The organism is Flavobacterium psychrophilum DSM 3660 = ATCC 49418 (genome assembly GCF_002217405.1).
Taxonomy (GTDB): Bacteria; Bacteroidota; Bacteroidia; order Flavobacteriales; family Flavobacteriaceae; genus Flavobacterium; species Flavobacterium psychrophilum.
Genome location: NZ_MUHE01000009.1, coordinates 1 through 57671 on the forward strand (window position 1 = coordinate 1; position 57671 = coordinate 57671).

General features: G+C 33.9%; 51 protein-coding genes and 1 tRNA gene (1 of these 52 running past the window's edge). 31 read left to right on the forward strand and 21 right to left on the reverse strand.

Features of this window, described 5'->3' with window-relative positions:
- Positions 1–294: 294 nt before the first annotated feature.
- Positions 295–786, reverse strand: coding sequence for a nuclear transport factor 2 family protein (locus tag B0A57_RS02320; protein WP_034097198.1), 492 nt, complete (start codon positions 784–786; stop codon positions 295–297).
- A gap of 260 nt (positions 787–1046) precedes the next feature.
- Here B0A57_RS02320 and B0A57_RS02325 point away from each other — a divergent pair, with 260 nt between their 5' ends.
- On the forward strand, positions 1047–1640 hold the full coding sequence (locus B0A57_RS02325; RefSeq protein WP_034097200.1) for a 2OG-Fe(II) oxygenase: 594 nt from the start codon (positions 1047–1049) through the stop codon (positions 1638–1640).
- Between the two features lie 108 nt (positions 1641–1748).
- On the opposite strand, the gene B0A57_RS02330 is transcribed toward B0A57_RS02325, so the two are convergent.
- The 4 genes from B0A57_RS02330 to B0A57_RS02345 all read right to left on the reverse strand — a co-directional run bounded on the left by B0A57_RS02330 (position 1749) and on the right by B0A57_RS02345 (position 5789).
- Positions 1749–1822, reverse strand: a tRNA-Asn gene (locus B0A57_RS02330).
- A gap of 147 nt (positions 1823–1969) precedes the next feature.
- Complete coding sequence (rseP, locus tag B0A57_RS02335) at positions 1970–3304, reverse strand: RIP metalloprotease RseP (RefSeq protein ID WP_011962261.1); 1335 nt, start codon at positions 3302–3304, stop codon at positions 1970–1972.
- Between the two features lie 86 nt (positions 3305–3390).
- Positions 3391–5319 (reverse strand): M1 family aminopeptidase, encoded by a 1929-nt coding sequence (locus tag B0A57_RS02340; RefSeq protein ID WP_011962262.1) that lies wholly within the window; start codon positions 5317–5319, stop codon positions 3391–3393.
- Positions 5320–5453: 134 nt separating this feature from the next.
- Positions 5454–5789, reverse strand: a complete 336-nt coding sequence (locus B0A57_RS02345) for a single-stranded DNA-binding protein (RefSeq protein ID WP_016361980.1) — start codon at positions 5787–5789, stop codon at positions 5454–5456.
- A gap of 853 nt (positions 5790–6642) precedes the next feature.
- Here B0A57_RS02345 and B0A57_RS02350 point away from each other — a divergent pair.
- Complete coding sequence (locus B0A57_RS02350) at positions 6643–6990, forward strand: hypothetical protein (protein ID WP_011962264.1); 348 nt, start codon at positions 6643–6645, stop codon at positions 6988–6990.
- The gene (locus tag B0A57_RS02355) at positions 6991–7812 is read left to right on the forward strand and encodes a Rossmann-fold NAD(P)-binding domain-containing protein (RefSeq protein WP_034097202.1); all 822 of its coding nucleotides are present in this window, start codon (positions 6991–6993) and stop codon (positions 7810–7812) included.
- A gap of 54 nt (positions 7813–7866) precedes the next feature.
- On the opposite strand, the gene B0A57_RS02360 is transcribed toward B0A57_RS02355, so the two are convergent.
- Both B0A57_RS02360 and B0A57_RS02365 read right to left on the reverse strand, forming a co-directional pair.
- A complete protein-coding gene (locus tag B0A57_RS02360; RefSeq protein ID WP_011962266.1) occupies positions 7867–9927 on the reverse strand; it encodes a M13 family metallopeptidase in 2061 nt (686 codons plus the stop codon).
- Between the two features lie 2 nt (positions 9928–9929).
- Positions 9930–13349, reverse strand: coding sequence for a T9SS type A sorting domain-containing protein (locus tag B0A57_RS02365; RefSeq protein WP_034097204.1), 3420 nt, complete (start codon positions 13347–13349; stop codon positions 9930–9932).
- 128 nt (positions 13350–13477) lie between these two features.
- Here B0A57_RS02365 and B0A57_RS02370 point away from each other — a divergent pair, with 128 nt between their 5' ends.
- From B0A57_RS02370 to B0A57_RS02440, 14 genes are all read left to right on the forward strand, one after another.
- Positions 13478–14146: an SCO family protein gene (locus tag B0A57_RS02370; RefSeq protein ID WP_034097207.1), complete on the forward strand. Its 669-nt coding sequence runs from the start codon at positions 13478–13480 to the stop codon at positions 14144–14146.
- 95 nt (positions 14147–14241) lie between these two features.
- The gene (locus tag B0A57_RS02375; RefSeq protein ID WP_011962269.1) at positions 14242–14484 is read left to right on the forward strand and encodes a FeoA family protein; all 243 of its coding nucleotides are present in this window, start codon (positions 14242–14244) and stop codon (positions 14482–14484) included.
- Positions 14484–16577, forward strand: a complete 2094-nt coding sequence (feoB, locus tag B0A57_RS02380; RefSeq protein WP_034097209.1) for a ferrous iron transport protein B — start codon at positions 14484–14486, stop codon at positions 16575–16577. Before B0A57_RS02375 ends, feoB begins: the two co-directional genes overlap by 1 nt.
- Before the next feature lie 549 nt (positions 16578–17126).
- Complete coding sequence (locus B0A57_RS02390) at positions 17127–18089, forward strand: hypothetical protein (RefSeq protein WP_038465803.1); 963 nt, start codon at positions 17127–17129, stop codon at positions 18087–18089.
- Positions 18090–18615: 526 nt separating this feature from the next.
- Entirely contained in the window at positions 18616–19281 is a 666-nt protein-coding gene (locus B0A57_RS02395) for a succinate dehydrogenase cytochrome b subunit (protein WP_034097211.1), read from the forward strand.
- Between the two features lie 9 nt (positions 19282–19290).
- The gene (locus B0A57_RS02400) at positions 19291–21300 is read left to right on the forward strand and encodes a fumarate reductase/succinate dehydrogenase flavoprotein subunit (protein ID WP_011962273.1); all 2010 of its coding nucleotides are present in this window, start codon (positions 19291–19293) and stop codon (positions 21298–21300) included.
- 93 nt (positions 21301–21393) lie between these two features.
- Positions 21394–21768, forward strand: a complete 375-nt coding sequence (locus tag B0A57_RS02405) for a four helix bundle protein (protein WP_011962274.1) — start codon at positions 21394–21396, stop codon at positions 21766–21768.
- Between the two features lie 58 nt (positions 21769–21826).
- Positions 21827–22591, forward strand: coding sequence for a succinate dehydrogenase/fumarate reductase iron-sulfur subunit (locus tag B0A57_RS02410; protein WP_011962275.1), 765 nt, complete (start codon positions 21827–21829; stop codon positions 22589–22591).
- A gap of 317 nt (positions 22592–22908) precedes the next feature.
- Positions 22909–23988: a DNA polymerase IV gene (gene dinB, locus B0A57_RS02415; RefSeq protein WP_038465807.1), complete on the forward strand. Its 1080-nt coding sequence runs from the start codon at positions 22909–22911 to the stop codon at positions 23986–23988.
- A gap of 274 nt (positions 23989–24262) precedes the next feature.
- Positions 24263–25546 (forward strand): hypothetical protein, encoded by a 1284-nt coding sequence (locus tag B0A57_RS02420; RefSeq protein ID WP_034101880.1) that lies wholly within the window; start codon positions 24263–24265, stop codon positions 25544–25546.
- 265 nt (positions 25547–25811) lie between these two features.
- Positions 25812–26333: a hypothetical protein gene (locus B0A57_RS02425; protein WP_034099946.1), complete on the forward strand. Its 522-nt coding sequence runs from the start codon at positions 25812–25814 to the stop codon at positions 26331–26333.
- Between the two features lie 19 nt (positions 26334–26352).
- Entirely contained in the window at positions 26353–26832 is a 480-nt protein-coding gene (locus B0A57_RS02430; RefSeq protein WP_034099948.1) for a hypothetical protein, read from the forward strand.
- Between the two features lie 11 nt (positions 26833–26843).
- The gene (locus tag B0A57_RS02435; protein WP_034099950.1) at positions 26844–27806 is read left to right on the forward strand and encodes a DUF6175 family protein; all 963 of its coding nucleotides are present in this window, start codon (positions 26844–26846) and stop codon (positions 27804–27806) included.
- Positions 27807–27820: 14 nt separating this feature from the next.
- Positions 27821–28777 (forward strand): hypothetical protein, encoded by a 957-nt coding sequence (locus B0A57_RS02440; RefSeq protein ID WP_038465815.1) that lies wholly within the window; start codon positions 27821–27823, stop codon positions 28775–28777.
- A gap of 141 nt (positions 28778–28918) precedes the next feature.
- On the opposite strand, the gene B0A57_RS02445 is transcribed toward B0A57_RS02440, so the two are convergent.
- The 10 genes from B0A57_RS02445 to panC all read right to left on the reverse strand — a co-directional run bounded on the left by B0A57_RS02445 (position 28919) and on the right by panC (position 38764).
- A complete protein-coding gene (locus B0A57_RS02445) occupies positions 28919–30736 on the reverse strand; it encodes a DUF4139 domain-containing protein (RefSeq protein ID WP_011962278.1) in 1818 nt (605 codons plus the stop codon).
- Positions 30737–30865: 129 nt separating this feature from the next.
- On the reverse strand, positions 30866–32821 hold the full coding sequence (locus B0A57_RS02450) for a transglycosylase domain-containing protein (protein WP_034097222.1): 1956 nt from the start codon (positions 32819–32821) through the stop codon (positions 30866–30868).
- Positions 32822–32827: 6 nt separating this feature from the next.
- Complete coding sequence (locus B0A57_RS02455) at positions 32828–33343, reverse strand: hypothetical protein (protein WP_034097225.1); 516 nt, start codon at positions 33341–33343, stop codon at positions 32828–32830.
- Between the two features lie 7 nt (positions 33344–33350).
- Positions 33351–33626, reverse strand: coding sequence for a type II toxin-antitoxin system RelE/ParE family toxin (locus B0A57_RS02460; RefSeq protein WP_228463468.1), 276 nt, complete (start codon positions 33624–33626; stop codon positions 33351–33353).
- Entirely contained in the window at positions 33623–33862 is a 240-nt protein-coding gene (locus B0A57_RS02465) for a hypothetical protein (RefSeq protein WP_034097229.1), read from the reverse strand. Before B0A57_RS02465 ends, B0A57_RS02460 begins: the two co-directional genes overlap by 4 nt.
- A 33-nt stretch (positions 33863–33895) precedes the next feature.
- Entirely contained in the window at positions 33896–35257 is a 1362-nt protein-coding gene (gene radA, locus B0A57_RS02470; RefSeq protein WP_011962283.1) for a DNA repair protein RadA, read from the reverse strand.
- Positions 35258–35259: 2 nt separating this feature from the next.
- The gene (locus tag B0A57_RS02475; RefSeq protein WP_034097231.1) at positions 35260–36540 is read right to left on the reverse strand and encodes an alpha/beta hydrolase; all 1281 of its coding nucleotides are present in this window, start codon (positions 36538–36540) and stop codon (positions 35260–35262) included.
- 47 nt (positions 36541–36587) lie between these two features.
- On the reverse strand, positions 36588–37547 hold the full coding sequence (locus B0A57_RS02480; RefSeq protein WP_011962285.1) for a lysylphosphatidylglycerol synthase transmembrane domain-containing protein: 960 nt from the start codon (positions 37545–37547) through the stop codon (positions 36588–36590).
- A gap of 4 nt (positions 37548–37551) precedes the next feature.
- Complete coding sequence (gene panD / locus B0A57_RS02485; protein WP_011962286.1) at positions 37552–37902, reverse strand: aspartate 1-decarboxylase; 351 nt, start codon at positions 37900–37902, stop codon at positions 37552–37554.
- A 13-nt stretch (positions 37903–37915) separates the two neighbouring features.
- Entirely contained in the window at positions 37916–38764 is an 849-nt protein-coding gene (gene panC, locus B0A57_RS02490; RefSeq protein ID WP_011962287.1) for a pantoate--beta-alanine ligase, read from the reverse strand.
- A 108-nt stretch (positions 38765–38872) separates the two neighbouring features.
- On the opposite strand from panC, the gene B0A57_RS02495 reads away from it, so the two are divergent.
- The 13 genes from B0A57_RS02495 to B0A57_RS02555 all read left to right on the forward strand — a co-directional run bounded on the left by B0A57_RS02495 (position 38873) and on the right by B0A57_RS02555 (position 54702).
- A complete protein-coding gene (locus B0A57_RS02495) occupies positions 38873–39682 on the forward strand; it encodes a glycogen/starch synthase (RefSeq protein ID WP_011962288.1) in 810 nt (269 codons plus the stop codon).
- Positions 39682–41346: a DUF4270 domain-containing protein gene (locus tag B0A57_RS02500; protein WP_034097234.1), complete on the forward strand. Its 1665-nt coding sequence runs from the start codon at positions 39682–39684 to the stop codon at positions 41344–41346. The genes B0A57_RS02495 and B0A57_RS02500 overlap by 1 nt, the downstream gene beginning before the upstream one ends.
- A gap of 6 nt (positions 41347–41352) precedes the next feature.
- Positions 41353–43200, forward strand: coding sequence for a glutamine--fructose-6-phosphate transaminase (isomerizing) (glmS, locus tag B0A57_RS02505; RefSeq protein WP_011962290.1), 1848 nt, complete (start codon positions 41353–41355; stop codon positions 43198–43200).
- A 271-nt stretch (positions 43201–43471) separates the two neighbouring features.
- On the forward strand, positions 43472–46306 hold the full coding sequence (locus B0A57_RS02510; RefSeq protein WP_011962291.1) for a TonB-dependent receptor: 2835 nt from the start codon (positions 43472–43474) through the stop codon (positions 46304–46306).
- A gap of 101 nt (positions 46307–46407) precedes the next feature.
- Positions 46408–47907, forward strand: a complete 1500-nt coding sequence (locus B0A57_RS02515; protein ID WP_034097237.1) for an SGNH/GDSL hydrolase family protein — start codon at positions 46408–46410, stop codon at positions 47905–47907.
- A gap of 204 nt (positions 47908–48111) precedes the next feature.
- Positions 48112–49623 (forward strand): F0F1 ATP synthase subunit beta, encoded by a 1512-nt coding sequence (atpD, locus tag B0A57_RS02520; RefSeq protein WP_011962293.1) that lies wholly within the window; start codon positions 48112–48114, stop codon positions 49621–49623.
- A 79-nt stretch (positions 49624–49702) separates the two neighbouring features.
- Positions 49703–49984: a F0F1 ATP synthase subunit epsilon gene (locus B0A57_RS02525; RefSeq protein ID WP_011962294.1), complete on the forward strand. Its 282-nt coding sequence runs from the start codon at positions 49703–49705 to the stop codon at positions 49982–49984.
- Between the two features lie 64 nt (positions 49985–50048).
- Complete coding sequence (locus tag B0A57_RS02530; RefSeq protein WP_011962295.1) at positions 50049–50564, forward strand: hypothetical protein; 516 nt, start codon at positions 50049–50051, stop codon at positions 50562–50564.
- Positions 50565–50644: 80 nt separating this feature from the next.
- The gene (locus B0A57_RS02535) at positions 50645–50833 is read left to right on the forward strand and encodes a hypothetical protein (RefSeq protein ID WP_011962296.1); all 189 of its coding nucleotides are present in this window, start codon (positions 50645–50647) and stop codon (positions 50831–50833) included.
- A gap of 180 nt (positions 50834–51013) precedes the next feature.
- Positions 51014–52171, forward strand: a complete 1158-nt coding sequence (locus B0A57_RS02540) for an aminotransferase class I/II-fold pyridoxal phosphate-dependent enzyme (RefSeq protein ID WP_034097239.1) — start codon at positions 51014–51016, stop codon at positions 52169–52171.
- 42 nt (positions 52172–52213) lie between these two features.
- Positions 52214–52555: a T9SS type A sorting domain-containing protein gene (locus B0A57_RS02545; RefSeq protein WP_011962299.1), complete on the forward strand. Its 342-nt coding sequence runs from the start codon at positions 52214–52216 to the stop codon at positions 52553–52555.
- Between the two features lie 116 nt (positions 52556–52671).
- The gene (locus B0A57_RS02550; protein ID WP_052079067.1) at positions 52672–53646 is read left to right on the forward strand and encodes a T9SS type A sorting domain-containing protein; all 975 of its coding nucleotides are present in this window, start codon (positions 52672–52674) and stop codon (positions 53644–53646) included.
- Positions 53647–53721: 75 nt separating this feature from the next.
- A complete protein-coding gene (locus B0A57_RS02555; protein WP_034097278.1) occupies positions 53722–54702 on the forward strand; it encodes a LuxE/PaaK family acyltransferase in 981 nt (326 codons plus the stop codon).
- Positions 54703–54711: 9 nt separating this feature from the next.
- On the opposite strand, the gene B0A57_RS02560 is transcribed toward B0A57_RS02555, so the two are convergent.
- From B0A57_RS02560 to B0A57_RS02570, 3 genes are all read right to left on the reverse strand, one after another.
- On the reverse strand, positions 54712–55122 hold the full coding sequence (locus B0A57_RS02560; protein ID WP_011962302.1) for a hypothetical protein: 411 nt from the start codon (positions 55120–55122) through the stop codon (positions 54712–54714).
- Positions 55123–55311: 189 nt separating this feature from the next.
- Positions 55312–56331, reverse strand: coding sequence for a phenylalanine--tRNA ligase subunit alpha (pheS, locus tag B0A57_RS02565; protein WP_011962303.1), 1020 nt, complete (start codon positions 56329–56331; stop codon positions 55312–55314).
- A gap of 138 nt (positions 56332–56469) precedes the next feature.
- Positions 56470–56826 carry a hypothetical protein gene (locus tag B0A57_RS02570; RefSeq protein WP_011962304.1) on the reverse strand — a complete coding sequence of 119 codons (357 nt, stop codon included), beginning with the start codon at positions 56824–56826 and terminating at the stop codon, positions 56470–56472.
- A gap of 144 nt (positions 56827–56970) precedes the next feature.
- On the opposite strand from B0A57_RS02570, the gene B0A57_RS02575 reads away from it, so the two are divergent.
- Complete coding sequence (locus tag B0A57_RS02575; protein WP_011962305.1) at positions 56971–57501, forward strand: CvpA family protein; 531 nt, start codon at positions 56971–56973, stop codon at positions 57499–57501.
- On the opposite strand, the gene B0A57_RS02580 is transcribed toward B0A57_RS02575, so the two are convergent.
- A protein-coding gene (locus B0A57_RS02580; protein WP_011962306.1) for a tetratricopeptide repeat protein crosses the window boundary here: on the reverse strand, positions 57485–57671 show its 3' portion. The gene runs 557 nt beyond the window's last position; 187 of the gene's 744 nt are visible here — the last part of the coding sequence; the start codon falls outside the window, past its right edge; it ends in the stop codon at positions 57485–57487. The two genes, B0A57_RS02575 and B0A57_RS02580, sit on opposite strands and share 17 nt — an antisense overlap.

Here is a 57671-nt window from a genome sequence, read left to right on the forward strand (position 1 = left end):
ATAAATATTCCAGTATTTTTTAAAGCTAAATTGGTATTAATGCCATTTTATTATCCAATACTGGGTTTGCTATTGTGAGCAATGAGAGATGCTATCGAGTGGTTTAGATGACGAAATTTCTCGTTGTTTGGAATGACAATATGTGTATCAAATATTACCGTTTTTTTTTAAATTAAAACGGTATTAACCTATTTTTTTGGCAGGATTGTTTGGTTGGAGGGTTGTGGTAAAGTTTCTGATTTGTTTGAAATTTTTTGTGCCTTTTTAGGATAAGATAGGTTAGATAAAAGGGGGTTACGGATTTTTTAATTTATCGATAATTTTGTTTTCAGTGGCTTCTTTTATTTTAATGACTTGGTTCGTGTTGTCGTTAGGAATGGTCATAGAAAGGACGTAGTGTTTTATTTTCCATTCTTTTTTTGTTTTTATGAGAACTCCTGAGCCACGACAAATTTTCATTTGGGTGTTTAGTAATTCGTCGAACCAAGCTGTTTTTCCTGATTTGTCTAAATAAATATGGCGTTCTAGTGCTGTAAAGCTCCATGCTTTTCCTTTGTCGAAATAGGGTTTTGCAAAAGTCATGAAATCTTTTTTGTTCCAGTTTTCGGTGGGATCTGTGCCTATAAATACGGCATCATTAGTCATGGCGTGCATGTAGTTGTCGTAATTTGCTTGGGATGCTGCTTTGTGCCAATTGTCTAGAACGGAATTTATTGTTGCTGTTTCTTTGGTTTGGGCTTGTGCTAAAGTGGCGATGAGTAATAGTAGGGCAAGTGTTTTTTGCATAATGTTTTTTTTGCGACTAAATTAATCAAAAAAGTTAAAAGAAGTTGGAATCTTGAATTTTAGCCCCGATTGTAGTGAAAATCCTTTTCTTTTTTTCTTTAAAAAAGAAAAGATTGAAACGTAAAGCGGGCGAATGATGAAAATGAAACGGAATTGTTGTGCTGCTAAAAGATAATAATGAAATTTTGGTTGCGGGTTATTGTGGTTTATTAAGACTACCTTGCCGCATTGCTTGTCTATTCAGGTAGTCGAACAATGTTATGGAAAATAGTTTTGAAGTTTTAATTGCCTCTTATATTGAAACTAGAGTTGGTGTTTCTGAATGTTTTTTGAGTGATGAGCTGGCGAATCATTTGAAAGATAATTTGCTTTCTTTGTACCGCGATAATAAATTGCGTACCGCGGGAACTGGTAATGCTGATAAGTTGGTGCATAACACGGCGATACGAAACGATGTTATTTATTGGTTAGATAAAAGGAATAATAATGCTTACGAAAATGCGTTTTTTGTGCAAATAGAGGCTTTTATAGCGTATTTGAATGTTTCTTGTTTTGCTGGAATTACGGGTTATGAGTTTCATTATTCTTTGTATGAATCAGGGAGTTTTTATAGGAAGCATTTAGATCAGTTTGAGGATAATTCGAGCAGGCAGTTTTCGATGATTAGCTATTTAAATGCTAATTGGAAAGAAGATGATGGTGGCGAGTTGCTTATTCATCAGTTAGACAATGATCAGAAAATATCGCCTACGCAGGGTAAAACTGTTTTTTTTAGAAGTAATGAATTGGTTCATGAGGTTTTGGTTACTAATGAACGAAGAATGAGTGTTACGGGTTGGTTGAAGCGAGATTGATGTTTTGCCGTAGGGTTCTTATATACTGTTTTTTGTATCTGTAAAGAGGTGGTGTGTATTGTTTTTTTGTAAAAAAAAAAGCCAGTCTTACGACTGGCTTTTTAAAAGCTCCCTCTCTTGGGCTCGAACCAAGGACCCTCTGATTAACAGTCAGATGCTCTAACCAACTGAGCTAAGAAGGAAACTGTATGTTATGAACTTTATTGTTGTATGAACTTTTTTAGCCTTGTACTCTTGTTAAACCTAAGAGTAAGTGTGTTTTGTTTCACTTGTAAGGCGGTGCAAAGATAGCACCATTTTTATTATATCCAAATAAAATTATCACTTTTTTATAAAAAATTCTTCAATATTATTGAGTAGATGTCTTTGCCGAAGGTTAAAGTCATTAAAATCAGTAAGATAATCATTCCTACGGTTTGAACTCTTTCTGCTGCTTTTACGCTTAAAGTTTTACCAGTTATCATTTCGGCAATGGTAAATATGGCATGACCGCCATCTAGACCTGGTATGGGTAGTAAATTCATAAATGCTAATCCTATCGAAAACATGGCTGTAAAACCCCATATAAACTCCCAGTTCCATTCTTTTGGAAGTTTTTGGGTAATTCCTATTGGGCTCATTACTTGTTTGTAGGCTTCGGTTTTTGGTCTAAGAATTAATTTGAATTGTTTGATGTTGTAAACAAACTGTGTATAAGATTCCTTTACAGCTGCTGGTATAGCTTCTGCTAGGCTTAATTTGTTTTTTATTATAAAATCCTCGTTGTCTTCGATAGTTGGGTAAAAGTCTAGTTTTCCTTCTGGTGTGATTTTAGAATTTAGAGAAATTTCTTTGCCTGCTCTTAAAACGGTTAATTGAATTGAATCTGATTTTTTAGATTTTAAGATTGTCGTAAACTCATCGAAAAAAGTGATGTTTTGACCGTTTGCTTTGGTAATTTTATCGCCTTTTAGCAATCCTGCTTTGTTTGCTTCGCCTTTTGGTATAACTGAATCTATATAAACCTCGGTTAATCTTGGTTGTATGAAATCTCTACCTTCGGATCCTAATATTTTACTTTTTTGTTCGTCGGAAATAGCTAGTGTTTGTTTTTTTCCTGCTCTTTCTATTGCTACTTTATCGCCCAATAAAACATCGATAATCATTCGGTTAAATTTGGGTTGAACTTGATCATCTACACTTAAAATTTTATCTCCATTTTTAAAACCTGCATTAATTGCTGATTCGCTAAATGTTAAGCCATTTTTTTGATACAATTCGGCTGAAGCATATTTTTGACCAACGGTGCTAAACAGGATTGTGTATATAAGAATTGCTAAAATAATATTTACTGCGATTCCGCCTAACATGATAATTAAGCGTTGCCAAGCTGGTTTAGATCTGAATTCCCAAGGTTGTGCTGGTTGTGCCATTTGCTCGGTATCCATGCTTTCGTCTATCATTCCAGATAGTTTTACATAGCCACCCATTGGCAACCATCCTATTCCCCATTCGGTGTCGTTTATTTTCTTTTTAAATAATGAGAATCCAAGATCTATAAAAAGATAGAATTTTTCTACTTTTACTTTAAACATTCGTGCGGTAATATAATGTCCAAATTCGTGTAGAATGACAAGTACCGAAAGTATAAATATGATTTGTGCTATTTGTATTAAAGTATCCATTTATTAATTTTAATTTTTTATGTATAAAGCAAAAGTAAGACTTTCGCCTTACTTTTTACAATATATGTGCCGAATATGTGCTGAGATTATTTTTTTATGAAATTTTTATGAAAAGCCCCTTCAGATGTTTCAAAGTTTACAATGTATATTCCTTGCGAAAGTCCCGAAACATCTATTTTATTCTGGTTGGTTTCTGCTACTTTCTGACCTAAGGTGTTGTATAGGTTTACTTTTTGCAAAGTCATATTTGTTGGCAAATCTATATTTAATACTTCTTTAGTTGGGTTAGGGTATATATTTATTGCGTTTTCAAAATTAAAATTGTTTATACCTAGAAGGGCAGTACTATTGCGAGAAATAATATCTTTCTTTGGGTCGAATACAACTCCAGTTACTGTAAATCCTACTGGTATAACAAAACTTTGCCCATTTGTTGTGTTGTTTAGAACCACGTCTAATTGTTGTCCTGAGGAGCCTGTTAGTCTTACAGGAACTGGCATTTCGAAATAAGAAACTGAAGCATGAGATTGTGTCTGGTTAATTTGAACCGTTGCCTGACCTGCGCCAGAATTAAATGCGTTTATAGCATAAGTTGGATAACCTTGATTGTAAACCCAATCTTTAAAAAACTCCGTTAAGCTACCGCTACCTTGGTAAACCGTTTCTAAATGGGTTTTTAATTGTGGTGTGAGTGCATATCCGAAAGCTAATGTTGGATCCGCTAAATAATTTTTCATACCCTGAAAAAAGGCAACATCTCCTAGTTTAAATCGTAACATATTCATGACCATTGCGCCTTTATTGTAGGTTAAGCGGTTGCTAAAGATCCTATTTACATTTGTTGCTTCGAGATCTGTGAGATAAACCGCACCATCGGCTGATGATGTAATATTGTTAATCATGTTTCCTTTTTCGGCAGTAAAAGCGGCTTGGCCATCAAAATTTTCAATCACTAAAGAAGTGACATAAGTAGTGATTCCTTCATTAAGCCAAATGTCTTTCCAGTTGCCACAAGTTACTTTGTCTCCAAACCAGTGGTGTGCCATTTCGTGTGCTATTAGCCCTCGATTAAAACCTACCATAAAAGATACGGTTGTATGTTCCATTCCGCCTCCCCAGCCAAATTGTGCGTGGCCGTATTTTTCGTCATGAAAAGGGTAAACTTCAAACAGGGATTCATATAAGTTTAGGATTCGGGGTGTAACGGCTAGCTGTGGTGTTACGCTTGCAAATGTCTCTGGGTACAAATAATTTATTATAGGGTAGTCATTAGGTGCGGTTCCTCCCATTTGATTGTAAATAGTATAATTTGTAACCGCAATGGCAATTAAATAGGCTGGGATTGGATGACCATGATGAAAATGAGTAGTTTTATTTGCCCCCACAGTTACGGGCAACTGAGGCTCTATGCCGTTAGAGACACTAACATATTGTGATGGCGCAGTAATATAAACATCGATACTGTTAATCTTGTCGTTTAAGTCTTGTTTGCAAGGCCACCAATCTCTGGCGCCAAAAGGTTCGGATAAGGTATATATTATTGGCGAACCATTGTGTATTTTGCTCGAAAAAGCATCAGATCCGTTTACAGGGGGCTCACCAGAATAAGTAATTTCTACAGATGTAGCGTTTCCTGTTGCAAGCATGGTTGGTAAAGTAATAATTAATTCGTTATTTGTATTTCTTGAAAACACTAAATTTGTTGCGCCTTGTTTTACCAAGCTCACGGTTAGTTCGTTTGCTAAATCGAAAGTCACAGTATTCATGTTCGATAATGCAGTAAAGGTGGTTGTAACCTTTCCTGAAATAAAATACACTGCGGGATCTACGGTAATCTCTAACTTATGATAGGTAACATCATAGCTTTGAGTATTGGGGTTTACCGCAAAATTTATTGTTTTTGATGCCGATTTCATTTCGGCTTCGGCAATACTTGCTATATTGCTTTTTTCTGTTTGAGAAAAGGCAAATACTGTTGTAAGTAGGAGTAGCGTTATTAGTTTGGTTTTTTTCATGGGGGCTTGAAATTTTTTACAAATTTAAAAATTTCAGCGACATTTTATATTAATTCAGATTATATTATAAAGATAATTAGCTATTTAACAATAAAAGCGACAAGAATTTGTCGCTTTTATAATAGATTAATTTTTTATTTGCTGCCAAGTAATAGTAGCTCGTTTACGACTACTTCTGTATAATATCTTTTTATTCCGTCTTTGTCGTCGTAGTTTCGGTGGGTTAGTTTTCCTTCAACGGCGATTTCTTTTCCTTTGGTTACAAAACTTTCAATAATTTCGGCGGTTTTTCCCCAAGCGGTAAGGTTGTGCCATTGGGTATCGGTTACTTTTTCATTTTTGTCGTTATAATATGATTCGTTTGTAGCAATGGTTAGTTTTGCTAGTTTTTTTCCTCCTTCTAGGATTTTAATTTCTGGATCGTTTCCTACGTTTCCTATTAGCTGTACTTTGTTTCTTAATGTGCTCATGGCGTGTAAATTTAAATTGGTATTAAAATTGTTTTTTTTTTGGTCATTGTTTTATTTCGACAGGGCAAAGATGTGGTGGGTTTCAAAAATTATTCGGTTATCATTCGTTTATTTTCGGTTGTAATTGTTTGTAACCGTTTGTAATTGTTTTTTTTTGTTTATATTTGATTGGTTTTCTGATACAAATGGAAAGTGTTACATAGCCCTGATTGAGCTGATATCCTTTTTTTGTCGCCTTTTTTGGCGGAAAAAAAGATAAAAGCGAAAGCAGGAATGTAGATTACAAAAATGCCCGAGCCAGTCGCTCCTAAAAAATGAGAGTAGGAACCTAGAAACGCTGAAATTTTCGACTGGTCGTTTTATAAAACCAGCTTTAATTTTTGAAATTGATATTGAAAACTGGATTGAAACGATTGAAGGGTTGCCATCAAAATAAAAAAAAGGTTTTTAATTTAGCTGTGAAGAATGAAACTATAAATATCGCACAGATGGTTGGAAGTAAAATAGATTGTTTGTTATTGTGCCGAGAGTTATAATAGATAGTTTTATACGGTTTAGGCTGGCGATTGCCAAAGATAATCCTACTATAAAGCTGTATGAAGTTGCAAAATGGGCGTGACTTATAACTGGGAATTGCAATGGTATTTTGGTTTTTTTGTAAATCTTAGTGAGCATTGATGCAAGGTGTTGCTACAAAGTTTTGTCGCATCAGATTTGACCAAAATAGTTATACCTCCTGAAGGCAAATATATATAGGTGATAAAAGAAATAATTGGGTTATATGCTTGGTATTGCAATCTTCATTTTGGGCTCATAGAACTGGTATTACTATATAAAGGAAATTTTTAAAAAGATGAAAAACTGTTTAGAATGTAACGAGAAAATTATAGGTCGTGAAGATAAAAAGTTTTGTAGCGATGGTTGCAGAAATGCGTATAACAACAAAATAAATAAAGATTCGACTAACTTAATGCGTAATATAAATAATAAATTGCGCAAAAATTACCGTATTTTGTCGGATTTGAATCCCGAAGGAAAGGGCAAAATAAGTCGAACAAAATTATTAAGTAAGGGTTTCGATTTCGAGTTTTTTACGTCTGTTTTGATCACTAAAACTGGAAATACGTATTACTTTTTGTATGATCAAGGCTATAGGATCTTGGAGGATGATTATTATATGTTGGTAAAAAAAGAAAACTAAATGACTTGTAAAAACATTTCGATATTAGGTTGTGGTTGGCTGGGTTTGCCATTGGCAAGAGCATTAGTAGCAACTGATTTTTTTGTAAAAGGATCTACAACTTCTCAGGGCAAACTTTCGGTATTAGCGCAAAGCAGGATTGAGCCGTTTTTACTTTCGTTAAATGAAAACGAAGTTATGGGTAATATTGATGCTTTTTTAGAAAATTCGGAAGTATTAATTATTGATATTCCGCCAAAATTACGAGGGAATGCTTCGGAGAATTTTGTGGCTAAAATAAGAAATCTCATTCCATTTCTCGAAAAATCATCGGTTACAAAAGTATTATTTGTAAGTTCTACTTCTGTTTATGCCGATGATAATTTGATTGTAACCGAAGAAACCACTGCTAGACCAGAAACGCAGGGTGGCAAGCAGTTACTAGAGGTTGAAAAAATGTTGCAAAACAACAAAAATTTTGAAACTACAGTCTTGCGTTTTGGCGGCTTAATAGGTGATGATCGCCATCCTGTAAGGATGTTATCAGGTAGAGAAAATATAGAAAATCCAAATGGTGCGATCAATCTAATACATCAAAAAGATTGTATTGCAATTGTTTTAATGATTCTTGGACAGGCTCAGAATGATAGGCTGGTGTGGCAAGAGATTTTTAATGCTGTGGCTCCTTTTCACCCAACTCGGGAGGAATATTATACACAAAAAGCAATTGAATTAGGTTTGTTTTTGCCTAGATTTAATAAGCAAAAACCATCTGTTGGGAAAGTAATTTCGAGCGAAAAATTAATTAAAACTTTGGGTTATAGGTTTGAAGTTTTATTATAAAAAAAAGGCTTGTCTAATTTTGACAAGCCTTTTTTTTAAGTTTATTTGAAACTATTACCAGATTCTTACACGATTTTCTGGTTTTACGAATAGTTTGTCTCCTTCTTTTATATCAAAAGCTTTGTAAAAAGCATCGAGATTTGTAAGTGGCACATAGGCTCTGTACATTCCTGGCGAATGCGGATCGGTTTTTACTTGATTTTTTATAGCTTCGTCTCTCATTTTCGATCTCCAGATGGTTGCCCAAGAGATAAATAATCTTTGTTCTGGGGTGTACCCATCTATAAGACCTGGATTTCCGTTTTGTTTTAAATACAATTGAAGGCCATCGTAGGCTGCATTTATGCCACCTAAATCTCCAATGTTTTCACCCAATGTAAATTTTCCGTCTACGTGAGTTCCTGGCAAGGGTTCTAAGGCGCTGTATTGGTTTGCTAATGCGCCACCAAGTTCTGTAAATTGTTTTAAATCATCTGCTGTCCACCAGTCTACTAAATTTCCGTCGGCATTGTATCGTGCTCCAGAATCATCGAATCCGTGAGAAATTTCGTGTCCTATAACGGCTCCTATTCCGCCGTAATTTACAGCTTCGTCTGCTTTATAATCGTAAAATGGTGGTTGCAAAATTGCTGCTGGGAAAACAATTTCATTATATGCAGGATTGTAGTAAGCGTTTACTGTTTGTGGCGACATTCCCCATGTTGTTTTGTCGACTGGTTTTTTTAGTTCTGCGATGTTTTCAGAAAACTCCCAACGGGAAACGTTTTCCATGTTTTCGTAATATGTTCCGCCTTCTGCTATTGGTTTTACGTCTAGTTTAGAATAATCTTCCCATTTGTCTGGATAGCCAATTTTGATGGTTACTTTGTGTAGTTTTTCGACAGCCTTAATTTTAGTTTCGACAGACATCCATGTTAAATTATTTATTCTGTTTTCGTAAGCTAAAATAACATTTTCTATCATTGCTTTGGCTTTTGTTTTGGCTTCGGCAGGAAATTTCTTCTCTACATATAATTTGCCTAAGGCTTCTCCAACTGTTCCGTTTACGACTTGCAGTGCTTTTTCGTTTCTAGGGCGTTGTTTTTTTGCTCCTTGTAATGTTTTGCTGTAAAATTCCCAGTTTGCGGTTTCTATTTCATCAGTTAGTAATCCTGTCGATTTTCTTAATAAAGTCCAACGCATGTAGGCTTTTAAATCGTTAATTTTACTGTTTTTTAAAATAGATTCAAGTGCTGTTATATATTTTGGCTGAGAAACTACAATTGATTGTAAATTAGTAATCCCAACGGCATCTAAATAATTTTTCCAGTGTATAGATGGTGTTAGTTTTTGTAATTCGGCAACCGTCATTGGGTTGTATGTTTTTCTGTCATCACGAAGTTCTACTCTGTCTAATCTTGGTTTAGACATTGCGATTTCTAAAGCTAAAATTTTATTGGCTTCTAATTTTGCTTCTGCTGGTTTTGTTCCTAAAAACTGTAGCATTCTCGCTACATGAAGTACATATTTCTCACGTTTTTCTTTCGAATCCTTGTCGTTAGAAATATAATATTCTCTGTCTGGTAAGCCTAAACCGCCAAGGCCTAGGTATGCTACGTTTTTGTTACTGTCTTTTGCATCTGCACCCACGCCTACTCCGTAAAACCCTATGCCGCCAAGAGGTTCCATTTCTATTATTAGATTGTTTATATCTTGAATGGTTTTTATGGCATCTATTTTTGTTAGATAGGGTTTTATTGGTTTTATTCCGAGTTTGTTTCTGGAAATGGTATCCATATAAGTTTGGTAAATACTAACTGATTTGGCTTGGTCTGATTTTGGGTTTAATTTTTTATCAGCCACAGCTTCTTTCAAGATTGCTAGGGCATCTTTATCGGTATTTTGACGCAATTCATCAAAACTTCCCCAACGTGTTTTGTCTGCTGGAATTTCTGTTTTGTCGTACCAAGTTCCGTTTACAAAACGAAAAAAATCGTTTCCTGGTTTTAGGCTTTTATCCATCAAATCTAAATTGATTCCTGAATTTTTTTTCTGAACACCTTCTTGTGCATTAACAGCCAAGCTTGCTAGCGAAAAAACTGCTAATGAACCAGCAGTTATAATTTTTTTTTTCATGGTTAATTTTTTATTATTCTTTTTACTACATTCTGATTTTCTGATGATATTTTTATAAAATAAATTCCGTTTGAAACATTTTTCATATCTAAAATAGTTTGTGAATTTTCATTCGAAAAGTTATTCTTAGAGAGTACAATTTTACCAGTTACATCATAAACTTCTACCTTATCGATAGCTTTGTTTCCTGTAGAAATGGTAAATAATCCTGTTGATGGGTTAGGGTAAATGGCAATGTTTTTTAATTGGAAATCTTCGTTAGATAAAGTCCCGTCGATGATAAAATTATCTACAACGACTCCTAAAGCAGGTGTGCCGCTATCTGAATGGAAAACGATTCTGAAAATGACATTAGACTGACCTATTAAGCTGTTTAGAGGGTAAAAATAATCGGTTAGTGTGGTATTTGTTCCTAACCATTGTGCTCCTGGGCAATTGTCGCAATCTGTTCCAGAGGTTGCGGGTGTTCTATTACTATTATACCAGTTTGGTCCTTGTGTTCCTAAAACTGCCCAAGTTTGTCCCATATTTGTAGAGTATTGAACGTAAACGAGATCGTAGTTTGGTTCTAAATCGAAAGCTAATTTAAATTTAATTTGTGGGTTTACAGCATTTGTTAAATCATAGCATTGAGATAGTAAGTAGGATTTAGTGCTGTCTGGATAACTGCCTGTAAGGTTGGTTGTATAAACGTTATTTTCTGGAGTTGCTAAAACGCCATTTGTATTTATGCCTCTTTTCCATTGGCTAGCGGTTACTCCGTCATTAAAAGTTAATAATTCTGAGGCAACGGTTTCAAAGGTGTTTAAAACGCCTATTGTTCCTGGATTGTTAATATATAATTGTGTGATTGCTTTGTTGTTGTCTGAATAAGCATCGGCAGTAATTGTTGAAGTTATACTCAGATTATAAGTTCCTCTTGTGCTTATTGTAAATGTTGGGATAGTAATTGTTTGTGAAGCACCAGCGGCAATGCTTCCTGTCCAAGTATAATTTTGTGGTACTCCGTTATAATCATAAGTAATATTTACTGATGAGATAGGGTTTGTTCCGTTATTTTTTAGGGTTATTTGCGGGGAAACTGCACCGCCACAATTAATATTGGTTGTTGGGGTTATAGCCACTAATGCAATATCATTGGTAGGAACTTCGATAGGAATTGATGCTTGCCAAATGCCACGACCGTAAGTTGCTGCTACAATTTTTCCTTCTTCTAAATTAATTTCTAAATCGGTAACTGAAACGTTAGGCAAATTAGTATCGAATGGTTCCCATTGTGTCATCGAGTCATCTCGATAATATACACCTAAACTTGTTCCTAAATATAACGGATTTAATGAATTTCTGCCTTGGTGTTTTATTACATTTTTTCCTATGGCTGGTAAGTTTGTAGAAAATGAGGCAAAGGTTGTTCCTCCGTTTGTCGATTTTAATGCTAATCCTGCTGTTCCTGAGGTAGTAAGGTATATAATGCTGTTGTTTGAATAATTTACACAAATAGAAGTAATGGCTGTATTTGCGGTAAATACAAGTGAAAAAGCAACTCCTTTATCTGTGCTTTTATACAGCTGTGTTCCATTAGATACGTACATAATGTTATCATCACTTGGATCTACATAGACTAGCTCTATGTCTCCTGTGCCAATTGTTCCTGTGCTTTGTTGTGCCCACGCCACGCCACTTAGTTTGTACAATCTTGAATAACCTGCAAAAACCTCACCCAAACTATTTATAGCCATTGGTGTTACCCAGTTGCCACCATCATCGTTTGTACTTGTTTCTGCTATTGGAGCGGCTACACCTGAACCTAATGAATTTCCTGCATCGGTACTTATATACATACTGCTTCCATTTTGTATAAAACCATAGTATTTGTTGCCGTTGTTTGGGTCTACTCCAGTGTCCATGCCATCAGCGCCATAGTAATTTTTCCAAGCGTTATTACTAAACGCATGACCACCATTGTCTTGTAAGCCACCCACCATGTTTGTTACCGATTGTTTGGAAACTGCAACTTTATAAAATTGGCTAATTTGAAGTCCCGCTGTTAAACTTGTAAAATTTACGCCCGAGTTGCTTGATTTGTATATTCCACCATCTGTTCCTGCATAAAGATCACCTCCAAAAAATTTTAAAAAATGAATGTCGGCATGTGTATATGAAGCACTTGCTGGAGCGCTCCAATTATTAACTCTTGTCATTGTTGCTCCACTATTTGTAGATTTCCAAATATTTAAACAACCTGTATAAATTTCGTTGGCATTTGTAGTAGATACTGCAAAGGCTAAATCGTATCCTGATTGAGTAGATTCGAACACGTCTAATGCTCCTGATTTTTTGGAAAAGCTAATTCCTGAATCTGTTGATAAGTAAATACCTTGAAACCCATAATATGGAGGAGTTGCTGCTGTATTAGGCGAATTTGCACTTAAAATATAAACATAGTTTGAATTGGCGGGTGTAACATCTAATAACAACCTATTAGAACTAGCGGGTAATCCAGTAGTTATGCTTGTAAAAGTAGTGCCTGTATCAGTAGATTTATAAAAGCCAGAATTACTTACTGCATACACATTAGTTGGATCATTAGGTTTTATTCTTATAGATCCTTTAGAGAAACTTCCTGCTTGTACATTTGTCCAAGTAGTACCACCATTTACAGTTTTCCAAATACCAGAGTTAGTTGCGCACCACAAAATCTGATTGTTTGTTGGGTGTATGATTAAATCTCCTGCTCTGGTTACTCCAGGCATTGTGCTTGTGGCGGCCCAGTTTATTCCAGCATCAGTAGATTTATAAACCCCAACAAAAGCAGTATCACCAGCGTCTTTATCGCCCGTAGCGATATATATAGTGTTTGAACTAGAATAGTCTACCGCAATTCCCGAAACCCCTATTTGTGGTAAATTATCTGTAAGTGGAGACCAAGTAATGCCAATATCTGTCGATTTCCAAATTCCTCCTGCTGGCGAACCAACATATATTGTGTTTGCACTAGATGGGTCTATGCAAACTACCTCGACTCTTCCTTGTCCTGACGACCATGAGCCAGTGTTTGTATGAGTAAACGGGCCTACTGGTATCCAATTGCTTGCAGGTAAAATTAATGAAGATCTATTGGTTTGTGCTTGTTTTTTAGATTGCCATGCCAACATAAATTCTTCAGGCGAGATGATTCTTCCGTCTTCTTTTACAAGAGTACTCCAATAATTTTCCCAACGCTTGAATGGTTTATAACCACAGCCTTTTTTCGAATGATCTTTATCTTTCCAATAGTCATTAAACGAAGTTACAATGTTATCAAAAGTAATATTCTGGTTGTCTTTTAGGGAATTTTCTTCTATCCAAGGGAAACTTGGGCTAAACTGAGCGTTTCCTTTTGTAAAAAAAGACAATGCGATAAGCAGATATATTTTTTTCATTTTATTGTGTGTTTGGTCAAAAATAGCAAGTTTTTTTCATTTTATGTCTTTTTTAATGATTGCATTTAAAAATGTTTTTATGTTTGATGCTTTTATTATTTTGTATTTTTGCAAAAAACACACACGTTATGCTTAATTTTTTACGAAAATTTAAAACCTTATTTATTGTTCTCTCTATATTATCTGTAATTATTATTTCGCTTTTTTATAATGTATTAAATAGGAAAACACTTCCTGTTTTTACACCATCGATGGTAAATCCTGAATTGGTAGATTCGACAATTCAATATGTTGCCAATAAACATATTATTGCCAATTTTGCTTTTACCAATCAAAACGGAAAAATAATTACCCAAAAAGATTATGCAGGAAAAATTTATGTTGCCGATTTCTTTTTTACCACTTGCGGTACCATTTGCCCAATGATGACAGACAATATGGTTTGGTTGCAAGATCAAATTAAAGACAACCCCAAAGTCATGCTGCTATCACATTCGGTAACACCAGATACAGATAGCGTTTCGGTACTAAAAGAATATGCCCAAAGAAAAGGGGTTATTGATGCTAAATGGAATCTCGTAACAGGCCGCAAAAAAGATATTTATTACATTGCTAGAAAATCTTATTTGGCAGTAAAAACTGGAAAACCTTCGGAATTATATGATATGGTTCACACCGAAAATTTTGTTTTGGTTGATGATAAAAGACGTGTTCGTGGTTTTTATGATGGTACAAAAAGAGAAGAAGTTCAGCAGTTATTAGTAGATATTAATTGGCTTCTTGAAAATAAAAAATAACTCGATTTTGTATAAAATACTACAAAAATGATTATTATCATATATAATAGTATTATTATTGTTATTTTTGTAATCTTAATTCAATCTAAATAAATTTGAACTTAACCATTTCAAACCTAGCCATTGGTCAAAAAGCAATTATCAAAGATTTTGACATTAATATGATTCCTCTAAAATTATTAGAAATGGGATGTTTGTCAGGAAATATGGTCGAAATTATTCAAATTGCGCCCTTTGGTGATCCGCTATATTTGAATATTAATGATAGTCATGTTGCCATTAGATTAGAAATGGCGTCTATTATTGAAGTCGAAATTCCTACAGAAAACCAAGTATAATGAAAGTCGGAAATATTAATATTGCTTTAATTGGAAACCCAAATGTGGGTAAAACATCCGTTTTTAACCAACTTACAGGTTTGAACCAACAAGTAGGAAACTATCCCGGAATTACAGTCGAAAAAAAACAAGGTATTTGCAAACTAAGCTCTAATCTTAAGGCAACCATTCTCGATTTGCCAGGAACATACAGCCTAAACGCTAGTTCGCTCGACGAAAATGTGGTTATCGAATTGCTGTTAAACAAAAACGACAAAGATTATCCAGAGGTAGCAATTGTAGTTACCGAAGTGGAAAATTTAAAAAGAAACTTATTACTTTTTACCCAAATAAAAGATTTAGAAATTCCTACAATTCTGGTCATAAATATGTCCGATAGAATGTCGTATAAAGGAATTTCGCTAGACATTCCTTATTTAGAAGATCGCCTAAAAACTAAAATTGCCTTAGTGAGTTCTCGCAAAGGCGAAGGTATAGATGATTTGAAAAATCTTATCGTCAATTACAAAAATATCACGACCGAACCTTGTTTGAATGCTTCAAATATTGATGTGGCTTATTTTGATAATTTGCGTCATGCTTTTCCTAATGATTCCTTATATAAATTGTGGCTAGTTATTACCCAAGATGTAAATTTTGCTAATTTAAACAGAAACGAATTGCAAATTACTTCGTTTACAAAATCGAAAGAAGCGCTAAAAAAATTACAGCAAAAAGAAACCATCAAACGGTATCAGTTTATTAATGAAGTTCTAAAAGTTGGACAAAAAATAGATTTGGCTTCTGCCAAAGGTTTGCGAAGCAAACTTGACAAAATACTCATGCACAAAGTATTTGGTTATGTCATTTTTTTCTTGATTCTGATGCTTATTTTTCAATCTATTTTCGATTGGTCTAGTATCCCAATGGATTTTATAGACACTTCGTTTACCGCCTTAAGCTCATGGACACAATCTAAATTACCCGCAGGAGTTCTTACCAATCTAATTGTGCAAGGAATTATTCCAGGTTTGGGCGGAATTGCTATTTTTATTCCACAAATTGCCTTTTTATTTCTATTTATTTCTATTCTCGAAGAAAGCGGTTACATGAGTCGTGTTGTTTTCTTGATGGATAAATCGATGCGAAAATTTGGTCTTTCTGGCAAAAGTGTTGTGCCACTTATTTCGGGAACCGCTTGTGCAATTCCTGCTATCATGGCAACAAGAAATATAGAAAACTGGAAAGAACGACTTATCACAATTTTAGTTACACCGTTTACTACTTGTTCGGCAAGACTACCTGTTTATGCTATTATCATTTCATTAGTTATTCCAGACACTAGGCTTTTTGGCTTGTTTAATCTGCAAGGACTTACACTAATGCTATTGTATTTGTTAGGTTTTAGTATGGCGTTTTTTTCTGCTTGGATTTTGAATAAAATTTTAAAAATTCAATCGAAATCGTATTTTGTTGTCGAAATGCCTAATTACAAGTTGCCTATGTTTAAAAATGTAGCAATAAATGTGATCGAAAAAACAAAATCTTTTGTTTTTGGTGCAGGAAAAATAATTTTAGCACTTTCGGTAATATTATGGTTTTTAGCTTCTTATGGGCCTGGTGAAAATTTTAAAAATGCGAGAGAAATTGTTTCAAAACAAAAATCTTCGACAAAAAATTTAGAAAATGACATCGCTTCGTACAAATTAGAAAATTCTTATATAGGAATCATAGGAAAATCGATAGAACCCGCCATTAGACCATTAGGCTATGACTGGAAAATAGGTATTGCCATTGTAACTTCCTTTGCAGCAAGAGAGGTTTTTGTAGGCGCATTAGCTACGATTTACAGTATCGAAGAAACTGGTAACCAAGAGGCTACGATAAAAAATAAGTTATCTGCCGAAATAAATCCCATAACAGGAAACAAGCTATTTAACTTAGCTTCAGGTATTTCTTTACTGCTTTTTTATGTTTTTGCCATGCAATGCATAAGTACACTTGCTGTAACTAAAAAAGAAACAAATTCTTGGAAATGGCCGGCTATTCAGTTAGTGTTTATGAGCGGATTTGCTTATACCGTGGCGTTAATTGCATATCAAATCTTAAAATAATGACACAAGAAATTATTGCGTTTTGTTTGTTAATTTTTGCAGTATCTTTTCTGTATAAGACATATTTTGGCAAAAAAAAAGATAACAATTGTGGCGGAGATTGTGGCTGTAAATAATTTAGCTACTCAAAACTAATCTCCAAACGATACGTTTTTCTGTGTAAAGCAATATTTTTATAGGAAATGGCAAAACTAAAAGTATTCTTTTTTTGTAGAAATTAAAAACAGCCCTTTTTAAGGAATGCCTAAATAGATTTTTAAAACACCTTAGTATTATAGCTAGGACGACCTTATGCTTTAGTGGTTTGAACAGTAAAATCAAGTTTTTATAGGTCTGTAAAATCTACAAAAGCACTTCATTATCAATACTTATTGCGTCTTCTAACTAGAAAAACGAATTAGGTGACGAGAACCCCCTGCAACATGTTGCGTCCTTGAAGATAAGAAAAACAGAAAGTTTAAACAAATATGATGCTATATTTGTTAGTAATAAGACTGAGTTTTTTTCGCAGACTGCCGTTAACTACGATATTACCAAAAACCATTGAAAATGAATTGTATAATTTGCAATAAAATAGCTGATGAAGTTGGCTCCCATTTAATACCAGCAAGCTTAATTAAAAATTGTGTTGGTAAACATTACAGTGAAGAATCTTATAACATTGATGTTAAGACATCGAAGATTGAGGTGTATTATGGTAGAGATAATTTAAAAAATGAATCAACCGAAATAATAAGGAATCATTATAAAAGGGATAATGTTCTTTGTAAGGTTTGTGAAAAAAAGTTAGGTATATTAGAATCACATTTTGCTGTTGAATTTTTGCAAAAATTTAGAGATGGTAAATATTTAAATAATTTCATTTCTTCTAAATCAAGTAATAATTTAGAAATTTTAGAGCCAAAAAAGATTTCTAATATTGAAATTCAAGCTTACTTTTATTCAATAATATTACGTTTTTGTTGTACATATAAAGCTGAAGGAGGCGATAGTTTTGTTGAAGAAAATGATTTGTTAAAAATTAGAAAGTTTATTTATAACTATTTATATGATAACTTATCTAAGGAGAATTATGGAATTGAAGATTTTAAAATTATAATAATATTTAATAAATATTCTAAAAATAGTCTTTTAATTTCTAATTTAGAAATTGTAAAAAACCCTTATACTTTTTATTTCTGTGAAGCAATTATAGTATTATATATTGGTGAAACTCCCTGTAAAGAAAAATCAATATATGCTGATTGTTTAAATTCAATTACAGATGAATCGTCTAAAATAATTGTTGGTCCTGCATCTTTGTATGATGAGTTAACTGTACTAAAGACTTATATTCTTGCAAGAAATTTTATGACAAAAGGGATTAAAAATATTTCAGAATTAAACAAAAAGTCGTACAAAGAAAATGAAATTGAAGTTAGAGAAATAATTAAAATGTATGAAGGTAGAGATGATAAAGGTTTGTATATAGATAAATTATTTAATGACTTGATAACTAAATACAACCGTTAACAGGCGTTTGGAAGGATTTTGGTTTTTATATTATTTAAACTTTAAAAACACTAGAAAAAGCGCTGATGTAAAAATCATAGCCTATAATATATTTTATCAAATTTCCATTTAGTTTATTTATTAGTTCTCCATTTTTATGCTGTAACGCACGTAACCCTACAAGAGACTCCGTTATGCTGATTTTTAAAGGTAATGCCATCGCAAAAAAATAATTATTATACAATTCAAGCTATAGCCAAAAAGAGTCCAATTTCAAAATGCTGGACTATCTTAATCTTATGATTTGTATAAGCTCCGTTTCTTGTATTCATATTTCAAAATGTGCTATTTTAAATTTAAAATAACCTCCGAATTATTAATGAGCTAAAATGCCTAATGATATTACATTACGATTTTTCTGTCTATTTAGCAAAAATATACCCCATTTTAAATTCATTATAAATAAGCCACCAACATTTGCTGATGAGATGAATTTGCGTTATTTTTGTTTAAACTTTTTTAAAACCAAATAATTAACAAAAATACTATGGCAAAATCAACAATGTTGAAGTCATCGATAGCAAAAAAAGTCGCTATGGCTCTTTCGGGAATTTTCCTGATAACGTTTCTTTCACTTCACTTTTTTATCAATATGATATCGGTTTTTAGTGCTGAAACTTTTAACATGATGTCTCATTTTATGGGATACAATCCAGTAATTCAGTTTGTTATGCAGCCTGTCCTGATTACCGGGGTTGTTTTTCATTTTGTAATGGGAATTGTTTTAGAATTAAAAAACAAAAGCGCAAGACCCGTTTCTTATGCAAAATATAACGGAGCAGCAAATGCCTCTTGGGCTTCAAGAAATATGATTGTTTCCGGATTAGTAGTTTTGGCATTTGTTGGCTTGCATTTTTATGATTTTTGGGTTCAAGAAATAACCTATAAATATATCGATGGGAATGTAATCGATGCAACAAGATATCATCGAGAATTAGTTGCTAAATTTGTAAGTCCTGTTCGTACAGGCTTGTATTGTTTAGCATTCGTGTTGCTAGCAATACATTTATGGCACGGATTTAATTCGTCTTTTCAATCTGTAGGATTCAATAATAAATTTTCAAAATCATTACATAAATTAGGATATGCTTTTGCGATAATTGTTCCTTTTGGATTTATTTTTATTGCATTATTTCATCATTTTAAAAATTAACAACTAATTATGAAGTTAGATTCAAAAATACCAGAAGGTCCAATTGCGGACAAATGGACAAATTATAAAGACCACTTAAAATTAGTAGCGCCAAATAACCGACCTAAAATTGATGTTATTGTCGTGGGAACTGGTTTGGCCGGATCGTCGGCCGCAGCATCATTAGCAGAAATGGGATACAATGTAAAAGCATTTTGTTTCCAAGATTCGCCTCGTCGTGCACACTCAATTGCTGCGCAGGGAGGTATTAATGCTGCTAAAAACTATCAAAATGACGGAGATAGTACTTTTAGATTATTCTATGACACCATCAAAGGTGGAGATTATAGAGCTCGTGAAGCAAACGTACACCGTTTAGCAGAAGTTTCAGGAAATATTATCGACCAATGTGTGGCGCAAGGTGTTCCTTTTGCTCGTGATTACGGAGGGAATTTAGATAACCGTTCGTTTGGTGGTACACAAGTACAACGTACTTTTTATGCTGCAGGACAAACAGGACAACAATTACTTTTAGGAGCTTATTCATCTTTATCAAGACAAATTGGTCAAGGAAATATAGAAATGTTTAACCGTCACGAAATGCTAGATTTAGTAAAAATAGACGGAAAAGCACGTGGGATTATTGCCCGTAATCTAGTTACAGGAGAAATAGAAAGACATTCAGCTCATGCTGTTATTATTGCCACTGGAGGGTACGGAAATGTATATTTCTTATCAACAAACGCCATGGGAAGTAACGTAACTGCTGGTTGGAAAATACACAAGCAAGGAGCTGCTTTTGCAAACCCATGTTATGTGCAAATTCACCCAACTTGTATTCCAGTACACGGAACCAATCAATCGAAATTAACATTAATGTCTGAGTCTTTAAGAAACTCTGGGCGTATTTGGGTTCCTAAGAAAAAAGAAGATGCAGAAGCTATTCGTGCTGGAAAATTAAAACCAACACAAATTGCTGAAGAAGATAGAGATTATTACCTAGAAAGAAAATATCCTGCTTTTGGAAACTTAGTACCTCGTGATGTGGCCTCTAGAGCCGCAAAAGAAGTATGTGACGAAGGTCACGGAATTGAAGCTAACGATACCAATGAGGGTGTTTATTTAGATTTTTCTTCAGAAATTCAAAGCAAAGGTCGTCAAACTGCTTTTGCAAAAGGAAACCATCACCCAACAGATGAAGAGGTTACCAAATTAGGAAAACAATGGTTAGAAGAAAAATATGGTAACTTATTTACCATGTACCAAAAAATTACCGATGAGAATCCTTACGAAACACCAATGAAAATTTATCCAGCAGTACACTACACAATGGGTGGTGTTTGGGTAGATTATAACTTACAATCTACCATTCCTGGTTGTTTCGTGGCAGGAGAAGCCAACTTCTCTGATCACGGAGCCAACAGATTGGGAGCTTCGGCTTTAATGCAAGGTTTGGCCGATGGTTATTTCGTATTACCATACACCGTTTCTAACTATTTAGCTGATGAAATTAGAACTGGAAAAATATCAACAGAATCGCAAGAGTTTGTTGATGCAGAAAACAGAGTTAAAGATTCTATTAATAAATTCTTACACAATAAAGGATCTAAAACAGTAGATCATTTTCACAAACGTTTGGGATTAATCATGTGGAACAAAGTAGGAATGGGAAGAAACGAAGCTGGATTAAAAGAAGCTATTTCTGAAATTGCTGCATTAAAAGAAGAATTCTACAAAGATGTTTATGTGCCAGGAAGTGCAGACGAATTAAATCAAGAATTAGAAAAAGCACTTCGTGTTGCCGATTTTATCGATTTAGGTCAACTAATGGCAATGGACGCTTTACAAAGAAAAGAATCTTGCGGAGGTCACTTCCGTGAAGAATATCAAGATTCAGAAGGAGAAACGCTTCGCGATGATGAAAACTTCTCTTTTGTTGGTGCTTGGGAATATATGGGTTACGATATCAGCAAAGAAATTCTTAACAAAGAAGAATTGAAATACGAGTTTATTAAAATCGCAGCTAGAAATTATAAGTAGGCAATAGCCATTAGCCAATAGGCATAAGACAAAATAAATTAAAAAGCGAGTATCAAAAACTAATGCCTTTTGGATATGCGTAATAATTAAAAAATGAGTGAGATAAAATCGTACAAAGATTTATTAATTTGGCAAAAAGGAATTGATATTGCACTTTTATCATATAAATTGATAAAAGATTTTCCAAAAGAAGAATTGTATGCTTTGTCAAGCCAAATTAAAAGATGTTCGATTTCAATCGCTTCTAATATAGCTGAAGGATATGGAAGACATTCAACACAAAGCTATATTCAATTTATTAAAATTGCGCGTGGCTCATTATGTGAACTAGAAACACAACTGTTGATAGCTCAAAAATTAGGTTTTATAAAAGAAGAGGAAATATTTTTCGAATTATTAAACCAAATTACAGAAGAAAGTAAAATGATAAATTCATTTATTAATAAATTAGAATTAAGTAAATCGTAAAAACTAACGCCTTTCACTTTTGCCTTTTGGCTTGTGACTTTTGGCTAAAATAAAAATTATGAGTGCAGCAAAAAATATCAATATAAACCTTAAGATTTGGCGTCAGAAAAATGCTAAAGCAAAAGGTAGCATGGAAACTTATAAATTAGATAATGTTTCTACAGCAAGTTCGTTTTTGGAAATGCTAGACCAATTAAACGAAGAATTAGTAAACGAAAAGAAAGAACCAGTAGCATTCGATCACGATTGTCGTGAAGGAATCTGCGGAATGTGTTCACTTTACATTAATGGTAGAGCACACGGACCAGATACTGGAACAACAACTTGTCAGTTACACATGAGAAAGTTTAACGATGGCGACACAATTTTTATAGAACCATGGCGCTCTAAAGCGTTTCCAGTTGTAAAAGATTTAGTAGTTGACAGAAGTTCTTTCGACAGAATACAACAAGCTGGTGGATTTGTCTCTGTAAACACCTCAGGAAATACTATTGATGCCAATGCAACACCTATAAAAAAAGGCGATGCCGATAAATCATTTGAAGCAGCAGCTTGTATTGGTTGTGGTGCTTGTGTAGCCTCTTGTAAAAATGGTTCGGCCATGTTGTTTGTTGGTGCAAAAGTATCGCAATACGCTTTATTACCACAAGGAAAAGTAGAAGCTACCGAAAGAGTCCTAAACATGGTTCGCCAAATGGACGAAGAGGGCTTCGGAAACTGTACAAATACAGGAGCTTGCGAAGTAGAATGTCCTAAAGGAATTTCTTTAGAAAATATTGCAAGAATGAATAGAGAATATTTATCCGCTAGTTTAAAAGGATAAATAAACATCGATAAATAAAGACAGAAGCGCATTCATTTACTTGAATGCGTTTTTTTATTCAAAAAAGATTGCGATATTATTAAAACTACAACCCTCTCTTTTTTTATAACTTATGCCGTTTTAATTTTAAAAACGCCGTAATATTTGGTCCGTATATTGTATTACGAGGAACTAGGAATCTCGCAATAGCAAACCGTATATTTGTTATTTCAGTAAATTTAATAATAAAGGGCATTAACTAAAATATAAAACCAATAAATAACTTCTATAAGCAATCATTTCTTTTAATTTGTAGCATGCTAGTTTAAATTTGTACGATGTCCGAAAATTCTCAACGAAAAATAATCCACATCGATATGGATGCGTTTTACGCATCGGTCGAGCAAATGGACAATCCTAACTTAAAAGGAAAACCATTGGCGGTTGGTGGCAGTGAAGCACGAGGAGTAGTTTCGGCAGCAAGTTACGAAGCACGAAAATTTGGTGTACGCAGTGCTATGAGTGGTGCGCAAGCCAAACGAAACTGTCCAGATTTAATATTTGTGCCACCTCGTTTTGATAGATACCGAGAAATTTCAAAAAAAATTAAAAAGATATTTTACGAATACACAGATTTAGTCGAGCCCTTATCGCTAGATGAAGCCTATCTAGATGTTACACAAAACAAAAAAGGAAATCCTAGCGCTACACTTATTGCACAAGAAATTAGGAAACGTATTTTCGAGGAAGTAGGACTAACGGCATCTGCAGGAATATCTGCCAATAAATTTGTAGCAAAAATCGCTTCAGATTACAACAAACCCAACGGACAAAAAACCATTAATCCAGAAGAAATTGAGGGTTTTATGGAAGCGTTAGATATTAAAAAATTTTACGGAATTGGGAAAGTTACCACCGAAAAAATGTACCAACACGGTATTTTTACAGGAAAGGATTTAAAAAGAAAAACCTCCGAATATCTAGAAGTACATTTTGGCAAAAGTGGCGCTCAGTACTACAACATTGTGCGTGGCATACACAACAGTGAAGTAAAACCAAACCGAACCACAAAATCCGTAGCTGCAGAACATACATTTGACACCAATCTTACATCAGAAATATTTATGGAAGAAAGATTAGAACAAATTGCTACCGAACTAGGAAGAAGACTTAAAAAACACAAAATATCAGGAAAAACGATTACTTTAAAGATAAAATACTCGGATTTTACCCAACAAACTCGCAGTAAAACCTTGCCTTATTTTATTTCAGATAAAGGAATTATCTCAGAAACTGTTAAAGAATTATTATACCAAGAACGAATGAAAGATTCAGTAAGACTACTTGGTATTTCTCTAGCCAATTTAAATACCGAAATTAAAAAATCAATTGCAGTGCAGTTAAAATTCGATTTTTAAAATAAAAAAACAACACTCATAATTAACCGTTTAGAGCTTTTTCTAACTAAAATTAGTTAGATATAAAAATGACTGTATTTGGCTATTTTTTAACCTTTATTTTTTACCTAGTTTTGAAATCTATATACAATACCTTTTAGGAGCTATGCTTGTTTTTTAATAAAAAAAAACAAGCATTTCTTAAAAAAAAAATAGTATTGGGGGTGGAGTTCAGAAACCACAACAAAAACGAGGAGCAACTGAAAATCCAAAAGAGTAAGAAAAAAATAGAAAAATGGAAAAATTAATTATTACCTTAAGTCTGTTCTTAGTGGGAACAAGCGCATTTGTACAAGCTCAAGAGAAACCACTAGATGTTAAATACCGCAGAAGTTCTTTACACACAATGGTCGTAGAGTCAGAAAAATTTCCTCAAAAAGATGTGGTTTTAAAAGCTTTCAATAACGCACCATTTCCTGAAAAATACAATAATCACCAAATTGCTCAAAAATCTTTTAATCCTGCAAATTACACATTAACCGCAGAAGAAAAAGCTAAATTTAATAGCACCTCTAAAACAGCTAAAATTAATCTTGACGAACCAGAATCAGTAGATAAAGAATTGCCAGCAAGAATCCAGAAATATTTTGAAAAAGAAAAAATAGCACACAAATTAGTTGCAAAATGGTTTAATAGAAAAGCAGACGGAAGTTTCGATTCTAATTTAGTTTCAGAACGAGGTGTGTTTAATGCCTCTTTTCTTGATCAAAAAACAGCCCAAGCCTCATCAGAAGGAGACGCTCTGCTAAAAACAGCAGGTTTCGAGCTAATTGATAATACATTTGTAGTAGTAAATAAATTTAACTTCGTAGAAAACGAACCTGTTGCACGTGTGATACGAGATGCAGCAAAAATCGCAGCAAGCAAACTTCCAATGGGACAAGAAGTGGCTATGAGACTAGCGGACAAAGCTTATGATAAAGCAAAAGAAGGCTATTCTATCTGGGCAACATCTTATTTGTACAAATTGGTTTGGAACGAAACTGTATCGAACACTTTTTATGCAGATTTGTATATGGATAAAACAAATCTAGATCCTGCAAAAAAGAAAGCTTTTGACAATTCCGATCTATTTAAATTAGAATTTGTTGGAGACGAATCTGCATCAGCATTAGTCACTTTTTCATTAAAAGAAAACAGAACAGAGGAACAAATAATAGCCCTTTCAACAGTTAGAATTACTGATAATGTATATGCAAAACTTCAAAAAAAATACGATGTTTTCAAAACCAAAACACCCCTTTTTACAGGAAACCCTATTACTGCTAAAATTGGAACAAAAGAAGGCTTAGAGGGCGGCGAAAAATTTGATGTCCTTGAACAAACTATTAATGAAAAAACAGGCATAGCAACATACAAAAGTATAGGTACTATTAAAGTTGAAAAAGATTTAATTTGGGACAATGCCTACAACGGAACCGAAAAAGAAAACACAGAAGCCACTCCAGCTATTGATAGAACCACATTCTCAGGAGGAAAAAAATATTATCCTGGATTACTAATCAGACAAATAAAATAAATAATTATGAATTTTTAGCTTAATTCTGTTATGTACAGCATTTTTTCAAATCTCATTATTTGAGTATTATGACACAAGGGTTGGGGTTTAAGTTACAAACGAAGTTTACGGAACTCCGATAAAACTATAGTGAAGTACTCTTTTTAAGGTATAAAAACCCTTAAAAAAGACCCTCACTTCGATCCTAAAACAAAACACTGTAAGTAAAAGAATTAAGCTTAATTTTTCTATTCATAATGAACACTTCATCTAATATCCAAATCAAATGAAAAAACTTTCAAACACAATAGTCATACTATTTGTAATAATCTTTAGCCTGAACCAAACAGTTAATGCACAAGCTAGAAAAAAAGCCGAAAAAGACACGCAAGAGTGGAGATACGAAATTGAAGCTATACAAACTGGAACACAGGGAACATACTTAATAAAAGTATGGTCTTATTCTAAAAGACCAGATGTTGCCATAGAACAGGCAAAAAAAAATGCGGTACACGGAATAATATTTAAAGGATTTGCAGGAAATGCAACAGTTCCAGGGCAAAGCGCTCTAACAAACAATACAAATCTTGAAGTAGAAAAAGAAGAATTTTTTAAACCCTTTTTTGAAGATGGAGGAAAGTACATGAAATTTGTTTCAACATCAACAGATGGTGCAGTTGCTGCAGAAGACAGAATGAAAATAGGAAAAGAATACAAAGTAGGTGTAATAGTATCTGTAAATGTTTCGGCCTTAAGAAAAGACTTAGAAGCTGCAGGAATTCTAAAATCATTAAATTCTGGATTTTAAACAAAAATAATTTTAAGTCATGAAAAAAATAATTTTATTGCTCATTACCAGTGCATTAATATTGGTAGGGTGCAAAACAAAAACCACAGTTAGCGCAAACTACCCCCATGAAACAGAATGTCTTGGTTCAGAATTAGACGGAAGCGTAACACTAAAATCATGGGGCAAAGGAAAAGACAGAAACGACGCCATAGAACAAGCAAAAAAAGAAGCGGTAAATGCCGTATTATTTCTAGGAATTAGAAGCGGAAATAAGCAATGCGATAGCCGACCTCTGCTAAATGCTCCAAATATTCGTGAAAACAAATCCGAGTATTTTAATACATTTTTTAAAGATGGCGGAAATTATAAAAATTTCACTTCAAACCAAGATGAATCTTTTGGAAAAAAAGAAAAAGAAAAGGGAACAGACGGAGAAGTAATGTACGGATATATAATCCGAGTGATGAGAAGCGACCTAAAAAAACAAATGATTACTGACGGTATTTTAAATAATTAAATCAAGCCCAAATGAAAAAAACAGTATTAAAATTAAACCAAGTTATACTATTGCTACTATGCACAACATCAATGGTGTTTTCGCAAGCAAAGAAACCAAGACTAATGGTGGTTCCTAGCGATGCGTGGTGTATAGACCACGATTATTATTTTGAGTTTGATAACCAAGGCGAAATAACAAAACTACCTGACTATAAAAGAGCTTTTCAAGAAAATCATGAACTTGGCGGTGTTGTAAGTGGTATAGGAGAATTAATGACCGAAAGAGGGTTTCCGCTAGACAGAATGGAAGACATCTTAAAAGAACTTGCCTCAGAAAGCGCCGAAGACGCAATACTTACAAGCAAAAGTGGTGCAGGAATTGCCGAAAGTCCTATAGATAAACTAAAAAAAACTGCAAAAGCTGATATTTGGATGCAGGTAGATTGGAAAGTTAATACCTTTGGCCCTAAAAAATCGATCACATATACACTTACAGGAATAGACGCATACACAAATAAAGGAATTGCTGGAGGTATGCCAAAAACGGGAAACCAATTAATAGGATCTACAGAAATACAAATGCTAAAAACAGCAATCTTATCTGACATAGATGGATTTAACGTACAACTAATGGCCCATTTTGATGACATGTTTAAAAATGGAAGAGAAATTGTAATTCGCATCAAAAAATTCGACTCTTGGGATGGTGATTTAGAAAAAGAATATGACGGAAAAGAATTAAATAGTTATATAGAAGAATGGCTAACAAAAAACTGCGTACAAGGAAGATTTAGTACAGTCGAATCAACAGAAAACATGATGTACTTCAAGCAAGTAAGAATCCCAATGTATAACGAAGCAGGCACGGCTATAGATGCAAAAGGCTTCTGCAAAGGATTGCAAAGTTATCTAAAAAAAGCTCCGTTTATGATAACAAATAAACTAATGACAAAAGGTTTAGGCCAGGCATCGATAGTACTGGGAGAAAAATAAATAAATAAAAAATTATGAAATCAATATTTTTAAGCATTCTTATCGCAATAGGATTAAATTCTAATGCACAAGGTACGGCAACAAAAAACGATGAGGCATCTAAAATCACATTAGCAACCTATGTGTCCGAACAAATAGACAATATGCCCGAGGCAGCCCGTAGTATTTTAACAAATAAGTTAGACCAAATTGTAACCCAAAACGGAATGGGAAGCGGCGAGTATAACGAGCGTTTTATACTCACAGCAAACATTAATATCTTAACAAAAGACATAACTCCTACCACACCACCAATGCAAGCTTATACTTTAGATATAACACTTTATATAGGTGATGGATATGAAGGGACAAAATTTGCAAGCCAATCGATAACTGTTAAAGGTGTTGGAGAAAACCAGACAAAAGCATATATTTCGGCATTAAAAAACTTAAAACCTAACGCTCCAAGTTACCAAACATTTATACAAACTGGCAAAACAAAAATAATTGAATACTACAAAAGCAAATGTGACTTTATAATAAAAGAGGCACAAAGGCTAGCTAATCAGAATAATTTTGAAGAAGCAATATACAATTTAACTAGTGTGCCCGAAGCCTGCCAGGATTGCTACAACAAATGTATGAATGCCGTAGCGCCAATATATAAAAAACAAATAGACAGAGATTGTAAAGTAAAACTAAACCAATCTAGCAACCTTTGGGCTGCTAATCAAACAGTAGAAGCTGCTAACCAAGCAGGTGAAATCCTTGCAACAATAGACCCCAATAGTGCGTGTTTTGGCGAAGTAAAATCGCTATCTAATAAAATTGCTTCGAAAGTAAAAACCATCGATTCTAGAGAATGGAATTACAAACTAAAAGAACAAGCTCAAGTTAGCGAAACAATAAAAGCGTATAGAGATATTGGAGTAGCATATGGAAAAGGCCAGCCAAAAACGATTAGCTATAACGTTAGCGGATGGTGGTATTAGCACTACTATTCATAAAGTGTATAAGTAAAAAAAGTATGGGGGTTGCACAAACCCTCATACTTTTTTTACTTACACACTTTTTAGGATAATGTCTGTTGTTAGTTTTTTTTATCAATCTTATTTGCCATAAATATTTTACCATTACAAATTATCAATAATTTTATCTTTAGGATATTTTACCAAATAACTAATCCTTATTTTTTTAGTTTCGTTGGGTTTTAAATCTAAATTCCAAGTTAAAATTCCAGTTTCAGCATTGGCTTTGGCACCCTCTTTTTGAAGTAATTCGATTTCGATTTCCTTGTCGGAACTTAACGGATATTGGTCTTTTAGCAACATCACAACAGCTTCTTTTTTGTTATTTCTTACGGTAATGTCGTAAGTAAATGTTTGTTCTTTTTTAGAAGATAAGAATTTAGTTCCCGATTTATCGACTACTTTTTCACGTTTGATGGTTACTTTTTTATCACGTCCCATACTCAAATTTAAAGTGTCGGAGGTTTGACTCGGATTTATCATTGTTTTTCCCACATACATGCCTTCAAAAATAATATTAGCTTCGCCAGGCAATAAATTATATTTAGAATAATTGGCAATTTCGGCTAATAAAAACGCTTCTTTTTCTACTCTTGGTGCCGCATAATATTTGTAAGAAGCAGGTAATTTTATTTCCTTTAATGCTACACTATGTGCTTTTCCGTTAGATAAAATGTCGTAAGGAATATCTATATCAAAAGAAACATTGAGTTGGTTTTCGTTGATAGAAGTATAGTCGCCCATGCCTTGTTTTGTAGTAACTACTATTACTCCATTGGCTCCTTGATCTCCGTACAATGCAACTCCTTGAGCACCTTTTATAATTTCTGTGCTTTTAATACTTTGAGGGGGAAGTTGGGCTAAGATTTCAGCAGTCGAAATAACTCCGTCAATGACTACTAATGCTTGATTGTTTCTTGTAATATCTCTAGCTCCTCTTAGGATAATTTTTTTATTTTCTTTATCTTGTTCAACTTGTAACCCAGCAATTTTTCCAGATAAAGATTGAATTGCATTTTGAGTTCCATTTTGATTATATCCATATTGTTGTGTATTTCCATATCTCAAAAACCATGAACTTAAAATAGGCGCTTGATTGTTCTGGTTTGGGTTTCCAGAAGACAACGTTAGTTTTACTTTTTTCCAATCGATTCCTGTATTTTGAACCACTTGCGCTTTGTACATCATATTTATTGGCGACGTAACATTGTCTGCTCTTAAATCATAAAATGGCGACCACCAAGCGTTATTTGTTACATAAGAAATCTCTAAAGGAATATTTCCAGCCGTAGTATTCATAACTTGTAATACGAGTTTTCCCGACGAAGTTTTTTCTTCTTTAGTTGTATCTGTTTCGAGTTTGTTATTCAGTTTTGTGATTAACTCGTTCAATTTTTTTTCTTTTTCTTCAAGAGTATTTATAGTATTGCTAATTTCAGTTCGTTTCGATTTGTAATAATCGACCATTTTTGTCAATTCAATGACGCTCAACCCAGAATTTTGACCAAAAACCTGTTGATTCTTATCTAATAATTCGATGGTTTTACTTTCGGAATTTCGGGAATTGATAACTCGATTTAGTTCTTTTTGAACCAAAATAATACTGTCTTTTACTTTCTTAATCGCTGGCGAATTTTCATTGGTATCATATTCTGACATGTAATCGTTTGTAAATTGTACCGAAAGCACCGTTAGCGATGATGGTGCGCCAATTTGAACCGAGTTTTCATTCAAATAATTGGCAACATTTTTTACCACAATTTCACTCGTTCCAGAAGGTAACTGGACGTTTGTGCTTTGTGAAATTTCGGCCGCATTAAAATATACAGTTGCCGATTTTACTTTGGCAGAAACAAAAATAGGTTTCTGTGCAAATGATATTACCGAAACCAAAACAGTAAAAATTAGAATTATATTTTTCATAATACATGTGTTTATTTATATAGAGTACTTTTTTATGCAAAAGGTTGGGAAGGCGTAAAATTAATGTTTTTTTGACCACAGATTTGCAAATTGAAAATTCATCAAAATCTGCGAATCTGTGGTGAAAGGTTAATTAAAATCAAAATCAGTAAAAAGAGAATCTGCTGCAATAGAATCTTGTACTTTAAACTTCATGTGTTTTCTGGCACGACCCGAGATAAAAATAGGCATTTGCTGTCCAATCGTATCTTCTGGCGTTAATAATCCTCTACGCAACATGAGTTTGCTCATAAATTCTTCGTGTTTGTTTGCAAAGGATTTTAGTTTTCCTTGGTCATCAAACTGATACATAAATTTTTTAGGTTTAGGTACAATCGATGCTAGAAATAAGCATTCTTTTAAACTTAAATCGATTGGTTTTTTCTGAAAATAAAAAGACGATGCTTCTCCAATTCCATATACATTTGGTCCCCATTCTATGACATTAAAATACACTTCGAGCATGCGTTCTTTACTTGCAATTCGGTTGTTTTCTAACAAGTAAACCAATAATATTTCTTCCAATTTTCGGGATAATGTTTTCTCACGGGTTAAAAAAACATTTTTTATTAGTTGCATGCTAATGGTACTGGCACCTCGAGAGAATTTTTTTGTTCTAATGTTTTTAGTAATCGATTGTTTGAAAGCCTCATTTATAAACCCGTGATGAGAGAAAAATGAAGGGTCTTCAGATGTGAGTACACATTTTTGAAGGTAAGGCGAAATTTGGTCTAAAGGCGTAAAATTAGGATTAGAATTTCCTACTAAAATAGGACGTTGCAATACATTGTTTTCGATTGCTCGATATACAAATTCTTCATTTAGTTTGTTCAAATTAGCTTCGCCATATTTTACAATTTTAAGCCTTTCTTTATTTAAATTACTATCAAAAACTAAAGCGTTTGGTTTGTTTTTGTTGTATTTGAAATTGAGTTTATAATCGAAATTTCCTTCGGTTTTCATTCCTGTAAAATGGGTAAACAATCCGTTAGGAAGCGAAGAAATAAAATCTTGGGCTTTCATTTTCGGAATCAAGATTTTAAATTTATAAATAGTGTCTTTTTCAGTATTATATTGGGCAAAAGGTTTCAGTTTGATCTTGTTTATTTGTGCCGATGATGTACTGTCTATCGACACAAAATCGCTTCCTAGTAGAAAATGATAATCGAAACTAGCCGTTTTTATTAAAACTTCTTTTTTGGCAATTTTAGGATGATTGATGGTAAAATCTTCTACCGAAACCAATCCGTCAAGATGAAGCTCGTTGCTTTCTAAATCGAATTTGTCTAATTTTAGGTTAACGTTTTTGAAACTAGATTTAAATCCAAAACGCTTATAAACATAAGGTAATTGTATTTTTGAAGTGTCGTTATTGTAAATTTGTACATTTGCTTTTTTGGCTCTAGGATTTACAAAACCCGAAATATTCCATTTTTGCGAGCACTCACTTTCGGTAACATTAATATTGGTTTGTAGTTGATGGTTTTTTAGTTCTAATTTGGGTAATTGCATGGTTACTTTAATTCCCAAATCGTCCATTCGTAATGATATGTTCTCGAGCTGCATTTCGGTTGGAACTAAGTTTAGCACTTTCGATAATAACCGGTACGCTAATTTGGCATAATTCTTTTTTTTATTAATATCGTTGCTTTTGTCTTTTTTTAAAAAAGCGTCAAAATTACGGCCTTGTTCGTTTTTTACCAGCTGAATAAACCCGTTTTTTACTTCAAGGTTTTGCAACTGAATATTGCCAGTAATCAACTGTAATAAATTGATTTTTGTTTTTACTTTTTCGATAGAAAAAAGAGTGTCTGCTTCTTTGGGAACTAAAATAATATTGTTCAATTGGATACTGGAAATACCATCGAAACTGGCTTTTTGTACACAAAAACGGCAATTATAATCAGTGTCAAATTTTGAGGTTGCTTTTGCAATTGCTTTTTGCAGCAAAGCGTCACGGAAAAAGTAAACTCCTGCTACAGAAAATAACAAGAATAGGATTATAATTTTAAGGAACAAAAAAAACTTTTGTTTTTTACTTCTCATAAAAGGTTATTGTGATAATGAAGCGACAAAGGTATCTACTTCGTGTTTTTGTGCCGCATACTTTATTTGTAAATCGGAGTTTGTGCCCATTTTTGCATAATAACTTAGCGCTTTATTGGCAAAAAATAATTGTTGGTGTTTGGCTACATTAGGAATTTGTGGGTATTTTTTATGAAAAAGTATTTCGTAATAAGCTTGCCATTCTCTTTCATTTCTATCCTCGACAAAACTTCCTGCCATTTTCTGATCTACATGAACCATTTCATGGGCGATTAGATTGAGCATTAATACAAACTCAAATTCGAACGTATTTTCTGGAATTCTAATAATTTGTGGTAAGCCAAAAGTACCTTCGGTAGTCATAAGGATATAATCGGCTTTGGCTTTTTCTCGCAATTCGAAACCTTCAAAATTGGGGTGTTTTATCCCATATTCTTCCACTACAAAATTGGCCGCTTGGATTGTTTCGCCGATTTCGTGGTAGGAATTTACAAGTTGTAATATTTCGGAGTAGGGTTTCATTAAAAAATTATGGTTTCTCGCTTGGGTTTCTATTAGAATGAAAAACAGCATAAACTATTACTTCATTTCCTGAAATTTCATACACAATCACAAATGGAAATTTCTTTACAAAAGCTTCTCGATATGGCTTTCTTTTTATTTGATAATGTTCTGGAAAGTTCTGAATTCTATTAAAATAATCATCAGGATTGTTAAGAAATCGCTCACCTAAACCTATTGATTTAGATTCGTAAAACAAATAAGATTCAATAATTTCAAGACTTGCTTCTTCTTTAATTATCAATTCATGTTTAATTGATTTGCTAATCTTGCATTGGATTTAACTTGTTCCCAAGAGTAGGATTTCGTTTCGTTTTTTAAATGCAATTCCCTTCTTTTGTCTACTATTTCATACTGTTCGGGAGTAAGATTTATGTCATGTTCTTTTTCAAGAATAGCACGCAGTTTTTTTAATACAGATTCTTTTCTTATATTTAGAAGCAACTCAATTAATTCGATTTTTTCTAATTGCAAATCCATAACAAATAATTTTTATACTCAAAGATACTAATTTTACCCAAACAATTCACTTACAATATCTTCAATTTTTGCCACTAATTGTATTTTGATTCCAGTGTTTTTTAATGAAATTTTATTGTATTTAGATACGTAAATGGTCGAAAAACCTAATTTTTCTGCTTCTTGAATGCGTTGGTCGACGCGATTTACCGGACGAATTTCGCCCGAAAGTCCTACTTCGCCTGCAAAACAAAAATCTTTATTAATAGGAATATCTTCGTTAGATGATAATATAGCAGCAACCACAGCTAAATCTATCGCAGGATCATCTACCGAAATTCCGCCAGTAATATTTAGGAAAACATCTTTAGCTCCCAAACGAAATCCAGCTCTTTTTTCGAGAACAGCGAGAATCATATTGAGTCGTTTGGCATTGTAGCCTGTGGTGCTTCGTTGCGGTGTTCCGTAAACAGCGGTAGATACTAATGCTTGAATTTCTATCATCAGTGGCCGCATTCCCTCTAGCGTTGAAGCAATTGCTGTTCCGGATAATTCTTCGTTTTTGTGCGATATCAATATTTCTGATGGATTAGAAACTTCTCGCAATCCGGAACCTTGCATTTCGTAAATACCGAGTTCGGCTGTAGAGCCAAAACGATTTTTTAAGGAACGAAGAATCCGATACACGTGGTTTCTATCTCCTTCAAATTGTAAAACAGTATCCACCATGTGTTCCAAAATTTTAGGTCCAGCAATGCTTCCGTCTTTGGTAATATGACCAATTAGGATAACGGGAACATTGGTTTCTTTGGCAAATTTTATGAGTTCGGCAGTGGTTTCTCGAATTTGAGAAATACTTCCAGGCGAAGACTCGATATAATCTGTATGCAATGTTTGAATCGAATCTATAATGACAATTTCAGGTTCTATTTCCTGAATTTGTCGAAATATATTTTGAGTTTTGGTTTCTGTTAATATGTAACAATTGTCGCCGTTTGTGGTAATTCTTTCGGCACGCATTTTTATTTGCTTCTGACTTTCTTCGCCTGAAACATATAAGGTTTTGTAGGGTAATTTTAACGAAATTTGAAGTAAAAGCGTACTTTTTCCAATGCCGGGTTCTCCTCCTAAGAGTATTAATGATCCAGGAACTATGCCACCACCAAGTACTCGATTTAGTTCGCCATCGCAAGTGTTCATTCGGATTTCTTGTGTGCTGTCTATTTCTTTTACTAAAAGTGGTTTAGAAGCTTTTTTTACTTCCGATGTTTCGGCTTTCCAAGCTACTTTTTCTTCTTTTTGAATAATTTCTTCAACAATGGTGTTCCATTCTTTGCAAGCGTTGCATTGTCCTTGCCATTTAGAGTATTGTGAGCCGCAACTTTGGCAAAAAAAAGATGTTTTTACTTTGGCCATTGTTATGGTTTTTTCTCTTCGGTTGGTGTTTCCGCAGGTTTTTCCGTTGGAGGTATATCTGTTGTTGGAGTGTCGCTTGCAGGAACCTCTTCGATGATTTCTTTTGCTTTGCCGCCTTTTAAACCTTTTGCTTTTACGGGAATTAATTTTTTTAAATCTTCCGCTTTATTCATCATCATTTCTTTTGTTAGTTCACGAATTTCTTCTTTCATGAAGGCATTTTGATAGAATTTTACAGCTTTTTTTATGTCGTTTGTTTTTTCGTAAAACATCGCCATGTGGTAATCATATAACATACTTTTTTCGTACTGCTGACCAGAAATTTGCGCCAACTCTTCATATCCTTTAAAGTCGCCAGTTTTTAAAATAGCAGCTTCGATGGCTTTAAAATCGCTTAATCTGACATTCATTTTTATGCCCAATGATTTTTGGATGGTTTCGTATTTGTCTGTAAGATATTTTGCATGACTATCTGGTAAGACTGCTATTTTTTCTTGATATTCTAAGGAAGAAATAGGTCTGTATATAGAAAAAATTTGGTATAAAGCGTTTGGAATTCCGTTTAAAACCAACGAATAATGTGAAGCGTTTTTGAAATCATCAAATTTGTAATTTAGTGATGAATTTTTTATTGCTGTAATATTTTTATCTAATGCTTTTATTTGATTTTGAAATTTTTTTAGATCACCATCAGCAGTTGCTTGGTAATAAAATAAAGGTTCTTTTGTAGCGGCTAATCTTTGAGGAATTCTTTCTGTCATTCCTTTGGCCAGTTCTGGGCTTAAAGAAATATAAGCATTAAATTGTGGAATCTCTTTGTATAAAAAAGAGTTTAGTAATCCTGCGGTAGCGTCTAGTCCTGCAATGATTTTGAAGGGTGCGATTCGGTATTTTTTTTCAAGGCTAGGGATTAATTCGGCAGCAATAAATTCAAAAAAAGCACCTCCTTTTGCAGAGGGCAAACCAGTTGCGGGGTCAAATTCAGAATCGTCGTAACGTTCTTCTTTTTTGTTTTGGTTTATTCCTACTAGGATAACTTCAGGAATATCGTCCCAATAGTTTGCAAAAGCAAGATTTCCTTCGAAAGGCGCAAATAGGTATTCGCCATCTAGGACTAAAATTAAGGGGTATTTTTTTTCTGTTTTGTTGTTGTATGAAGCGGGTAGTTTTATAGTTATTTCTCTATCGGCTTCTAATTTTGTTGAATGTATTGTTTGGATAGTGGTTTGGGAAAAGAGCGCTATCGAAAAAAAAAGTGTTATTATTAGGAGTGTGTTTTTCATGATAAAAAAAAATATAAGTGGGTGTTTTTGGAGTAGCAATATAATAATTATTTTCTATTTAAAATAGGAAGAAATAAAAATGACAAACCTCCTAAAACAATCATTAAAATGGTTTGTGATGCCCAAGTTAACCATCCAAAAGCAGTTCCCGCAGTGTCTGGAACGCCATAAAGCATAAAAATTTCGGCGATTAATAACGGATATACTCCAAAACCGCTATTTGTAAAACCTACGGCTAAGGTTCCGAAAACAAAGGCTATAATTACGGCACCAAAACTAATGTTACTGGTTTCTTTGAGTGCGAAAATGGTAACATAAAACATTAAAATATAAGTAAACCAAATAAAGAATGAGTGAAATAAAAATTTCCATTTTTGTTCCATTTTTAGTATGCTACTCATGCCTTCTATTAGTCCAGAAAGTTTTTCTTTAATAGCAGACACTATTTTCCAGTTAGAGTATATCCAAAGAAGAAGAAGCAAGACAAACCCTACAAACCCTATCGAGGCTAATATGATTAAATTTTCGACAGGGATTTTAGTTAAAACGTAGTTTTTAAGAACATTAAATTGAAATAATAATGAAGCAAAAACAAATAGTAAAAAAATGAGTGTGTCTACCACTCTTTCTGCAACAATGGTTCCGAATGCTTTATCGAAAGGCATGTTTTCATAATTTTTAAGTACCAAAGCTCTAGAAAACTCACCAGATCTAGGTATTGTTAGGTTCATGAAATACCCAACACAAACAGCCATTAAATTATTATAAAAATGTGTCTGATACCCTAAATGTTGTATGGCGTATTTCCAGCGGTAGGCTCTTGATATGAAACCAAAAAGTGCAATAACTAAAGACAAATAGATGTAAAAATAATTAGCGTTTTTAAAATAGCCTTTTATTTCATGTATTTGTTCTGTAGTAAATTCGTTATATTTATAGTATATAAGATATATTCCTAAAATAAGAGGTAGTCCTATAGAGAGCCATTTACCAATTTTTTTTTTCAAAATATTATTTCAATGAATTATCTTTTTCATTAGGAAAAACCAACCATGGCTTGAAGGTTTTTGCTTTTTCAAAATCCATGCGAGCGTAAGACATAATGATAATTATATCTCCTTTATGAACCTTGCGAGCTGCGGGGCCATTTAGGGTAATTTCGCCTGAATTTTTTGCGCCTTTTATGGCGTAAGTTTCAAAACGTTCTCCGTTATTGATATTTACAATGTTTACTTTTTCGCCTTCAATAATGTTAGACGCTTCGAGTAAAACTTCGTCTATGGTAATGCTTCCGATATAGTTTAAATCGGCGCCTGTTACTGTTACTCGGTGTATTTTAGATTTTACAACTTCAATTTGCATGGTACAAAGGTAATTATTTTAATGAAATGTTATCAATCAATTTTATATTGTTCACAAAAACTGCAATAAAAGCACGATATTTTTTATTTTTATTTTTTCGTTTGCAGGTAAGAAGGGTTTGCTCGTCGGTAATTTCAAAATATTCTAACTCGAACATCGATTGGTTTTCGAATGTTTTTGTGACCCATTTTGTAACTTCATTAGCACTTTTCGTGCCAAAAAGTTTTTTGGCTTCTGCTAAAGTGTTGTAAATCATGGCTGCTTTTGTTCTTTCATCTGCCGTAAGGCGTTCGTTTCTAGAACTCATGGCTAGTTGGTTTGCTTCACGTAAAATTTTGCAGCCCACAATTTTTGTGTTTATTTTGTTTTTTTGCACTAGTTTTCGAACAATAGCCAATTGCTGAAAATCTTTTTCGCCAAAATAAGCGTGGGTGGGATTTACAATTTCGAACAGTTTTTTTACAATTGTTCCCACTCCGTCAAAATGTCCTGGTCTGTGTTTGCCCTCCATTTGCAATTCTAAACCGTCATAATCGAAAGATTTTGAAGCTGTTTTTCCTTCGTAAATATCTTCGACAGTGGGAGCGTAAATTATGATTTTATGATTTAATAATTTTATTTTTTCAACATCACTTTCTAACGTTCTGGGGTATTTTTTTAGGTCTTCGGGGTTGTTAAATTGGGTTGGATTCACGAAAATGCTAACCACAGTATGGTCGTTATTTTGTAGCGATTCTTTCATTAGCGATAAGTGTCCTTGGTGCAATGCGCCCATGGTAGGAACAAATCCTATCGTTTTTTGGTCTTGTAAAAACGGTTTCAAATAAGTTTTTACATCTGTTTGTTTTTCAAAAATTATCATGTATGAAACATTAAAATTCTGTGCAAACTTACTATTTTAGTCAATATCAACATAAATTTTTGTAAATTTGCGGGTGATTTGTGTCCCATAAACAAAACAAAACAAAAAATGGAGGATAAAAGAATTTTATATGTATCATCAGAAGTAGTGCCTTATCTTGCTGAAAATGAGGTGTCTTTGATGTCGTACGATGTGCCAAAAATGATTAATGATCAAGGAGGGCAAATAAGAATTTTTATGCCTCGTTATGGTAATATAAATGAAAGAAGGCATCAATTACACGAAGTTATTCGCCTTTCGGGGATGAATCTCGTTGTAAATGATGTAGATATGCCGCTAATTATTAAAGTAGCGTCGATACCAAAAGAACGTATTCAGGTTTATTTTATAGATAATGATGAATATTTTAAACGCAAAGCTACTTTTGCTGATGAGGAGGGTGTGATGTTTCCAGACAATGACGAACGTGCTATCTTCTTTGCAAAAGGAGTTGTAGAAACCGTGAAGAAGCTAAACTGGGTTCCCGATATTATACATGTGCAAGGTTGGATGGCGGCAATGCTACCCATATATATGAAGCATTATTATAAAGATGAAGCTTTGTTTGCCGATACTAAAATTGTAACCTCAGTGTTTAACCAGTCTTTCGATGGGAGTTTAGATCCTCAAATGGGTAAAAAAGTACAGTTTGACGGAATTCCCCAAAGTGTTATTGCGGAACTTGATAATCCTACTTTCGAAAACATTATGATGGCATCTATAAATCATTCTGATGGAGTTGTAATTGCCTCAGATAGTATTTCTTCAAATTTAACAAAATTTATAGAAGCTTCAAAAAAACCTTTTTTACCTTTCGCCCACAAAGATACGTTTTCGGAAGCGTACACAGAGTTTTACAAAAATCAAATATTAGGTTAATGATGAATACCATTTTTTTAAGAAAACTAACCATTGTTTTAGTTGCTGTATTTTTTGCCTCGTGCGATAAAGATTTTAATACATTAGGCTCAGATATTGTAGGCTCAGATGATTTTACTGCTACTCCAGAACTCTTTCCTGTAAAAGCATATAATCAGAAATTGCCAGCAGTACAAACAAATAACCTGCCTGTTAACCAGTTGGGGGTTATGTGTAATAGTGTTTTAGGAACAACAAAATCAAATTTTGTGACGCAATTGTCGCTGGCTATAGAGAAACCAACATTTAAATCAAATATAACAATAGATAGCGTAGTGCTAACGGTTCCTTATTATAGTACAAAAACTCTTGTAGATGCTAACGGTGTAGGAACCTATACTTTAAACTCTATTTATACAACCAATACCGCAGGTACTTATGATCCAATTGATTTGAAAGTATTTCGTAATGGTGTTTCCTTAAGGGATTCCGACCCATCTGGGGTAGCACATAAATATTATTCTGACCAAGACGCTAATTTTAGCGCATTTGTAGTAGGTTCTAAACTAAATACTAGCACTAATGTTAAAGAAAACACTGCTTTTGTTCCTGATACTAGAGAGTATAAAAAGTATAAAGTAGTTAATAATAGTGTTACAACAGATGTTGAGTCTCATAATTCGCCAAGAATGCGTTTGCACCTAGATACGGATTATTTTAAAGAAAATATTATAAAAGCTTCGGCCGCTAATTTAGACAATAACAATGCTTTTAGTTCTTATTTTAAAGGATTGTATTTTCAAGTTAGCGAATCAGTTATTGGTAAAGGAACCTCGATGGCGTTAGATTTTGCTAAAGGAGATGTTACTATTTATTATAAACAAGACGTGATAGATGTGCCAGGGTCAGTTACACCAAGTATCAACAGAGAAATGGCTAGTTTAACCCTAAATATGACTGCAAATACGGTAAATTTATTTAACAACGCATACAGCTCAGGGTACACAAATGCTGTATCAACAACTTCAACAGATGCTGATGTAGCTGGAAATGGCGCTAAAAATTTATACCTAAAAGGAGGTCAAGGTTCTATCGCCTTTATAGAATTGTTTCCAGGCGTTGCTGGAGAAACGAAATTAACAGAATTGAAAAATAAAAAAGTATTGGTAAATGAAGCAAGTTTAACCTTTACTGTAAACAAAACAAATATGCTTAGTAGTTACAATAAACCAAAGCGTATTTATATTTTTGATGCAGACAATAATATACCGCTTTATGATTATTATTTAGATAACTCTGAAAATTTAACAGATATTACTTTAAACAAAATCCTGCACGGTGGGATTATTAGAGAAGCTACCGTTAGTACCACAGATGATACTTATAAAATTAGAATAACAGAACATGTTAACAGAATACTAAGAGGAGTAACAGGTTCTAAAAATGTAAGACTAGGTGTTGCAATTACAGAAAATATTGGTTTAAATAGTTTGGGGTATCTAAATCCATCACAAGTTCCTGCACATAGTTCTGACGATGCAACTAAAATAATAGATAAATCTCCAGTTTCATCTACAATAAGTCCCCTAGGAACTGTTTTATACGGCAGTAACTATCTTCCTACCGATGGAGCAGATTATGAGAAAAGAATAAAATTTGAAATTTATTATACAAAACCTAATTAATTATTTATGTGTGGAATCGTAGGATATATTGGTCACAGAGAAGCATACCCAATTATAATAAAAGGACTAAAACGGCTAGAATATAGAGGTTACGATAGTGCTGGAATTGTACTCTATGACGGTAAAGAGTTAAAATTATCTAAAACCAAAGGAAAAGTTTCTGATCTTGAAGAAAAGTCATCAAAAGAAATCTCGACTAACGGAGTAATAGGTATGGGGCATACGCGTTGGGCTACACATGGTGTTCCTAACGATGTAAACTCACACCCACATTTATCAAATTCAGGTAATTTGGCTATAATACATAACGGTATTATAGAAAATTATGAGCCGTTAAAAAAAGAATTAATCAATAGAGGTTATACTTTCAAATCAGATACCGATACCGAAGTACTCGTAAATCTTATTGAAGATGTGCAAAAAACACACAATCTTAAGTTAGGAAAAGCAATTCAAATAGCTTTAAATCAGGTTGTTGGGGCTTATGCTATTTGTGTCTTCGACAAACAAAAGCCAAACGAAATTGTGGTTGCCCGTTTAGGAAGCCCATTAGCAATAGGAGTAGGTAACGATGAGTTTTTTATAGCTTCAGACGCAACGCCTTTTATAGAATATACCTCGAATGTAATCTATTTAGAAGACGAAGAAATGGCTATCGTTCGTTTGCATAAACCTTTAAAAATTCGTAAAATAAAAGATGACTCTCTTGTAGATCCTTATATTCAAGAGCTTCAAATGAATTTAGAACAAATCGAAAAAGGAGGCTACGATCATTTTATGATGAAAGAAATCTACGAGCAGCCTAGCGTAATTAAAGATACTTACCGTGGTCGCCTTCATGCCAATGAAGGACTCATAAAAATGGCAGGAATCGAAGATAATCTAGATAAATTTATCAATGCAAAACGCATTATAATAATTGCTTGCGGAACTTCGTGGCACGCAGGATTAGTTGCCGAATATATTTTTGAAGAATTTGCTCGTATCTCGGTCGAAGTCGAATATGCCTCAGAATTCAGATACAGAAACCCAATTATAGACAAAGACGACGTTATTATTGCCATCTCTCAGTCTGGCGAAACAGCAGATACACTTGCAGCTATAAAATTAGCAAAAGAAAAAGGGGCGTTCGTTTTTGGAGTATGTAACGTTGTTGGTTCCTCTATTTCTAGAGAAACCCATGCGGGTGCTTATACCCATGCTGGTCCAGAAATTGGAGTAGCTTCTACAAAAGCATTCACTACGCAAATTACAGTACTAACAATGATTGCCTTGCGTTTAGCGAAAGCCAAAGGAACATTGTCGAAGTCTGACTTTCATAGATATTTGCAAGAATTAGAAATAATCCCCGAAAAAGTTACCGAAGCGCTTAATACAAACGAAAAAGCCAAAGAAATTGCAGCAGTTTTTAAAGACGCTACAAATTTCCTTTACCTAGGAAGAGGTTATAATTTTCCAGTTGCGTTAGAAGGAGCGTTAAAATTAAAAGAAATTTCCTACATACACGCAGAAGGTTATCCAGCTGCGGAAATGAAACATGGGCCAATTGCCTTAATTGATGAGCATATGCCGGTAGTTGTTATTGCTCCTAAACAAGGGCATTATGACAAAGTGGTGAGTAATATTCAGGAAATTAAATCAAGGAGCGGAAAAATTATTGCCATTGTAACAAAAGGCGATACACAAGTTCGCGATTTAGCCGATTATGTTATAGAAATTCCAGATGCTGCCGATGCCATGTCGCCATTATTAACTACTATTCCTTTGCAATTATTATCATACCATATTGCAGTTATGCGTAAATGTAATGTAGATCAGCCAAGAAATTTAGCTAAGTCTGTAACTGTAGAATAGTTAAAAAAAAATATTCTTTATAAAAAGTGAGGTTTTGCCTCACTTTTTTTTATGCATTTTATTTTTTTAAATTATTTTGAGATAATATGGTTTGTTATGCGTGCATAATAATTATTTCGCATATAAATATTTAAATTATTATGAATGCTAGGTTTAAATTAGCAACTTATTGGTTAAATGTCGAGGTTATTGTCAAATTTTTGCGAATCTGTTGAATTGATAATAAAAATATTTGTAAATTGGCTTTCTAAACCAATAAAAACAAAAACGAATGAGAATCTACTTTATTATTTTGTCATTGTTTTTTTGCGGGCTTTCGTTTGCGCAAAATACAATTTCAGGTACTGTTACAGATGCCAGCAATCAGCCCGTTCCTGGTGCTAATGTTAAAATTGTAGGAAGTGCTTCGGGGGCTTCGACTGGTTTCGACGGAAAATTTAATATTAAACATCAACAAGCTTTTCCTTTTTCTATCGAAGTTTCAATGATGGGCTTTGCAAGTCAAACGGTTGTTGTACATTCGAAAGAGCAAGAAATTATTCTGGTTTTATTAGAAGAAGCAACTTCTCTAAATGAAATTATAGTATCCGCTTCTAGAGCTCCTGAGAGAATTCTAGAATCGCCTGTTACTGTAGAAAGAATGGGGCTAAAAGATATTAAGAATACAACTGCACCTTCGTTTTATGAGGGATTAGAAAATCTAAAAGATGTACATTTTAATACCAGTAGTTTCTCTTTCAAATCTGTAAATACACGTGGTTTCGCAACTGTTGCAAACACACGTTTCCTGCAATTAGTAGACGGTATGGATAACGCATCGCCAGCTTTAAACTTTGCCCTTGGTAATTTATTAGGAATTTCTGATATAGATGTGGCTAATGTAGAGGTTTTGCCAGGAGCTTCTTCTGCCTTGTATGGTGCAAATGCTTTCAACGGAATTATGTTTATGAATAGCAGAAGCCCTTTTCTTAAAGAAGGTATTTCAACATATATGAAATATGGGCAAACTTCTCAAACCACAGCAGGGAATAATCCTTTTTATGATTTCGGATTTAGAGCTGCCAAGAAATTTACAGAACATTTTGCTGCAAAAGGAAATTTTTCTTATTTAAATGCCAAAGAATGGATAGCTTCAGACGACAAAAACGTTTCTAACGGAGCTGTAGATAGCCGAGCAATAGGTCATGCAAATAATCAGAACTATGACGGAGTAAATTTATATGGCGACGAGGTTTCTACTTTTATACCAAATGTAGGGCAAGTAAGCAGAACGGGATATAAAGAACAAGAATTAACGGACAATAAGATTGAAAGCGTAAAAGCAGATTTTTCTTTGCATTTTAAACCTTGGGCAAATGATTTCGAAATTATTGCACAACACAAAATAGGATTTGGTAACACCATATACCAAGGAGCTAACAGGTATGCACTCAAAAATTTCTATATGGAACAAACCAAATTAGAAGTAAAAGGTAAAAATTTCTTTGCAAGAATTTATAGATCTGCCGAAGATGCAGGAGATTCCTATGACACACGTTTTGCCGCTTGGAACGTAAATAGAGCAGCAAAATCAGATACAGAATGGTTTACAAATTATGCCACGGCATTCCAATTATCTCAAGCATATTTAGGCTCAAATGCTGATCAAGCGGCCGTAATTGGTAGGGATTATGCAGATCATAATAATTTACCTACAACCGCTAATTTTAATTTATTGCCTCAGTTTACGGCAGCGCCACCAGTTGGTCAGCCAAGATTTGAACCAGGATCTGCGCAATTTAATGCAGCATTAGCGGGGGTTATTAAAAATGCAGATTTTACAAAAGGAGCTAAATTTCAAGACAAATCTAAATTATACCATGCAGATGTAAATTATAGTTTTAAAGATGTAATAAAATTTGCCGATATTCAAGTAGGTGGTTCGGGAAGGCAATATGTGATGAACTCTAAAGGATCTATCTTTACAGATTATGACGGACCTATAAAATATAGTGAATACGGAGTTTACACCCAAGTTCAGAAAAAATTGATGGACGATAGGTTGAAACTAACAGGATCTTTACGTTACGATAAATCTAAAAATTTCGATGGAAGTTTTTCTCCTAGATTATCAGTAACTTATGCGGCGGGTACAAATAAGCAACATAATTTTAGAATTTCTTACCAAACAGGTTTTCGTAACCCAACCACGCAAGATCAGTATATTGGTTTAGATTTAGGGCCGTTTGCTTTAATTGGTTCTGCTCCTGAAAATTTAGAAAGATATGTCGAATATAGAACGCCAAGTGTAGCTGGTTCGGCATTTTTAGATCCTGGACAAACTCAATTTAAACTAACAGGAGAAAATGCCTACCATAACGCTTATACTGTCGAGTCATACAAGGCATATGCCTCAGCAAGATCGTCAGGAATAATACAAAGCACCGCATCCTCTTTGCTTGTGGTAGCTAGTCCTACATTGGTTAAACCAGAAAGAGTGCAATCTATAGAATTAGGATACCGTACAATACTTAAAGATTTTTCGGTAGATCTTAACGGATATTATAATGCGTACAACGATTTCTTAAGCCAAACCAATACAATTGCGCCTTTATACGGCATAGTTGGAACCGCAAAAGCCGCAACGGCACTAGACAATGGCGATAGAAGAACTTTTCAAGTATATACAAACTCTAAATCGCAAGTAAAATCTTTAGGATTTGGTATAGGTTTGTCTAGGAAAGTATATAAAAATTTCGAATTAGGTGGAAGTTACAACTACTCTCAAGTAAATTTTGATCAGTTAAGTGATCCAAGTTTTGAGGTAGGGTTTAATACACCTAAACACAGAGTGAAAGCGTCTTTTGGTAACGACAAACTATTTAAAAATTTCGGATTCAATACAAGTGTAAGGTGGAATAGTGAATACTTATGGGAGTCATCATTTCTAGATGGTATGATTCCAGAAAATGTAGTTTTCGATGCTCAAATTAATTATGCAATACCAGTTTTAAAATCAGTTTTGAAAGTTGGAGGTGCTAATTTAGGAGGCAAAGATTATATACAAGTATTAGGTGCTGGTGCAATAGGAACACAAATTTATGCCTCTTGGACTATCAATCCGTAATTGTTAATTGCAAATAGGGTTTAAAACAAGTTATTTGTGAATAAAAACAATTGTCAAACAATTGCAACTACTTAATATAAAATAACATTATATTGATAATTATGAAAAAAAATATAAAATGGCTACTGTTAGCATCATTAAGCTTTGTAGCATGTAATAAAAATGACGACACTATTACAGAAGTTCCTGTAACAGCGGGTTCGGCTAATTTCTCTAAATATGTTGCGTTAGGCGATTCATTTGCGGCGGGATATAGTGATGGTGCTTTGTTTAAAAAAGGACAAGAAAATGCCTATCCAAATATTCTTGCTGGACAATTTGCTCAAGCTGGTGGCGGAACTTTCAACACACCGTTTATGGCAGATAATATTGGTGGTTTCGCAGGTTCAATGGTATATACCCCAAGATTAATTTTTGATGGTTCGGGACCAGCTTCGTTAGGGTTGCCTCCTTATAGCCAAGCCGCTACAACAAACCAATTGGCGCATTTGTCAGGGTCTTTCAATAATATGGGGATTCCGGGGGCAAAAAGTTTTCATTTGCTAACTGCAGGATATGGTAGCCCAGCAGGAAATCCTTATTTTGCAAGATTTGCAAGTAATCCTATGGCAAAAGTAATAGACGATGCGTTAGCCCAAGCGCCAACCTTCTTTTCCTTATGGATTGGTGGAAATGATGAATTAGGATACGCTACTGCTGGAGGTGATCCAGCGGTAAATCCCCTAACATCTAATGCAAATTTCGATGCTGCTTACAACGCATTGGCTAGTCAACTTGCTGCTGGAGGTAAAAAAGGAGTGGTTGCTAATTTGCCTTACGTAACAACATTGCCATATTTTTATGTTATAAAATACAACCAATTAAAACAAAGTGATTTAACCGTTTCTGGAGTTAATCAAGTAAGCGCTTTAAATACGCAATTATACGCTCCCTTACATAACGCACTAGCCTTTTTAGGACAAGGGAGTAGGATTAATTTATTGTCAACGACGGGTAATAACCCAATGTTAATGATTGATGAAAACTTAACAGATTTATCTACATCTCTAACTGCTGTCCTAGTAGGCGGAGGTCTTGATGTTCCTACAGCAACCGCTTTAGGTCAGGTTTTTGGAAAAGCAAGACAAACAATTTCGACAGATTTAATTTGTTTAGGAGCAGCACAAAGGATAGGAAAAGAACCCTCAATGAGTCTTGACGGTGTAGCTTCTCCCAGTCCTTTATTAAGCCAACTAGGCGTTACGTTTCCTCTGCCAGATCGTTATGTTTTGCTTCCAACAGAAGTGGCTGAAATTAAAGTAGCTACAGATCATTATAATGCAACGATCGAAAATGCTGCAAATGCAAACGGATTAGCATTTGTTGATGCCAAAGCTATTATGGACCAATTGGTAAACGGAGGTGTTCGTTTTGGTAATTATCACATGACAGCTCAATATGTAACAGGTGGTGCTTTCTCTTTAGACGGAGTACATCCATCTGCCAGAGGATATGCACTAATTGCTAATAAATTTGCAGAAGCCATTAATGCCAAATATGGTTCTACTCTTAAACCTGTCGATATTGGAAATTATCAAATACAATACCCTGCTTCTTTATAATTTAAGGAACAAATAAACATTAAAACCATCAACAAAAGTTGATGGTTTTTTGGTGTAAAAAAACAGCTTAAAAGACGATTTCAAAAAGAGATTAAAAAACACAAATAAAATTATTGATTTTATAGTTTAAAAAATTATCTTTGCACTCTGAAAATAGACATATTTTCAATAAACCTAAATAGCTATTTAATAAATACATAAGCAATGTCAAAAGTAATAGGAAAAGTTTCGCAAATCATCGGGCCAGTTGTAGACGTAGTATTCAACGGTAAAGATGTTGAGCTTCCAAAAATTTATGATTCATTAGAAATCACTAAGAAAGACGGTACATTATTAGTACTAGAAGTACAATCTCATATTGGAGAAAATACAGTGCGTACAATTTCTATGGACTCTACTGATGGTTTAAGTAGAGGTTATGAAGTGGTTGGAACTGGAAATCCAATCAAAATGCCAATTGGAGCAGATGTTTACGGACGTCTATTTAACGTAATTGGAGATGCAATTGATGGTTTAGGGAACTTGCCAAAAGATGGCGATAACGGAATGTCTATTCACCGTCAAGCACCAAGATTTGAAGATTTATCCACTTCATCAGAAGTTTTATTTACTGGTATCAAAGTAATCGATTTAATTGAACCTTACTCAAAAGGAGGTAAAATTGGATTGTTCGGTGGTGCAGGAGTTGGTAAAACAGTATTAATTCAAGAGTTAATCAACAATATTGCAAAAGGTCACGGAGGACTTTCAGTATTCGCAGGAGTAGGGGAAAGAACACGTGAAGGAAATGACTTACTTCGTGAGATGTTAGAGTCAGGAATTATAAAATACGGTGATGATTTCATGCACTCTATGGAAAATGGAGGATGGGATTTGTCTAAAGTAGATATGCCAGGAATGAGAGAGTCTAAAGCTACTTTCGTTTTCGGACAAATGAATGAGCCTCCAGGAGCTCGTGCTCGTGTGGCACTTTCTGGATTATCTATTGCGGAGTATTTTCGTGACGGAGCAGGATCTGATCAAGGAAAAGACGTTCTTTTCTTCGTAGATAATATCTTCCGTTTTACACAAGCAGGTTCTGAGGTTTCGGCACTTTTAGGTCGTATGCCTTCTGCGGTAGGTTACCAACCAACGTTGGCTACCGAAATGGGAGCGATGCAAGAGCGTATTACCTCTACAAACAAAGGATCTATTACATCAGTACAAGCGGTTTACGTTCCTGCGGATGACTTAACAGATCCAGCGCCAGCAACAACATTTGCTCACTTAGATGCTACAACTGTATTGTCTCGTAAAATTGCTGAGTTAGGTATTTATCCAGCGGTTGACCCGTTAGATTCTACTTCTCGTATCTTAACACCACAAATTTTAGGTGATGAGCATTACGACTGTGCACAAAGAGTAAAAGAAATCCTTCAAAAATACAAACAATTGCAAGATATTATTGCAATTCTAGGTATGGAAGAACTTTCTGAAGAAGATAAATTATCAGTTTCTAGAGCAAGACGTGTACAACGTTTCTTGTCTCAACCTTTCCACGTTGCAGAGCAATTTACAGGATTAAAAGGAGTTTTAGTTGATATTAAAGATACCATCAAAGGATTTAACATGATTATTGACGGTGAATTAGATCACTTGCCAGAAGCAGCTTTCAACCTTAAAGGAACTATTGAAGAAGCTATCGAAGCAGGAGAAAAAATGTTAGCAGAAGCATAATTCAATTAACAAGGGATAATTAACAATTGATAATTCAAATAATTATCAATTGTCAATTATCAATTATCAATTATAGGAAATGATTTTAGAAATAGTATCACCAGAAGCATCATTATTTAAAGGAGAAATCACTTCAATTTCTGTTCCAGGAGTAGATGGTAGCTTCGAAATGTTAAATAATCACGCACCAATAGTTTCATTACTTCAAAAAGGAACTGTAAGAATTACAGCGCCAAGTTTCAAGTTTAGCAAAGAATCTGATGATTTGTTTACTAGAGTAAATGATCAGAATTATACCCTTGCTATTTCGTCAGGAACTCTAGAAATGAAAGACAACAAAGTAATTGTTTTAGTAGACTAAAACAATTTCAAAATAAACAGAGAAAAGCCAAGCATTATTGTTTGGCTTTTTTTATTTTTGAAAAATGAATTTGGATCAGAAAGAAATATTAATCAGTGATGGTGAAAAACCGTTTTGGCAAATGATAGTTGCTGCGTTTTTTTACACAATTGCCTTTGGGCTGGTTGCTTTGTTTGTTTTATCAATAATTAAAACTAGTTTTTCCAATCTGAAACAGTCTAAAGACTTAACTAGTCTCATTTATTTAATTGTATTCTTTTTTATGGGTGGCTTAAACTTTTCTTTGGTTACCAATATTTTTTTTGATCTTGAAAAAGAAAAAATGAGAGTGCAATACCGTGTCGGATACTTTAAAGTGAATCGACTTTCGGAAATTCCTGAATTGAAATATGTATCGATATTTTTTAAAACTGAAAATAGTTATTTGGTTAATTTATGGTATAAAGGAAATAAACATTTCGAAATTGCAGAGTTTGCAGAGTTTGATTCCGCTTTAGAATTTGGTAAAGTATTCTCTAATAAATTAAAATTAGACTTACTCGACGCTACCGAAAAAGGAAATTCTAAATGGATTGAATAAGAATGAAAAAACATATATTTATGAAATTATTAAAAACTATCAATAAATGAAAACAAAAACACTTAATATTCTATTCGGAATTGTATTGTGTTGCTTTTTGGCTAGTTTCAATAAACAAACAACTTCCTGATGACAAGGAAGAACCCGTCTTTATCTTTACCTACGATGGTTTGATAATTGAGATGCAAAATGATAAAATTAGTAATCTCGCCATTAGTAATACAAAATGGAAATTAAACACTATTTCTGTTGGAATGTCTTTGGTATAAATATTGGCTAAATTTGAAAGAAGTAAATTCGATTATTTTGGAAACCCTCGTTTTAAAATAAAAGATTCTAAAGCTATTTTATTTGCAGAAATAGATAAAACCAATAAAGTAAAAAAATAGGCATTGTTTTTTAATAATTTTAGAGAGTTCTTTACTCGATAAAATTTTATATTTGTTTGTATGGATGTTTTTCCAAAATCACTTTTATTAAAATTAGAACAACGTAAGCGAAATAACGCTTTACGAAAGCTGCCTATTACTAGCTGTCTCGTCGATTTTTCTTCTAATGATTATTTAGGGTTTTCAAAATCAGAAACCATTTTCTGCAAAACGCATCAGTTTTTATGCGATAGAAATATCAAAATAAACGGAGCAACTGGTTCTCGATTACTTTCAGGAAATCATCATTTATATCAAGAAACAGAAGATTTTATTGCTGGTTTTCATCAATCTGAAAAGGCTTTAATTTTTAATTCGGGTTACGATGCTAATATTGGTTTTTTTAGCGCTGTGCCACAACGAAACGACATTGTCTTGTATGATGAGTTGTGTCATGCTTCTATTCGTGATGGTATCATAATGAGCCATGCAAAAGCATTCAAATTTAATCACAACGATTACGAAGATCTAGAATCGAAAATAATAGAATTAAAATTTAAATACAAAACCTCAGAGTTTTACATTGCTACAGAAAGCGTTTTTTCTATGGATGGCGATTGCCCAAACCTTCAAGAATTAATTATTATTTCTGAAAATTATAATGTTCATTTGGTCATAGATGAAGCGCATGCTTTAGGGGTTATTGGAGCAAAAGGTCAAGGTTTAGTGCAAGAATTACAGTTGCAAAATAAAGTTTTTGCCAGAATCATAACCTTCGGGAAAGGATTGGGTTGTCATGGCGCAGCTGTTTTAGGGAGTCAAAATTTGAAAGAGTATTTAGTTAATTTTGCACGAAGTTTTATTTATACTACAGGATTGTCGCCACATTCTGTCGCTACGATTTTAGTTGCTTATCATCAATTGGAAAACGATACAATACAAATAGGTAAACTTCGGGAAAACATCGTTCACTTTAATCAAGAAAAGCAAATGTTAGGATTGAGGCAAATGTTTGTGAGAAGCAAATCTGCAATACAATCTGCAATAATTCCAGGCAATCAGAATGTAAAAAATATTGCCAAACAAATTCAAGAAAAAGGATTTGACGCAAAAGCCATCCTTTCGCCAACAGTTCCTGAGGGTCAGGAAAGATTGCGAATATGTTTGCATAGTTATAATTCTAAAGATGAAATATCGGAAATGTTGCGTTTGTTAAGTAATTGTCTGTTTTTGGCATAGTATTTGATTTTATTTTATACATTTACCTAATTATTATTTTCGATGAAGAAAAACTACGTTTATATTATGTTTTTTATCCTTTTGTTTTCCTTGGGTGTCTTGGCTCAAGAAGCAAGGCTATCTTCATTTGCAGCAAAAAACCAAGAGCAACAGTTTGACAACTTAAATGTGTACCCAAATCCAGTAGGAAATGGGCGAGTATTTATTACTTCAAAAACTGCAGACCCTAAAGATGTCGAAATTTTCGACGTATTAGGAAAGCGTGTCATACAAACTACGATTGTTACCAAAGAGTTAAATGTGTCTTCACTTTCCCCAGGTGTTTATATTATAAAAATAAAAGAAGGCGAGCAGCGCGCTACTAGAAAGCTGATCATCAAGTAATTGTTTTTTTTATACGTTATTGTTAATTTAATATTTTATTTACATTAGTTTGTTTTATCTTGAATGAATTAGTGCATACATTTGTAATTAAAATAAACAAATAAACAAATAAACAAATGAAAAAAATTTACACTTTATCTTTATTATTAGCATGTACCTTGTCTTTCGGGCAAGCATCAGACGCTTTTTTAGGAACAGGTTCTTTAAATGCTAATGGGTGGATTAGTCATAGTGGTACAACGCCTGGTCAAGTGAGTATTGTCTCTGGGTCTTTGAGTTATGCTGGATTAACTAGTCAAGGAAATAAAACACAAATTACTTCTGGAAATACAGAAGATGTGAGTTTGTCATCTGCAGCACTCTTAACCACAGTAGGTTACTATTCAGCAATTATTAATGTTTTAAATACTACCGGTATTAATGCAACTGGAGATTATTCTCTTATGTTTGGGTCAATGTCTACAACCGCATCTCCAACATTTAGTGTGTTTACTGCTAGGCTATTTGTAAAAACTGGTTCTGTGGCAAATACAGTTAACGTAGGTATTTTGAACTCTTCTGGAGGTACAGTTACTCCTACTTTTTCAGGAGATTTTCCTATAAATACTCCTTTGTTTATAGTTGTGAAATATACTCCATCTACAAATACCGCTAACTTATGGATTAATCCATTAATTGGTGGGACTGAAGGTTCTCCTACTTTAACAAATTCTACAGGTACAGGAACTGCTCCTACTCAGCTCGAAAGATTAGCAATTCGTCAAGGTACTAGTACTGGTAATATTGAGATTGATGAAGTGCGAATTGGTTCAACTTGGGCTTATGTTACATCTGCTACATTACCTATAAATGGTTTCGATGCTATTTCAGGATTAAAAATATACCCAAATCCTGCTAAAAACTTACTAAACATTACTTCTGATAGTTTTGAAACAAAAAATGTCGCAATATATAATGTATTAGGTGCTCAAGTTCTTGCTGCAAATGTTACTAACGCTCCAATAAATGTTGCAAATCTTGCAAAAGGAGTTTATGTAGTAAAAGTTACAGAAGAAGGAAAAACAGCTACTAGAAAGTTAGTTATCGAGTAATTTTTTTTAAAATATAGTAGAAAGCTCCAATTTGCGTTGGGGCTTTTTTATTTTATGTACTTTTGTAAAAAAAACTTGATTCCTTTATCCGATATATTTAGCATTTCAAATCAGAAGCAATTTGAGAAAATGGCACTGAAAGTTTTTCGTTATCAATACGAAAATAACATCGTGTATCATGAATTTTGCAATTACTTAAAAACCGAAATTCATAAGGTAAAAACGATACAACAAATTCCGTTTTTGCCCATTCAGTTTTTTAAAAGTCATGCTGTTCTTTCTAATTCGAATGCTATTGAAGCTGTTTTTACCAGTAGTGGCACCACAGGTATGGTAACCAGCAAACATTTAGTTACTAATGTTTCTTTGTATGAAGAGAGTTATCGCAATGCGTTTTCTCATTTTTATGGCAATATAGAGGATTATGTTGTTTTGGCATTGCTTCCATCGTATTTAGAACGAGAAGGGTCTTCGCTTATTTATATGGTCGATGATTTGATAAAGCTATCAAATAACGCTCATAGTGGCTTTTATTTGCACAATCACGAGGATTTAATACAAAAACTTGTTGCTTTAGATAGCGAAGGGCAAAACGTAGTTCTTATTGGGGTAACTTATGCCTTGTTAGACTTGGTCGAAAAACAAAAATTTACCCTTAAAAATACCATTGTCATGGAAACGGGTGGTATGAAAGGAAAACGTAAAGAAATGATTCGTGAGGAGTTGCATGAGCAACTTTGCGATGGTTTTGGTATAAATGCAATACATTCTGAATACGGAATGACTGAATTGCTTTCGCAAGCATATTCCCTTGGTAATGGTATATTTGAATGCCCAAATTGGATGCAAATCTTAGTTCGTGATGCCCAAGATGCTTTAGCTTATGTTGGTGTTGGAAAAACGGGCGGTATTAATGTGATTGATTTAGCTAATATAAACTCCTGCTCGTTTATTGCCACACAGGATTTAGGAAAAGAGTACACTAATAAAACGTTCGAAATTTTGGGACGTTTTGATAATTCGGATATTCGTGGTTGTAATTTGATGGTATTATAAAAAAATAAATTATCTCATAATTATGCCATCTACAAACAAAATTGGCACTTCTTCGAGGGTGTTGTCGTTTGCGAAATTAGTTTTGAAAATAAATTTCTTGTCGTATAATGTATTGCCAATGAAGTAAGTTAGCATGAACTCATTGTTAAGTTTGAGGACACTTTTTTCTATCATTTCGACTTTTTTTACAGAAACTGGTGGTATTTCTAGAAATGCGTGGCGAAGTGATGATGTTTTTTTCATTTCGCCATCAATGGTTCCGAAGGCTTTTGAAACCAGCATAACGCCATCGAGTTGAAAATCGGAATCGTTTATCAGGTATATATTCCAGATGTTTTCTAAAAAGTCATCGCTCCATTCTTGTACTGCGGCTAGGAAGACGTTTTCTACAATTGGGAGGTTATTGATGTCGGATTTCATATAGATTGGTTGGTTTTTAGAATTGATGTTGTTTTTGTATAAATGCCTAGCCCAGATAGTAACGGAAAGCCTTTTGAGAAGAAATACTAATTTTTCTTGACGAAAAACAACGACCAAAGGAAGTTCGTTTTTTGTTTAGAAAAATGTATTTCTTCTTAAAAGCTTGTAGTGTATAGCTGGAAGTTGCTTCTAAATGGTTGATTTGAATTGTTCGAGAAAGCGGATGTCGTTTTCGTAAAACATTCTGATGTCGCCTATTTGATAGATTAGCATGGCGATTCTTTCTATTCCCATTCCGAAGGCAAATCCGTTGAATTGGTCGGGTTCGATCCCGCAATTTTTTAGCACATTGGGATCTACCATGCCGCAACCGCCTATTTCTAGCCAGCCTGTTCCTTTTGTGATGCGGTAATCGGTTTCGGTTTTTAGTCCCCAATAAATATCTATTTCGGCACTTGGTTCGGTAAACGGGAAGTATGAGGGGCGTAGTCTTATTTTAGATTTTCCGAACATTTCTTTGGTAAAATAAAGTAATGTTTGTTTCATATCTGCAAAGGAAACGTCTTTGTCTATGTATAATCCTTCTACTTGGTGGAAGATGCAGTGGGAACGAGATGATACGGCTTCGTTGCGAAAAACTCTTCCTGGCGATATGGTGCGAATTGGCGGTTTGTTGTTTTCCATATAACGCACTTGTACTGATGAGGTGTGTGTGCGCAATAAAATATCTGGGTTGGTTTGTATGAAAAAGGTGTCTTGCATATCGCGTGCCGGATGGTATTCTGGTAGGTTTAATGCGGTAAAATTATGCCAATCGTCTTCTATTTCTGGTCCTTCGGAAACATTGAATCCGATGTTAGAGAATATATCGATTATTTGGTTTTTTATTAATGATATTGGGTGGCGAGAGCCTATTTTTATGTGTTCTGATGGTCGTGACAAATCACCATAGAGGCTTTTTATTTCTTCTTTGCTTTCTAGTTCTTCGGTAATGGTTTTTACCTTTTCTTCGGCAATGGTTTTTAGTAAATTAATTACTTGCCCAAATTCTTTTTTCTGATCGTTTGGTACGTTTTTGAATTCGGCAAATATGTCTTTAACTAGTCCTTTGCTTCCTAAGAATTTGATTCGAAATTCTTCGAGTTTTTCTTTGTTTTGTGTAGAAAAGGCTTTTGCTTCGGCAATGTATTCTTTAATTTTGTCTGTCATCGTTCAGGTAATAAAGGTGCAAATTTAAGTGTTTTTTAGTCATTAGGCAATAGCCGTTAGGCAATAGCTAGCTACCATTTTTTTTAGATGAATGTGAAATGGAGATGCAATTCGAGCGGTTTATTGGGTGTTGTGTAATTACTCGATTAATTTTTTCTCTAAAAAGTAATTTACAATGGCATCTTTCATAAGTACCGATTGTTCTCCAGCTTTTAGTGGTGGTAATTCTTCTTTTACCTTGTAATGGGGCCAGCCATCGTTGTCGAAAAATTCGAATTCGTAATACCCGTAAGGTTCTAGTAATCTGCAAATGGCAATATGCATGAGATTTAGTTTTTCGTCTTTCTTATAAATTTGATGAAATTTTCCTAATTCTTGTACGCCTATTAAATATATAATGGCATCTAAATCTAGGTCTTCGCCTTGCGAAAACTGATCTGTTAGTATGTTTACAAGCTGTTCCCAGCGTTCTTTGAGTTGTATATCTCTTGACATTTTAATTTTAGATTTTAGATTTGCTTCGCCTGTTCTCTAACGCTTGGGTTAGATTTATTCTAAAAACAAAATCTTTCTTGGCTGTAAAGATAGTGAGTTGTATTTGTAATAAACAATTTTGATATATTTGATAAAAATAAATTTATGGAAATTATTGATGTTGTTTTGGGTGCTTTGTTAGTTTTTGGTTTTTATAAAGGTTTTAAAAATGGTCTTTTTGTAGAATTGGCTTCTTTGATTTCGTTCTTTGTTGGTGTTTTTGTTGCGGTCAAGTTCTCTTATGTTGTGAGTGATTTTCTAGGAAAACATGTTTCTTGGTCGCCTAAAACGATTCAGATTTCGGCCTTTGTTTTTACTTTATTGCTTGTTATAATTGCTATTCATTCGTTGGCAAAAATTTTTACAGGAATTGCAAGTTTTGCTTTTTTAGGTTGGGCAAATACTTTGGCGGGTGGTTTTTTTGCTACGATAAAAACGGCTTTGCTTATTGGGGTTGTGTTGAGTTTGTTTCAGAAAGTAAACCTAAACAATATGATTGTTTCTAAAGAAACGCAGGAAAGTTCTTTGTTTTTTAATGCTTGTATGATAACATCGGAAGCTTTATTGCCAACATTAACGGATTGGTTTAAGGATTTGAAAGGGAAAGCAGAAAGTAAATCTACTTTAACTCCTTAATAGCACTTTTCTCAATCCAGCCTTCTTTGAGGTCTAAAAGTTGTATTTTTTTGTAATTGTTTAAACTTTCTAACACAAAAACTTTGGTTCCCGCATGCAAAACAAACGCATCTTGTGCGGTTGATTTTGGTTCGCTTTTTACCAATGTAATGTCTGCAAAAACAATAGCC

Coding starts and splice junctions, on each gene's coding strand:
- B0A57_RS02570 (WP_011962304.1), bottom strand. CDS start 56,826: ATGTCAAGAGATATACAACTCAAAGAACGCTGGGAACAGCTTGTAAAC.
- B0A57_RS02475 (WP_034097231.1), bottom strand. CDS start 36,540: ATGAAAAACACACTCCTAATAATAACACTTTTTTTTTCGATAGCGCTC.
- panC (WP_011962287.1), bottom strand. CDS start 38,764: ATGATAATTTTTGAAAAACAAACAGATGTAAAAACTTATTTGAAACCG.
- B0A57_RS02390 (WP_038465803.1), top strand. CDS start 17,127: ATGAATTGTATAATTTGCAATAAAATAGCTGATGAAGTTGGCTCCCAT.
- B0A57_RS02550 (WP_052079067.1), top strand. CDS start 52,672: ATGAAAAAAATTTACACTTTATCTTTATTATTAGCATGTACCTTGTCT.
- B0A57_RS02325 (WP_034097200.1), top strand. CDS start 1,047: ATGGAAAATAGTTTTGAAGTTTTAATTGCCTCTTATATTGAAACTAGA.
- B0A57_RS02435 (WP_034099950.1), top strand. CDS start 26,844: ATGAAAAAAACAGTATTAAAATTAAACCAAGTTATACTATTGCTACTA.
- rseP (WP_011962261.1), bottom strand. CDS start 3,304: ATGGATACTTTAATACAAATAGCACAAATCATATTTATACTTTCGGTA.
- B0A57_RS02320 (WP_034097198.1), bottom strand. CDS start 786: ATGCAAAAAACACTTGCCCTACTATTACTCATCGCCACTTTAGCACAA.
- B0A57_RS02355 (WP_034097202.1), top strand. CDS start 6,991: ATGACTTGTAAAAACATTTCGATATTAGGTTGTGGTTGGCTGGGTTTG.
- pheS (WP_011962303.1), bottom strand. CDS start 56,331: ATGACAGACAAAATTAAAGAATACATTGCCGAAGCAAAAGCCTTTTCT.
- B0A57_RS02395 (WP_034097211.1), top strand. CDS start 18,616: ATGGCAAAATCAACAATGTTGAAGTCATCGATAGCAAAAAAAGTCGCT.
- B0A57_RS02425 (WP_034099946.1), top strand. CDS start 25,812: ATGAAAAAACTTTCAAACACAATAGTCATACTATTTGTAATAATCTTT.
- B0A57_RS02405 (WP_011962274.1), top strand. CDS start 21,394: ATGAGTGAGATAAAATCGTACAAAGATTTATTAATTTGGCAAAAAGGA.
- B0A57_RS02345 (WP_016361980.1), bottom strand. CDS start 5,789: ATGAGCACATTAAGAAACAAAGTACAGCTAATAGGAAACGTAGGAAAC.
- panD (WP_011962286.1), bottom strand. CDS start 37,902: ATGCAAATTGAAGTTGTAAAATCTAAAATACACCGAGTAACAGTAACA.
- B0A57_RS02455 (WP_034097225.1), bottom strand. CDS start 33,343: ATGAAACCCTACTCCGAAATATTACAACTTGTAAATTCCTACCACGAA.
- B0A57_RS02500 (WP_034097234.1), top strand. CDS start 39,682: ATGATGAATACCATTTTTTTAAGAAAACTAACCATTGTTTTAGTTGCT.
- B0A57_RS02430 (WP_034099948.1), top strand. CDS start 26,353: ATGAAAAAAATAATTTTATTGCTCATTACCAGTGCATTAATATTGGTA.
- B0A57_RS02350 (WP_011962264.1), top strand. CDS start 6,643: ATGAAAAACTGTTTAGAATGTAACGAGAAAATTATAGGTCGTGAAGAT.
- B0A57_RS02495 (WP_011962288.1), top strand. CDS start 38,873: ATGGAGGATAAAAGAATTTTATATGTATCATCAGAAGTAGTGCCTTAT.
- B0A57_RS02530 (WP_011962295.1), top strand. CDS start 50,049: ATGAATTTGGATCAGAAAGAAATATTAATCAGTGATGGTGAAAAACCG.
- B0A57_RS02370 (WP_034097207.1), top strand. CDS start 13,478: ATGCTTAATTTTTTACGAAAATTTAAAACCTTATTTATTGTTCTCTCT.
- dinB (WP_038465807.1), top strand. CDS start 22,909: ATGTCCGAAAATTCTCAACGAAAAATAATCCACATCGATATGGATGCG.
- B0A57_RS02400 (WP_011962273.1), top strand. CDS start 19,291: ATGAAGTTAGATTCAAAAATACCAGAAGGTCCAATTGCGGACAAATGG.
- B0A57_RS02450 (WP_034097222.1), bottom strand. CDS start 32,821: ATGAGAAGTAAAAAACAAAAGTTTTTTTTGTTCCTTAAAATTATAATC.
- B0A57_RS02540 (WP_034097239.1), top strand. CDS start 51,014: ATGGATGTTTTTCCAAAATCACTTTTATTAAAATTAGAACAACGTAAG.
- glmS (WP_011962290.1), top strand. CDS start 41,353: ATGTGTGGAATCGTAGGATATATTGGTCACAGAGAAGCATACCCAATT.
- B0A57_RS02445 (WP_011962278.1), bottom strand. CDS start 30,736: ATGAAAAATATAATTCTAATTTTTACTGTTTTGGTTTCGGTAATATCA.
- B0A57_RS02575 (WP_011962305.1), top strand. CDS start 56,971: ATGGAAATTATTGATGTTGTTTTGGGTGCTTTGTTAGTTTTTGGTTTT.
- B0A57_RS02420 (WP_034101880.1), top strand. CDS start 24,263: ATGGAAAAATTAATTATTACCTTAAGTCTGTTCTTAGTGGGAACAAGC.
- B0A57_RS02410 (WP_011962275.1), top strand. CDS start 21,827: ATGAGTGCAGCAAAAAATATCAATATAAACCTTAAGATTTGGCGTCAG.
- B0A57_RS02360 (WP_011962266.1), bottom strand. CDS start 9,927: ATGAAAAAAAAAATTATAACTGCTGGTTCATTAGCAGTTTTTTCGCTA.
- B0A57_RS02510 (WP_011962291.1), top strand. CDS start 43,472: ATGAGAATCTACTTTATTATTTTGTCATTGTTTTTTTGCGGGCTTTCG.
- B0A57_RS02545 (WP_011962299.1), top strand. CDS start 52,214: ATGAAGAAAAACTACGTTTATATTATGTTTTTTATCCTTTTGTTTTCC.
- B0A57_RS02365 (WP_034097204.1), bottom strand. CDS start 13,349: ATGAAAAAAATATATCTGCTTATCGCATTGTCTTTTTTTACAAAAGGA.
- B0A57_RS02560 (WP_011962302.1), bottom strand. CDS start 55,122: ATGAAATCCGACATCAATAACCTCCCAATTGTAGAAAACGTCTTCCTA.
- B0A57_RS02525 (WP_011962294.1), top strand. CDS start 49,703: ATGATTTTAGAAATAGTATCACCAGAAGCATCATTATTTAAAGGAGAA.
- feoB (WP_034097209.1), top strand. CDS start 14,484: ATGAAAGTCGGAAATATTAATATTGCTTTAATTGGAAACCCAAATGTG.
- B0A57_RS02515 (WP_034097237.1), top strand. CDS start 46,408: ATGAAAAAAAATATAAAATGGCTACTGTTAGCATCATTAAGCTTTGTA.
- B0A57_RS02440 (WP_038465815.1), top strand. CDS start 27,821: ATGAAATCAATATTTTTAAGCATTCTTATCGCAATAGGATTAAATTCT.
- radA (WP_011962283.1), bottom strand. CDS start 35,257: ATGGCCAAAGTAAAAACATCTTTTTTTTGCCAAAGTTGCGGCTCACAA.
- atpD (WP_011962293.1), top strand. CDS start 48,112: ATGTCAAAAGTAATAGGAAAAGTTTCGCAAATCATCGGGCCAGTTGTA.
- B0A57_RS02340 (WP_011962262.1), bottom strand. CDS start 5,319: ATGAAAAAAACCAAACTAATAACGCTACTCCTACTTACAACAGTATTT.
- B0A57_RS02465 (WP_034097229.1), bottom strand. CDS start 33,862: ATGGATTTGCAATTAGAAAAAATCGAATTAATTGAGTTGCTTCTAAAT.